The following is a 56443-nucleotide window of genomic DNA, read 5'->3' as shown; positions in this document are numbered from 1 at the left end:
GCGAGATGATGAGCAGGTCGCGGAAGCGCGACAGCTCGGTGATGATGTCCTCGGTGAGGCCATCGGCAAAAAACTCCTGCTCCGGATCGCCGCTCATGTTGACCAGCGGCAGCACGGCGATCGACGGTTTTCGGGTCGTGATCGTTGCTGCCGCGCCGTCCTTGCCCCTCGTTTGCATCTCGGCCGCATCCGGCTCGAGGCGCACCCGGAACACATGAATCGGGCGGCTGATGTTCTTGACCGTCTGATTGCCAATATCGACGAAGGCGACGTCATCGAGCCGATCGCCGACCTGATCGCGCACCGCGCCTGAGACGCAAATGCCGCCGGGTTCGGCGAGCACCTCGAGACGCGCCGCGACGTTGACGCCATCGCCAAAGATATCGTTCTCCTCGATGATCACGTCGCCGAGGTTGATTCCAATGCGGAACTGGATCCAGCGCGCCGGCGATACGTCGGCATTGCGCCGTGCCATCCGGCGCTGGATTTCGGCCGCGCACGATACCGCGTCAACGACGCTGTGGAATTCCACCAGCATGCCGTCGCCGGTCGTCTTGATGATGCGGCCCCGGTTCTTGGCGATGGAGGGATCGATCAGCTCGAGCCGATGGGTCTTGAGGCGTGCGAGTGTCCCCGCCTCGTCGACCTCCATCAGCCGGCTGTACCCGACCATGTCGGCGGCAAGGACCGCAGCGAGCCTTCGCTCGGGTCCGGGCGCGTTCATTTTTCGCCTCGCTGACCGGCAGTCTAGCAGATTTGCCGCGCCGGCCAAGGTTGCCGACCACGTTTCGGAGCCCCCGTCCAGGTTGCAGCGACGTGATGCAAAATGTGGAGTTGGTTTCAAGCCCGATGACAGGGTAATGCCAGCAACGCGGTGAGGGTCGCAGGCGCATTTAGTACCGCGAACTTCTCGCGCTGGTTCAGATACCCCACCGCCTCCTCGAATGTTTCGGCATCTTCAATCTTGGCACGCGCGATCGCGAGATGCGGATCGACGTCACCGCGCTTTCGCGGCTTTTGTCCGGAGAGGTTTTTCAGGTGGGCTTCGAGCAGGCGAGCATCGTCGAGCAATTCGCGCAGCGGGCAGGCGAGCGACGAATGCGGCGCGCTCGCGAGCTCATTGGCGCGCGCCAGCACCGGCGGTGGCGCCGTCTGCTCGGGGGTCTTGAACAACACTGGCCTGTGATTCGCACCCGGCGATGACGACAGCATCGCGATCGGGATGGAAAGCAGTAGGCCGAGGATCACCGGCGTCATCCAGAGCAGCAAGGGCAGCGAGACGGCGTAGGCGGCAACCGCCATGGCGATCCCGACCAATGTCGGCACCGAATAGGTGGCGACCATGTCGTGCCGCGAGATCGCGCCATCGTCCCGGCGCTGAACCTGCCATCCGGCATCGCGCCCGAACAGGATTTCGCCGACCGCAGACGACTGGAAGATCATCATGACGGGCGCCGTCAGGCCGGAAAGAATCGTTTCGGCGAGAATGCCGGCAAACACCCGCAGGCCGCCGCCGAATTTCCTCCGCGTGTCGCGATCGGTGACGAGCACGACAAAGGCCAGCAGCTTGGGCGCGATCAGGATTCCCATCGTGCCGGCGAACACCCATGCCGCCAGGACCGGATCCTGCGCCGGCCACTGCGGAAACAAGGAATATCCCTTCGGGAAGTATTCGGGCCGGACGAATTGCGCTTGCAGCGAGACCAGAATTCCAAAAATCAAAAAGATCAGCCACAGCGGCGCGGTGAGATACGATCCGATGCCCGTCAATAGATGAAGCCGCGAGATCCAGTGAAAGCCGCGGGTCGGCAGCAGCGCCAGATGCTGCAGATTGCCCTGGCACCAGCGGCGGTCGCGTGCGGCAAAATCCGAAAGCGTCGGTGGAGATTCCTCGTAACTGCCGCGCAGCGTCGGCGCCATGTGGATAGCCCAGCCGCCGCGCCGCATCAGCGCCGCCTCGATGAAGTCGTGGCTCATGATATGTCCGCCGAACGGCTTGCGTCCGCCGAGTTCGGGCAGCCCCGCATATTGCGCAAAGGCACTGATACGGATGATGGCGTTGTGGCCCCAGTAATTGCCCTCCGAGCCATGCCACCAGGCGATGCCCGCCGCCAGCATCGGACCGTACAATCGCCCGGCAAATTGCTGCCAGCGTGCGAACAGCGATCGCGCATTGACGATGATAGGTAGCGTTTGAATCAGCGCGACTTTCGGGTGCGTCTCCATAGCCGCAACGAGGCGCACGATGCTGTCGCCGGTCATCAGGCTGTCGGCGTCCAGAATCAGCATACTCTCATAGCCGGCGCCGAACCGTCGGACCCATTCCTCGATATTGCCCGACTTGCGCGCGGTGTTCTCGGGACGGTGGCGATAGAACAGCGCGGCCGCGCCGCCAGTGTCCTGCCGCAGTTTCAGAAAGCATTTCTCCTCGGCGATCCACACCGCGGGGTCGGTGGTGTCGCTCAGCACGAACCAGTCGAACCGCGATCCCTGTCCGGTTTGCTCGACCGATTCATAAATCGCGCGCAATCTCGCCAGCACGCGATAGGGGTCCTCATTGTAGGTCGGCAGCAGCATCGCGGTGCGGCTGTGAATCGCGGGCAGGGGCGCGCTGGCGTCGATGCCGAGTTCATCTCTCTTTCGGAACAGCAGCACGAAGAAGCCGGCCAGCGCCGACATGAAGGAGAACGCGATCCATGCAAACAGCAGCACGAACAGCCCGAGGATGATGAACTCCAGGATGGTGATACCGCCGACCTGGAGCACCCGGTACATCTCATAACAGCCGCCTGCGGTCAGAATCGCGGTGCCGGTCAGGACGAAGCCGCGCCGCAACCACATCGGCGCAAAGTCGGGCACAGGTGGCGGCTCGAACCGCCGCAACGCCTGCACCGCCATATCGGTTGGCGATTCCGGAGGTAAGAAATCGTTCAGCGGAATACCGCCGGTGCCGGTCGTTCCGCGGCCTTTCGCTATGGTGTCCATCGATAGGTCCAGACCTCCGATACCGGCTCATTGTCCTGCATCAGCGATGCGCGGATTTCGACGGGGGTCTTTTCCTTCACCAGCTCGAAGCTCAAGCGCCAGCCGCCGGTCGCGGGATTCGGCTGGGTGACGATGTTCTGGATTTTCGCCTTCTCGGCCGTGACGACCCCGCGCAGGATCTTCGGATCGACCGATTTCAGCCTTTCGCCGGTCACCTCGAGCACGAAGATCGTGGCCTTGTCGCCGCGCGCGCCGATGCCGGTCCGGGCAAATCGCGCGAGCGAAGCGGGCTTCGGCGCATCCGGTCCCCAGTGCAGACGATAGGTGTAGGTGTGCTCGCCCTTGGCGGCCAGGGCGGCCTTGGGGAGCCAGAACGCGGCGATGTTGTCGTGGATCTCTTCCTTGGTGGGGATTTCGAGCAGCTTCACCACGCCTTCGCCCCAATCGCCGATCGGCTCTGCCCACAGGCTCGGCCGCCGCTCGAAATTCGATTCCAGATCCTGATAGGCGGCAAAATCCTTCTGACGCTGCATCAGGCCGAAGCCGCGCGGATTGAGATCGGCAAACGACGACACTTGCAGATCCCTCGGATTGTGCAGCGGTCGCCAGAGCTCCTCGCCGCGGCCGTTGAATATCGCAAGCCCATCTGAATCATGGACCGCGGGGCGGAAGTCCTCGACGTCCTTGCGGTCGTTCGGTCCGAAGAAGAACATGCTCGTCATTGGGGCGAGGCCGGCACGATCCAGATCGACGCGCGGATAGATCGCCATTTCAACATCGAACACGGTGGTGTCGCCCGGGCGGATGGTGAAACGATAGGCGGCCGATGCGCTCTCGCTGTCGAGCAGCGCATGCACGACGATGGAATTGGCGCCTGCCGCCGGCTTTTCGATCCAGAACGTCTTGAAGAACGGAAATTCCTCGCCCTTGGCTTCGCCGGTATTGATCGAGAGGCCGCGCGCCGAAAGGCCGTATAGCTGGCCCTTGGCTACGGCGCGGAAATAGCTCGCGCCGAGAAAGACGCAGACCTCGTCATAATAGTCGGGCTTGTTGATCGGCGCATGGAGCCGGAAGCCGGCGAAGCCGAGGTCGACCGCCGGACCGGGCGGCGCCAGATCGCCGAACGAAAACAGGTCGGGTTGGTAGGGAATGACCGACGCCTGGCCGTTCTTCACTTCGAAGATGTCGACCCGGTTCTTATAAAAGAATCCGCGATGGAAGAACTGCACCTCGAAAGGGAGTTTTTCGCCGCGCCAGAGCGCGCGTTCCGGCAAGAACCGGATCGCCCGATAACGATCGTAGTCGAGATTGGTGAGATTGTCGGGCAGCTTTTCGCTCGGCGCCTTGTAGGGCTTGCCTGCGAGATCGCGCGCCATTTGCCGGACGATGGAACGATCAAATGGTGCCGGCTGAGCACGGGCTGCGGACGAAAGCCCGGGCATTACGCTAGATACCAACGGCAAAGCGGAAACAGCGAGGAAACCCCTGCGATTCACGAAACAACCTCGCGGTTACTTAACGACGATGCTCGGCAACGCGGTGCACACCGGACGGTTCCCGGTTCCGGAACCAAAATGCCGCTTTTACCCGAATGTCTAAAATCCAGCCGGTGGCGCCCTAGCTGCGCAGCGTCAGGCTAATCCGCGTGACTACGTCATCCCACTTTCGCTTTTCCGCGGCGGGATAGTTGATCAGCACGCAGTTCATGGTGCCGTTGCCGCGGTTGCAACGGTTGTACCAGATCCGGTCCTTGCGGATGCTGGACACGACGAAGAAATCAGATGTGATCCGTTTGTAGATGATGCCGGCAGGTGGCCGTTGCTTGGCGAGGAATCTGGCGGGAGAATCGTTGTCGGGATTGGGAATGGACTGCACCGTGAGATCGGCGCGGCGATCCTCGGTGAAAAACCGTCGCCCGGTTCCGCTCTCGGGCGGCCCGGCGTCGCTTGTGAAGATAGAGACCGGCATATCGACGCTGGTCCCGGTGCTCGGGATCTCGTATCGCCGCCATTCGGCGTCGACGGCAAAGGCGAGGGCGGGAGCACAGATCGCGGCGATGGCGACGGCGGCGACGAAGGGCTTCGCGCGCATGGGACGATCTCCATTGGACTCGAATAATGGAATTGGATCGGGTTCGTTCCTGCTCGATCGCGTTAGTGCGCAGGCCCGCCCGCGAGATGCTTCCCCGCGATATATCCGAACGTCAGTGCGGGTCCGAGCGTGATGCCGGCACCGGGATAGTTGCCGCCCATGATGCTGGCCATGTCGTTGCCGGCGGCATAGAGGCCAGGGATCGGCTGACCGTCGGCATCGAGCGCGCGGGCGTGCTCGTCGGTCTTGATACCGGCATAGGTGCCGAGATCGCCGACCACCAGCTTGATCGCATAGAACGGTCCATCCTTGATCGGCGCGACGCAGGGATTCGGTCCATGAAGCGCATCGCCCTGGTAGCGGTTATAGGCGCGCGATCCCTTGCCGAAGGCGGGATCGCGCCCTTCCGTGGCCGAGGCGTTGAATTCCGCGATCGTTGCCGTAAGCCCTTGTGGATCGATGCCGGTGCGGTCGGCGAGTTCGGCGAGTGTGGTGCCGCGCTTTAGATAGCCGGTCGCGAGATGATGGCGCAGCCGCATCGGGAATGGCGGCACGCATCCAAGGCCGTATTTTCTGAGCGCGCGGTGATCGCAGATCAGATACGCCGTGATCTCTTCGCCGGGCTTCGCCGCCTTCACCATTGCCTGCACGAAATCGTGGTACGAATTGCCTTCATTGGCAAAGCGCCTGCCGTCGCGCATCACGGCGATGACGCCGGGTTTGGCGCGATCGATGAAATGCGGCATCACGCCCTTGGAGCCGTCCTTGCGTTCGGTAATCGATACCGGCACCCACGCCGCCGCGTTCGGTAAATTGTCCTCGATGCGGCCGCCCGCCGCCTCCGCCAGTCGCAAGCCGTCGCCGGTGTTGCCGACCGGGCCTGGCGAGAAATGCTCGGCGCCACTGGGTGCATGCGGAAACATTGCCTTGCGCCTCGCCACGTCATGCGGAAAACCGCCGCAGGCCAGCACGACACCGCGCCTGGCGTTGATGCGGATCAGCTTGCCATGGCGCTCGATGACCGCGCCGCGCACCGCGCCATCCTCGACGGTCAGTTCGTGCACGGGCGACGACAGCCACAGCGGAATTTTCAGGTCGAACGCGGATTTCGCCAGACGGCCCGCGAGCGCATTGCCGTTGGTCAGCGTCATGCCGCGGCCGTGGCGCAACACGTCGATCGCATGCTTCGACAGTCGCCTGGCGACGTAAATCGCCGAGGTCAGCGATTTGGTGGCGCGCATGAAGTGGACGATCTCCTTGCCGGAGCCCAGCATCATGCCGAACAGTGTGAGCTCGGGCAGGGGACTTCCGAGGTTCTTGATCTGCTCGCCCAGCTCACGGCCGTCGAACGGCCGCGTCACCATCGAGCGGCCGCCCTGCGCGCCGCCGGGCGCTTCGGCGTGATAATCCGGAAAGGTCAGCGGCATGTCGAAGCGAACAGCGGTCTTGCTGGTGAAGAAATCGACGGCTTTGGGTCCTTCGCTCAGGAACGCGTCGACCCGCGCGGCATCAAAACTGTTACCGGCCTCGTGCCGCAGATAGGTCTTTGCCTGCCCCTCGCTTTCCTCGATGCCCCAGGCTTTCGCCAGCGACGTGCCGGGTATCCACAGCCAGCCGCCGGAGCGCGCGGTGGTGCCGCCGAAGCGCGGCTCCTTCTCGACGATCAGAACCTTCAGACCGTGGTGCCCGGCAGTGACCGCCGCCGACAGTCCGGCGCAGCCCGAGCCCACCACCAGCGCGTCGCATTCATAGGTTTCTTGTTCGTTGCCCGCCACGCGATACGCCCTGCTTCCTTGTTTCTTGAGCGGGACATTTGGGTGCGGATCGACTGGCCTGTCAATCGCGAGGACACTCGCCTTCTCCCACAAGGGCAGAAGGGAAACCTGCCGTGCAGCCAAGACAGAGCGGCCCTCCGGTAAATCGCTTGCGCCGCCACAGCATCGGCGGCACAGTTGCGGGTGCGGCAGCAAGACCGCCAAGAAACAATCGTCGAGGAAACCTTCATGGCGGCCACGCGGATCGACTGCGATATCCATCCCGCGGTGGGCGGAACCCGCACCACGCTGCTGCCGTATCTCGACGATCACTGGAAAGAGCAGGTGGTCAGCCGCGCGATCGACGGGCTCGATCTCAATTCCTATCCTCCCAACATGCCCTTCGCCGGCCGCGCTGACTGGCGGCCCGCCAACGGCAAGCCGGGCAGCGATCTCAAGATGGTGCAGCGCGGCGCGTTCGATCAGCTCGGTTCGAGCCATGCCATCTGCAATGTGGTCTACGGCGCGCAGGCGGTGTTCGATTCCTATATGGCGGCCGGCTTCTGCAAGGCCATCAACGACTGGATTGCGGCTGAATGGCTGGCGAAGGACGCGCGGCTGAGTGCTTCGATCGTGGTGCCGATGCAGGCGCCGGATCTCGCGGTCGAAGAAATCGAGCGGCGCGCCAGCGACAAGCGCTTCGTCGCCGTGCTGGTGCTGGCACAGGGCGAGACGCTGCTCGGCCGGCGGCATTACTGGCCGGTGTGGCAGGCTGCCGCGAAGCACAAGCTGCCGGTCGCGATCCATGCCGGCAGCGCCTACCGCACCGCGCCGAGCTCGATCGGATGGCCGTCGTATCGCTACGAATATTATCTCGCCGAAGCGCAGGCGTTTCAGGCTCAGCTCTTGAGCCTGATCTATGAAGGCGTGTTCGGCAGATTCCCCGACCTCAAGGTCGTGCTGATGGAGTCTGGCGTGAGCTGGCTGCCGGCCTTCATGTGGCGCGCCAACAAGACCTGGCGCGGCGTCCGCGTCGAAGTGCCTTGGGTCGAGCGCGAGCCGGCCTCGATCATTCGCGACCACGTCCGCGTCACCATGCAGCCGTTCGACGGCCCACCGGATGCCGCGGGCGTTGCCGATGTCATCGAGCAGATCGGCTCCGACAGGATGTTTCTGTTCGCATCGGATTATCCGCACTGGCAGTTCGAGGGCGACGATCCCATGCCGCCGCATCTGCCTGCCAGCATCGTTTCGCGCATGTGCACGGACAATCCGCTCGAGACCTTTCCGCGGCTGCAGCTCGCGGCCTGAGTTTTGGAAGTCGAAGGAGGATCGCATGAGTGACGTCATCGACCGCCCCATCCTCACCGAGGAAGTCGCCGCCCAGAGCCGGCTGCGCATCATCGATTGCGACGTGCATCCGAGCATTCATGCGCATGCCGATATCGAGCAGTTCATGCCAAAGCGCTGGCAGGAGCATTTGCGCACCTACGGCAGCCATCTGCGCACGCCCTATATCGGCACCACGCCGTACCCGCGCTCCTCGCCGCTGATCGCGCGCCGCGATGCGTGGCCGCCGACCGGCGGGCCTCCGGGCTCCGATCTCGATTTCATGCGCAAGCAGCATCTCGATCCGCTCGATATCGAGTACGGCATCTTGCAGGTGCTCGACCTCTTCATCTTCTCGCAGCAGAATCTGGAATTCGGTGCCGCGATCCAGCGCGCCATCAACGACTGGCAGCTTGCCTTCTGGTCCGACCGTGATCCGCGGCTGAAGGCTTCGATCCTGGCCGGGCAGGACGATACGGAGTTCGCGATCGCCGAGATCGAGCGCTGTGCCAGGATCGGCCGCTATGTGCAGATCAACGTCTGCCCGCGCGCCAACGAGCCGCTCGGCCGCCGCCGCTACTGGCCGATCTATGCCCGCGCGCAGGAATTGGGCCTGCCGCTCGGCATTCATGTCGGCGGCTATGGCGGTCATGCGCCGACCGGCAGCGGCTGGCCGTCCTACTATGTCGAGGAGCACCAGTCGAACGCGCACACGATGGCGGCGCAGCTCACCAGCCTGGTGCTCGAAGGCGTGCCCGAGCGTTTCCCCGATCTCAAGATCGTCTTCATCGAAGGTGGCTTCGGCTGGATCCCGTCGGCCACCTGGCGCATGGACCGGCATTTCGATGCGTTCCGCAGCGAGGTGCCGCACCTGAAACGTCGTCCTTCCGAATATGTGAAGGAGCATTTCTGGTTCACGACGCAGCCGATCGACGAGCCGGATGAAGGGAAACATTTGCGCACGCTGATCGAATGGGTCGGCGCCGATCGCCTGCTGTTCTCCTCGGATTACCCGCACTGGGATTTCGACGATCCGCGCTACGCCTTCAAGACGCCGCTGACGGAAGCCGAACGCCGCAAGATCTTCAACAGCAATGCGCGTGCGCTCTACAAGCTCTAAATAGCGACAGGATCACATGGCCCGTCACATCGTCGCCCGTACTTCAGACATCCCGCCCGGCGGCAACAAGGTTTTTGGTGTCGAGGGCCGCGACATCGTCGTGTTCCACGTCAACGGCGAGTTCTTCGCACTGCTCAACCGCTGTCCGCATGAGGGCGCGCCGCTGGCAAGAGCGGCCTGCGTCGCGCGGCTGACCTCGCCGGAGCCCGGCGTCTATCAGCGCTCACGCGTCGGCGAACTGTTGCGCTGCCCCTGGCATGGTTGGGAATTCGACATGCGCAACGGGCAGTCCTGGTTCGACCCGGCGCGCGTCAAAGTCCGTTCCTATCCGGTCGCGATCGAAAGCGGCGAGGAACTGCAGAAGGGGCCTTATGTGGCCGAGACGTTTCCGGTCCGCGTCGAGGACAGCTACGTGATCATCGAGACGTGAGGTGCGCGGCCTGGCACACTCTCACCACACGTCGCCCCCGGCCTCGAGCCGGGACCCATAGCCACCGCTGCCGGCAATGGACAGAGCTGCGGCCCCGTCGCGCCAGAGGTCTGACATCGGTGGTTATGGGTCCCGGGTCGCGCTTCGCTTGCCCGGGGCGACGGGATGTGTCAGCCCATCGACCATCGCGCGCACGATCGCCGCGATCTCTTCGCGTAACGCCTCGACCGGCACCGCGATCAGCTTCTGCTCGAGGCCGAGCAGCACCATGCCGTGCACGGCGGAGAACAGGCTGCGTGCCGTCACGCCGAGTTCGTCCGGCGTTCGCTTTGGAAAGAGTTCGGCAAGCGGATGATAGATATGGCGGAACAGATTCATCTGTTCGTCGATCGCCCATTCCGGAACCGGCTTGCCCGGCGCCATCCGGTGCTCGAACAGCGCGCGCCACAGTTCGAGATTTTCAGCGGCGAAATCGCAATAGGCGACCGCGATGCGCACCAGCGTCTCGCCAGGAGAGGCGGCCCCATCGGCTTCGGCCGATGTCAGCGCGGCATCGAGCCGTGCCAGCGTGCGCGATCCTACCCGCAGGATTAACTCGTCGACATCGTCGACGAGATTGTAGACCGCGCCGTTGGCGATGCTGACATCCCGCGCCAGATCACGGGTTTTCAGACCGGCCAGCCCCCCTGCGGCAATCCGTCGCTCCGCTGCTTCGATCAGGGATTCCCGAAGCTTTGCTCGTTTTTCCAATGTCTTGGACATCATCATCCAATCTTGAGCGTCGCTCAAAATAATTCTTGAGCAATGCTCATGCAGCTGCTACAAACAATCCATGAGCAATGCTCATAACACAGGGAGCTGCAAATGTTCAAAACTGTTTTGACTCTTTTCCGCGGCAGCGTGGCTGTCGCCGGGGAAGAGCTGGAAGACCGCGCGGCGCTGCTCATTCTCGACCAGCAGATGCGCGATGCCGCCGCGGCGGTGGAGCGTTCCAAGCGCTCGCTGGCACTGGCGATCGCCGGCGACCAGCAGGAAGGCCGCCGTCTCGACGCCACCAACGCCCGTATCGCCGATCTCGAAGTCCGCGCCACCGCGGCGCTCGATGGCGGCCGCGAAGACCTCGCCCGCGAGGCGGCACAGGCGATTGCCAATCTCGAGGCCGACCGCGACGCCGCGATGACTGCGCGGACGCTGTTTGCCACCGAGATCGCCCGCATGAAGCGCCAGGTCGCCAGTGCCGAGGCGCGGATCACCGAACTCGATCGCGGCCGCCGCATCGCCCGCGCATCCGAGGCGGTTCGTGCGCTGCGCCGGGGCGGCGTCGAAGCCGCGCGCCCTTACGAATCCACGCTGCCCGAAGCAGAGAACACGCTGAAGCGGCTGCGTGAGCGGCAGATCGAGGCCCAGGCCGCGGCCGATGCCCTGATCGAGCTCGATGCCGCCAGCGGTCCGCTGGCGACTGCCGAAAAGCTCGCCGAACAGGGCTTTGGCCCACGGCTGAAATCAACCGCGGATGACGTGCTCGCGCGGCTGAACGCCAAACGCACGCAAGCTGCCTGAACCACCGAACTGTCGAACTGAAACTTCAAACCCACACACAAGGAGAGTTGCCATGAATAATCCCACTGCCGCTCAACACAGCCCGGCCTGGGTCGCTTTCACCTATATCTCGTTCGCCGCCTCGGCCTTCATGGTCGGCATCGGCATCTGGTTTCTGCCGCTGGAACTGTCGATCAAAGGCTATCTCACGATGGGCTTTCTAATGCTGGTGCAATCCTGCATCACCATGACCAAGACGATGCGCGACAATCACGAGAGCGGCAAGCTGGTGAACCGTATTGAGGACGCCAAGGCTGAACGGCTGCTGATGGAAGTCGAACGAGGTGTGCGTGCCGCGTAACCCGTGACGCGCTGCTGGCGAGGGCAGGCGGCGGGCGTGTTGCGCGCCGCCTGCCACCGGCGCCTGGCTTGGAATGCCGGTAGCGCAATCCGAAATCCTAGCGTCTGCAAATCGCAGTGTCCGCTTCCTTGCAAAGGATGATCGATGAAAAGAGCGTTCGTATTCCTCGTTGTGGCTCCGGTGTCGGTGTTCTTCACAGTCTTGCTGCTGTGGGTCGTTGCCGCAGGCACGAGGTCCCTCGATTTCGTATGCGCCGTGGCCGCGGTGCTATCCATCCTCACCTTGCCGATGGCGGCGATCAGCTGGACAACAGATGAATTTCTGGTTCGCGCCGTTCCAGTCTCCTTGCGGGCGTACCTGACCGCGATCGTCGGCGCGACGGCCGCCATGGGCGAGCTTCTCGCCGTGTTCAACAGTCTGTTCCCGACTTCAATCGTGATGACGTTGGCCATTGGTGGTGCCGTCGTCATGGGCGCATGCTCGTTATTGTCGCATGACTATGGCGGCCAACAGGGGACTTCCATAGAGCCGGTCATCGCATGAAAACCGTTTGACGCAACGTCCAGACCGCATCGGCGATCCGCTGTCGTGTACCAATTTTCTTCGCTGCTCAACGCATCGTTTACCGTGGCTCAACCTGAAGATGATTACATCCCAACTCTTTAACCGTTGCGAGCGCACAAGCCGATGTCAGTTGAACTCGCGTCCCGACCGACCTATTGCAGCGAGTTACGTCGGACCGAACGGCTGCTGATGGAAGTTACCAAAGCCGCGTAACCTGTGACGCGGCGCTGGCGAAGACGGACGGCGGATGTTTTCAGCATCCGCCGTTTGTCTGTCCTGCAGCATGTTTGACCTCGCCAATACATTGTTTACCTTGCGGCAACCGCAACGTGTCGCGCTCATGGCTCCTTAAGAGGGGCAAGCGCACCAATCCCGCCCAATACGGGCAAGTGGCATGGCGTCTTTCTGGATCGGCAATTCGGCGAGTGGTCATGCCTGGGCGCAAGTCCGTTCTGCGGCCGGCCGCCTCGCCAGCTATGCCGCCTTCTGGCTGAAGGCGTTTCACCAGCCGGCCATCGATCTCACCTTGCGCACCCATGCGGGATTGACGACGCGGATCATCGAAAGTCCGGGGCTGTCGCTTTCGCAAGTCGATCTCGATGAACTGGTGTCGCAATTGCGCACCGTCGCCGGCAAGACGCTGCCGGCCGGCGATCTCACCTACGGCATCTTCTCCGGCGACCGCGAGCGGCTGTCGCGCGCCATCGTCACGCTGATCTCGGAGGAGGCGACGGGACGGCCGATCGCCTTCAACGCGCTGTCGGTCATGGAGGTCGAACTCGACGGCGAGCCGGTGGAGGTCACGCATCTCGGCCTTGTCATGGTCGACCCCGACGAGCGGGGGCAGGGGCTCTCCTGGGTGCTGTATGGCTTGACGGCACTGGTTCTCTTTGTCCGTGACGGACTGCGCCCGAAATGGATCTCGAACGTCACCCAGGTGCCGTCGGTCGTCGGCATGGTCAGCCAGACCTTTTCGGACGTGTTTCCGTCGCCACATCCGGATTCGCGCCAGAGCTTTGCGCATCTGCAATTGGCGCGCGGCATCATGTCCCGCCATCGCGCCGTGTTCGGCGTGGGTGAGGACGCCGGCTTCGACGAGGCGCGGTTTATCATCACCAATGCCTATACCGGCGGGTCGGACGCGCTGAAGAAAACGTTCGAAGCGGCGCCCAAACATCGCGACGAGCAGTATAACGCCTGGTGCGCGCGCGAGCTGGATTACGTAAGAGGCGACGACTTCCTGCAGCTCGGCCGCATCGATCTCGCCGGCGCCCGCCGCTACATTCAGCGCGACGTGCCGGCTGGCTCGTTGCCGGCGCTGCTCGCTGCCTCCGCCGTGCTGGCACTGCAGCGGCTGATCCTGCCGCTGCTCTATTGGTTCGATGATACGCGCCCGTTCGGCAGCTTGCGGCCGCGAAAAGGCAACGGCCGATGACGCCAGGTGAAATGACATCCGGCATGATCGCCGATTCCATCGTCAATCTCTGTGGCGCGATCGGGCTCGGCGTCGCCATGCTCACGCTGCACCGGCGCGATCCCAAGGGTCCGCTGACCCGGCGCCTTCTGGTCGCCCTTGGCATTATCGCATCGCTGTTCCTGGTGCGCGGCACGGCGTGGTGGAGCGGCAGCGTGGTACTCAATAACCTGTCGGCTGTCCCGGCCGCGCTGATCCCGCTCGGCGCCTTGATCGTCACCGAAGGCATCCTGCGGCGCCATGCTCCGCGCCCGGCCAAGATCGCGGTTCTGGCCGGCGGCATCGTGCTCGGTCCCGCCGGCGCTGCAGGGTTGGAGACCCTCGCGATGCCCGCTGCGGTCCTGCTTGTGTTGTTCCAGCTCGGCGGCTTTGCCGTCTGCGCCTGGTTGCTGGCAAGGCGCGACCGGGCCACGCTGATGGCGTCGGAGAATCGCAGCATCGCCCGCCTCGCCCTCGGCGCCGTTCTCGTCATTCCCTTCATCGTCACAGACTTCCGGGTGCTGCTGCCGGATATCCCGGTCAGGCTCGGGGCATTGGGGGCGCTGCTCGTCGTCACCGCGATATTGATCGCGGAAGGCGGCGCGGAGACACAGCGTCAGGCGCTCCTGATGGCGGCGTTGCGCCTCTCGAGTTCGGCTCTGCTCGGTATTGCGGCAGCGTTCGTCGCGCCGGATGTCGATGCGGCGCAGGTCATGCGATTTTGTGCCATTGCGATCGCGGGCGTTCTCACCATCGGCCTGATGGTGGACGCGCTGCGCGCCCACTTCGAAGCGCAGGAACCCGGCGTCCTCAATTCCGTCGCGGCGTCACCGGCGAACACCCGCGATGCGCTGATATCGGAACTTGCACGTCATCCGATCTTCGAGAGCGCGTGCCGCTGCCGGGAGGGCGAACTGCTGGCCTACGATCCCGCGCTGCTGCGCGACTTTCTGTCAACGCGGCGGGTGCTGCGCCGCGCGGACGCGCCGTGGGGACTCACATCGTCCGATCCCGCCGTCGAGCGTATCGTATCGTTGATGAAGGCGAACAGCGCGACGCATCTCATTGTCCTCTCGCATGATCCGGTCGACGTCATCGCGCTCGCGGTTCCCGTCATCTCGGCCGATCCGGCTACCGAAACCGCGCTCGCTTTGGTGCGGCGCCTGCTGTCGCTGACGCCGGAAACAGTCTGACGTTCGGTCACGCAGTTTTTGTTCTTACGATTTTTCGCACTCGACCTACGAAATGTGTTTTGACTGTGATAAGACCGCGCCCCGTGGCGGTTCATGACAGGGCAGGGCGATGTCGAAGCAAGCGATGCGTGAAGAGGCAGAGCGCTTGATCCGCGAGACGATGGCAAAGAAGGCCCTCGTCATCAAGCAGGGCAACACCAGGATCGAGGCGGTGTGCGGCAAATGCGGCGCGCCGAACCGCGTCCAGGCCGAAAAGGGCGCGACCCGCGTCAAATATGTCTGCAAGCAATGCGGCGACAGGCAGGTAACGCTGTAAGCTTCCTGCGAACGCAACCAAAGCTGTCATTGCCCGCCAACGGGTCGCGCGAATGCGCGCCCGATGACAGGCTCCGGCAGGCAATCCAGTATTCCAGAGACGCCGGTGAGAGAATCGAAAGGCCGCGGCGTACTGGATATCCCGCATTCGCGGGGTATGACGACCGACTATTCTCCCTTCACAAACCTCGCGAACGCCTCCGTAAGATTCGGATGAAGCTTGTAGGGTGGGCAAGCAAGGGAGCGTAGCGACGTGCCCACGATCGATTGGCAGATTTACTGACGCTGCGTTAGCGATGGTAGCGGCACGCTTCGCTTTGTCTAGCCTGCGCATTTAGACATCTTTGCACCCTGTCGCCCTGGGGCTCGGTGTTCGCCACGCCGAATTGCAGGTCCGATACAGGCGAATATCGGACATGCTGCAGATATGTGAGAACGACGCGATTGACCCGAAGCCGACATTCGCCTCTCGGGTCGATGCTCTTAAGTCCCTCAGCACTGATCGCGCAGACCGTACTGCCCGGCACATCGTCACGCCCGCCATCCTGATAACAGCTCAGGGTCGCGGACGTGTGATCGCGGAAGTAGTCCAGCAGGGCCGCGTCGTGTGGCGCATATGCGCTGGCCGGACCCGAGTCCATCTGCATGGTGCTCGCCTCCGAACCAGCGCGGGCTTGCGTCATCATTCGCTTGCAGGCAATCCGCGCGCGAGCGCGGCCGCCTGTTGCAGGCTGATGCCGTTGGCCAGCGGGTCGGCGTGACGATGAACCAGGCGCCACTGCGCCCCGTCGCGCCGGTAGACGAGCGTAACGCGCAACGCCCATTCCTGCGCGGGCAGCCCCCCGACCTCGACTTGGTCCCGCTCTATCAATGCCAGAACCACCATATCTTGTGAGCCGTAGGATTGGACGACCTCGTGCTTGTGAGTGCCGTTCTTGAAGAACCGCGCCATTCGATCCCATTTTTCGGGAGTAGCGTACTGCGAAGCCTTCGACGGCTCTCCACCGAACGGAGACATCAGCGTGAAGTCGTCCGTGATGGCGACCATTTTCCGGTAGGTCTCGGCGTCCCCGCGCATCAGCGCCGCGTTTGCTTGCTGGGTTTGGGCCAGCAGCCTGGCAATCACGTCGTCGGCCGTGGCCGCTTCGGCTACGACGAGCGGCATGATTGCCATAGCTGAGAGAGCGTGACGGCGCGATAACGCCGGACTTGTGGCAGGATCAAGCAGCATTGGGCAGTTCTTCGACATGTGAGGTCTCCTGTCTTGGACGAGCCCGCCTTGGTTGAACGGGTCGAAATGCTGGATGCCTCTTTGATCGTCATGAAGCTAGTGATAAGATCTCAGCACTATGCTGAATCCGGCTCAGCTCCTGCGCGTCGATGTTGGTCTCCTTGTGGTGTTCAGCACCGTGCTCGAGGAGCGCCACGTCGCGCGCGCCGCGGAAAAGCTCAATCTCACACCTTCCGCGGTAAGCCACGGCCTCAGTCGTCTGCGGCGTCTGCTTCATGATCCGCTGTTCTTCAAAACCTCGACTGGCGTGAAGCCGACGGAGCGTGCCATCGCACTTGCCGGGCCGATCGCCGATCTTCTTTCGCGCGTCGAAGGGATCATGTCGGCGGCGGGACCCTTCGACGCGAGAACCGCGCGGCGGTCGTTCAAAATCGGCGCGCCGGATGCCGTGGCGGCTGTCTTTCTCGCGCCCCTTATTTCCCGGTTGGCGAGAGACGCGCCGGGGATCGACATTCGACTGCTGCAACTGATGCCGCAACATCAGGGCAAAGCGACGAGCCAGGTCTGGCAAGACACGTTGGCGGAACTGGACTCGCACAGACTCGATCTTGCGATCTTGCCAATTGGTGCGTTGCCGTCGCGCTACGCCGAACGGCTGCTGTTCGAGGAAGACTTCGTCGTCGCGATGCGTAAGGGCCACCCGCTGGCACGCGCACTGAGCTTGACCTCCTATGTGAAAGCGCAGCATCTTCTGGTATCGGCCATCGGTGATCCGCTGGGGATCGTCGATATCCGGCTCGCCGAACAGGGACATTCGCGGCGCGTGGCGCTGACAGTACCGAATTTCATGATGGCGCTGGCGCAGCTCGCCGAAAGCGATCTGATCGCAACGTTGCCGCGCCATCTCGTCGAGCAGCATGCGACGCGCTTCCACCTCGTGGCGCGCCCTATGCCTTTTCGCTGGACAGCCGACTCGGTGCGCATCGTCACCTCGCAAGCCGCGATGGCCGATGCTGGGATCGCCTGGCTGTTTGAGGTCATGACAAACTGCATTAGCCCGCATTCGGTGACGCGTTTAACGGCCAAGCGTCGCACGTCGCTCTGACGCTGAAACTACGAAGGTCCGGATTTGGCCCATCGCGTCGGACCTCGACGGTTGCCTTGGCGTCTGCTGCTTGGGGTAGACCGGACGTGGTCGCGCGCATACTCACTCGACGTTCCTGGCCACGTCTCACTACTCCGGCTGATGGGCTATGCGTCAATATGACCGTAGATCAGGCTTCTAGACGCCCTGTCACAATCGAGGCATTGCTTCTAAAATAAGTAAGTATAGCTTGATTAAGAACTAATCCCGAAAGAACTTGTCCAGATTTTTTGTGGACCTCTGAACCATCATCGGAGGGCCGACCATGTTATGCCTGAGCAGCGAAACGTTACCGCTTGTCTCGGCGGGGCTCATCAGGCTTCCGATCGTCGCGTGCTTCGCGCTGAACCTTGCGGCGGCGACTGAGCCCCCAACAATTAAGCAAATCCATGCCAACCGCATCGATCTTGCCTAGATCGCAGGAATATCGCCTCTGGTGAGGCCTGCCGACGTTCCTTCAGAACAGTGAGCCGAAGCGGTCGCAATAGCACTCTGAAAATGGAGTAACAATCGTAAGGAGAACCTCATGAAAAAGCTTCTGACGTTGGCAGCCTTGATCGGACTGGCGGGTTCGGCACTGGCGCAAGATGCCGTGACCATGGTCAAACCAGATGCGCTGACATGGAAGGACAATCCGAACATTCCGAAGGGTGGCCAAACCGCGGTCCTCGTGGGCGATCCAACGAAAGCTGGCAGCGTGGTGGTCCAGCGCGTCAAATTTCCGCCCAACTATAAAGTTCCGCCGCACACTCATCCCTATGCCGAGACCGTCACCGTGATCAGCGGTAGCGTCGGCTTTGGCATGGGCGAAAAATTTGACACTACGAAAGGCGAAGTGATCAAGACAGGCGCCTTGCACGCGCTGCCGGCAAAGCACGCTCACTATGTTTGGACGGGAAACGAGGAGGCGATCATCCAAGTTCAGTTCGTCGGCCCAGGAGGCATCGACTACATCGACCCGGCTGACGATCCCCGCAAGAAAACGCAGTGAAGTGTACCAACTCTGATTTGCGAGGCACGGTATCCATTAACGTTCGTGTCTGGAAACCGAACCTCCTTGTCACCACTGCATAGACCAACTCTAGACCAGCCCCGCTGCGGTCAAGCCGAGCGGGGCCGTTGCAGAGTCTTGCCGCTGCGTTGGCCTAAGCGGCATGTCGGGTCCTGGCCCTTTCGGACTTGAGGCAGCGTCCGATTTGAATCTGCAATTTGCCGAATAGCGGACGTGGGTCGAGCCGAACTCATAAACCTCGATTTATGTCCACGCCCTAGCTACTCTCCCTTCACGAACCTCGCAAACGCCTCCGCATAATCCGAATGCCAGCGCGACAGCGCGGGACGGTTCTCCACGACGTCGCCGATCGCCCACAGCATGCGCTTTTCGTCGAGTTGCCGCGGCACGTCATTATCAGGGCAGAGGATGTAGAAATCGCCGGCCTCGATGCGCGCGATCATGAAGTCGACGGTTTGTTCCGGCGTCCAGGCGCCGGGCGGCTTCTCGGTGCGGCCACGCGCGGTCAGCGGCGTGAAGACGTGACCGGGAATCATCAGATGGGCGCTGATCTTGCAGCCCGGCAGGTTCCGTAGCTCATGCTGCAGCGCCTCCGTCTGCGCTTTCACGCCGGCCTTTGAGACGTTATAGGCGGGATTGCCCGGCGGCGTCGTGATGCCCTGCTTGGAGCCGGTATTGATCACGAGACCGGGGCGCCCGCGTTCGACCATGTGAGGCACGAAGGCCTGCGTGCCGTGAATGACGCCCCATAAATTGACGGCGAGAATGCGCTGCCAGTTTTCCAGCGGGCCAAAACTGTTGCTGTCGGGCCCGATGCCGGCATTGTTCATCAGGATATCGGTGCCGCCGAACCGTTTTTGCACCGCAGCTTCCAGTCCCGCGACGTCCTCGAAGCGGCTGACGTCGACGGATGCGGTCATGATATCGGCGGCGCCGCCCTTCGCGACAGATGCCAGTTTGGCAGCGGCATCCGTGAGCCGCTCGGCACCCAAATCGGCAATGCAGACTCTCATGCCAAGGCCGGCGAAACGCATCGCGGCAGCAAGGCCGATGCCGGAGGCGCCCCCGGTGATCACGGCAACATGATTTGGCGACATCGCAGGATGGGGCATCGTCATTCTCCGGGCAGATATGAGGTGTGTATTCGCAGCCTGATAATCCTAGACTACCACGTACGAACCGGCATGGGAGGTCTTCGCACCGGCCGCTTTCTACGAGCGTTCGGCTGCATTACGATTTCACGTCAGCGTTATAGACTGATAGATATAACGTCCGTCAGGATTCAGAGCTTCAAGGGAGTGCAAACATGGCTGTCACGCAGGCAATTCCGATCACGCGCCATCCTTACGCAGATGGCTCCTACAAGAAGATGTTGATCGACGGCCAGTGGATCGACGCTGCCTCCGGCAAGCGATTCGAGACCCACAACCCGGCGACCGGCGAGCTATTGGCGACCGTTGCCGAAGGTGACGCAGAGGACATCAACCGCGCCGTGGCGGCGGCCCGCCGTGCCTTCGAGGGGCCGTGGAGCAAGGTCAAGCCGTATGAGCGGCAGGGGCTGCTCCTGAAGCTCGCCGATCTCGTCGAGAAGAATTTCGAGGAGCTCTCGCAACTCGACACCCTCGACATGGGCGCGCCGATCAGCCGCACCCGTGGCAACAAGCTGCGCGTGCTCGGCATGCTGCGCTATTACGCCGGGCAGGCGACGGCGCTGCACGGCGAGACCATCGAGAACTCGCTGCCCGGCGAGATCTTCTCCTACACGCTGAAAGAGCCCGTCGGCGTAGTCGGCGCGATCATCCCCTGGAATGGACCGCTTGCGGCCACCGTCTGGAAGATCGGGCCTGCGATCGCCACCGGCTGCACCGTGGTCTTGAAACCCGCCGAGGAGGCACCGCTGACCTCGCTGCGGCTCGCCGAGCTCTGCATGGAAGCCGGCGTTCCGCCCGGCGTCGTCAACGTCGTCCCCGGCTATGGCGAGACCGCCGGCGCCGCGCTCGCTTCGCACCCTGATGTCGACAAGGTCGCCTTTACCGGCTCGCATGTCACGGGGCAGTCGATCATTCGCGCCTCCGCCGGCAACCTCAAGCGCGTGTCGCTCGAACTTGGCGGCAAGTCGCCCGACATCGTGTTCGCCGACGCCGATCTCGATGAGGCGGTACCGGGCGCCGCGATGGCGGTGTTCGCCAATTCCGGCCAGATCTGCAGCGCAGGCACGCGGCTGTTTGTCGAGCGGAAGGTATATGACGAATTTGTCGGCCGCGTCGCCGAATTCGGCAAAAAGCTGCAGGTCGGCAACGGGATTGATCCGAATACGCAGATCGGGCCGCTGGTGTCGAAGGATCAGCTTGAGCGCGTCACCGGCTATCTCGACATCGGCCAGAAGGAAGGCGCCAAGGCGGTGGCCGGCGGTGGCCGCCTGACCGAAGGCGCACTGTCGAAAGGCTTCTTCGTGCAGCCGACGGTGTTCGCCAATGTGCAGGACAATATGCGGATCGCGCAGGAGGAAATCTTCGGCCCGGTGATCTCGGCGATTTCCTTTGAGGATACCGACGAGCTGGTCAAGCGCGCCAATGCAACGACGTTCGGCCTGGGCAGCGGGGTCTGGACCACCAATGTCAGCAAGGCGCACCAGGTCGCGAAGGCGCTGCGCGCCGGCTCGGTCTGGGTCAACTGCTATCAGGCGATGGATCCGGCCGTGCCGTTCGGCGGCTACAAGATGAGCGGTTATGGCCGCGAGTCCGGCAAGCAGCACGTCGAGGAATACCTCAACGTCAAGGCGGTCTGGATCAAGACGGCCTAGCGTCGCGTAGCGATTACGCTCCCTCTCCCGCTTGCGGGGGAGGGCGGGGTGGGGGCTCTCTCCGCAAGTCACAATGTGGAGAGAGCCCCCACCCGGATCGCATCGTTCGATGCGATCCGACCTCCCCCGCAAGCGGGAGAGGTGAAGAGAGCCCGCCGCGGCTTCGAGCCATCACTTTCCTTTTTACCGGCTGGCCGCTCTCTTGGGCCGTCCGATCTCCTGGCGCAGCGCCTCAAGCTCCTTGCGCGCGGCGCTGGCGGCATTGCGTTCGATCTTGCGATAACGCGCGACCAGCGAGAGGCCGAACGGCGTCAGCACCGCGCCGCCGCCATTCTTGCCGCCGGTCTGCCGTTCGACGGCGGCCTGGCGGCAGACACGATTGATCTCATCGACGAGATCCCATGCCCGCTTGTAGGACATGTCCATGGCGCGGCCGGCGGCGGAAATCGAACCGCTGCGATGGATCGTTTCGAGCAACTCGATCTTGCCGGGGCCGATGCGCCCGGCGGCATCGATGTCGATGCGGACGCTGAGCGAGGGAAGCGGTTTGACGTTCGGTTTTTGCATGGAAGATGTGCTCCCTCGCGTCAAGGCTACACGTTGCGTCCCAAACCTTTTACGAACAAGCTGACGCGGTTACATATCCGTATCAACACGGGGTCGGGAGAGACATGAATTATCCATCGTTGTTTTCGCCGCTCAAGGTCGGTCCTTACCAGCTCAAACATCGTGTGGCGTTGGCACCGTTGACCCGGATGCGCGCGGCAAAGCCCTCGCTCGCGCCGCGGCCGCTGAACGCGGAATATTACGCGCAGCGCGCAACGCCAGGCGGACTGCTGATCGCCGAGGCCTCGCCCGTGACGGAGACGGGATTTGGCAGTCCAGGCGTGCCCGGCATCTATACCGATGAGCAGATCGCGGGCTGGCGCAAGGTAGTCGACGCGGTTCATGCCAAGGGCGGGGTGATCTTCCTGCAGCTCTGGCATGTCGGGCGCGTCTCGCATTCCTCGTTCCAGCCGGGCGGCGTATTGCCGGTCGCGCCATCGGCGGTGCCGATCGCCGACCTGAAGACCGGAACGGCCGACGGTAAGGCAGTCCCCTATGAGACGCCGCGCGCACTCGAAACGTCGGAGATTCCCGGCATTGTCGATGCCTATCGCCAGGCGGCGAAGAACGCACTTGCCGCCGGCTTCGACGGCGTCGAGGTGCACGGCGCCAACGGCTATCTGATCGAGCAATTCCTGCAGTCGCATACCAACCTGCGCACCGATCAGTATGGCGGCTCGATTCCGAACCGCGTGCGGTTCCTGTTGGAAGTGACGAACGCGGTCGTCAAGGTGTGGGGCGCCGACCGCGTCGGCGTGCGGTTGTCGCCCTACGGCGTTGCCAATGGCAGCGGCGAACCGGATCCGATGCCGCTCTATACTTACGCGGTCGAACAGCTCAACCCGCTTGGCCTCGCCTACCTGCACTTCATCGAGCCGCGCTCCTCCGGCGCAGGCCGCGCCGAGGTCAACCATCAGAACGTGCCGTCCGCGATGGTGCTGTTCCGTCCGATCTGGAAGGGCGTCTTGGTCGCCGCCGGTGGCTTTACCGGCGAGACCGCTGATGCGGCGATCCGGGAGGGGCATGCCGACGCGGTCGCATTCGGCCGCATCTTCATTTCGAATCCTGACCTGCCGCGCCGGTTGCAGCGCGGCTTTCCGCTGACGCCCTACAACCGCGCCACCTTCTACGGCGGCGACATGGCGGGCTATACGGATTATCCGGAGCATAACGAATTGGAGCAGGCATGAGGATGCCGTAATCCGGATGAGCGAAGCGACATCCGGGCCGTTCTCGCCAGTGTTCCCGGATATCGCTTCGCTCATCCGGGCTACAGGCTCGGCCGTCATTGCGAGCGGAGGGAAGCAATCCATATCTCAACTTGCGGCGCCATGGATTGCTTCGTCGCTTTGCTCCTCGCAATGACGGAGTGTGAGACAGGACCAGAACATGTTTCCCGAACCGGAGCTGGAAGAGCAAAAGAAAACCAAACCCGTATCTCTCGGCAAACCCGCCGCCGGCCAATGCCTGTGCGGCAGGGTCGCCTTCGAGATCGACGTGCCGGCGCGCTGGGCCTGGCATGATCATTCGCCGGCGAGCCGTCGCGCGCACGGCGCGGCCTATGCAACCTATGTCGGAAGCTGGAAGAAGCGTTTTCGCATCACGAAAGGCAAGACCAGCCTCACGCGGTACCAAGACGTGGCCACCAAGACCGTGCGCAGCTTCTGCGCGCATTGCGGCACGCCCGTCATCTATGAGCGCCCGCGCTCGCCGCACATGGTCAACATCCCCCGCGCGCTGTTCTCAGGCCGCACCGGGCGGCAACCGCTCTATCACATCGCGATCGAGGAATTGCAGGAATGGGCCTATACCGGCGAGCCGCTGGTGCCGCTGAAGGGCTATCCCGGCGTGGTCTGGCAGCGCTCGAAAAAGAAGAAGCGCGCCAGCAGTGAGGGCATGTTCTAGCAGCATGAGATCAGGCTGGGCCGTGACGACGCACCATCCCGTGCCCGGACGCAAGCGGTCTGAGGGCTGCGTGGCGGAGCCATTCTACTTTGCATGGGGTTGTTTTCGCGATTTTGTGTTCGGGTCCCGCGGTGCATCGTGTCCGGGACACGAGAATGTCTGCGCAGAGCAGCCATAACCCCCACTCCATTGCGCGTGTCGTTCAAGTTTGATCATCTGCTTCCGCTCCGCGGGTCAACGAAACGTGCGGGCGGGAGGAAACATGAAGAACAAGATCACTGGGCGTTCGGCATTCCTGGCGCTGCTGAAAGACGAGGGCGTCACGCATCTGTTCGGCAATCCCGGCACCACCGAATTGCCGATCATGCATGCGCTGAAGGATCATCCGGATCTCACCTATGTGATGGCGATGCAGGAAAGCCTGGTTGTCGCCATGGCCGACGGCTTCAGCCGCGCTTCGGGCAAGCTCGTCGCCTGCAACGTTCATGTCGCGCCCGGCCTCGGCAACGCGATGGGTTCTCTGTACAACGCAAGCTTCACCGGTACGCCCTTGATCCTCACCGCCGGTCAGCAGGAGCAGGGCCACGGCCTGACGGAGCCGGTGCTCTATGGCCCGCTGGTGCAGATGGCCGAGCCCCTGGTGAAATGGGCGGTCGAGGTGACGAGGCTGGAGGACCTGCCGCGGATCGTGCGCCGTGCCGCCAAGATCGCGACCACGCCGCCGACCGGACCCGTGTTCATCTCGCTGCCCGGCGATATTCTCAATTCCGAGGCCGGCATCGAGCTTGGCCGCTCGACCCGCATCGATACCCGCGTCAAACCGTCGGATGAATCGCTGCAGGCGCTGACGGCGCGGATTCTGAAGGCCGAGCGGCCGGTGATCATCGTCGGCGACGAGCTCGTCAAGAGCGACGCATTGCACGAGGCGGCGCAACTGGCGGAGACGCTCGGCTGCCCGGCGTACCAGTCCCCGACGCCCTACGGCGCGCATTTCCTGTCCGAAAGCCCGTGCTTCATGGGCGCGCTGGCGCGGATCCAGAAGATCGCGCGCGAGGCGCTCGCGCCTTACGACCTCATCGTTGCGCTCGGTGGCGATCCCTTGCGGATGTCGGTGTACAGCGAAATCGACCCCTTGCCGGACGGGCTTTCGATTGTGCAGGTCGGCCTTGGCGATTGGGACATCGCCAAGAACTACAGCGCCGACATCGCGCTCAAGGCCGATGTGAAGGAAACCCTGCGCGTGCTGATCCCTGCACTGAAGGCGGCGGGCGGCCGTGCCCTAGAGGCGCGAGCAAGAGAGGGATTGGCTGCGCTGGCATCGAAGAACTGGACGGCGCGGCGCAAGCCGCTGATCGAGCAGATTTCGAAGCACGCCAATACCTCACCGATCGATCCGGACTGGCTGGCGCTTCAGGTGGTCGAGGCGATGCCCGACAATGCCATCCTCGTTGACGAAGGATTGACGTCGTCGCGGCAGATGATCGCGCTCCGTCCGCATCGCGACCGCTACGGCTATCATGCGCTCGCCTCCGGCGGCATCGGCTGGGGGCTTCCGGCCTCCGTCGGCGTCAGCCTCGCCCATCCGCAGCGGCCGGTGGTCTGCTATTCCGGCGACGGCAGCGCGATGTACTCGATCCAGTCGCTGTGGACGGCAGCCAACCACAAGCTGCCGCTGACCTTCGTCATCGTCAACAATGGCGGCTACCGCATCATCAAGCAGCGGCTGCTCGCCTTCCACGGCGACGATCATTATGTCGGCATGGATTTTGCCGATCCGCCAGTGGATTTTACCGGCATGGCGAAATCACTCGGTCTGGAGGCGACGAAGGTGACCGATCCTGCTCAATTGAAGTCCGTGTTGTCCTCGGCCTTCAGCCGTCCCGGCGCGAAGCTGATCGAGGTGATGGTGAGTAACGCGGTGAATTGATCATCCCGTCATTGCGAGGAGCAACGCGGCGAAGCAATCCATTCCCCCGCTTGCGGCGCGATGGATTGCTTCGCTTCGCTCGCAATGACGGCGGGTCTAGCGTCGCGCTACTCCGCCGCATGCACATGCGGGCGATACCGGCTCGCCGGATGCGGCTCCGTCAGCCGCGCGCGGCCTGTGCCGAACAGCTTCTCGCGCAGCGTCCCTTTCGCGTACTCGCTCTTGTACCGTCCCCGCCGTGTCAGTTCGGGCACCAGCATATCGGCGATATCCTCGAAATCGCCGGGCGAGGTGGCGAACGCGACGTTGAGGCCGTCGACGTCGGTCTGGTCGAACCAGGCCTCGATATCGTCGGCAACCTTCTCGGGCGTCCCGACCACCACGGGGCCGGCGCCGCCGATGCCGACATGCTCGACGACCTCGCGTACGGTCCACACCCTGTCGGGATCGGCGCGCGTAACATTGTCGAGCGCGGTGCGGCCGGCATCGTTTTGCACGTGGCGCACTTCCTGATCGAGATCGTAACCCGAGAAGTCGATACCCATCCAGCCCGACATCAAGGCCAGCGCGCCCTCCGGCGCGATGTGCCTGCGATAGTCGGCATATTTCGCTTTTGCCTCCGCCTCGGTGTGGCCGAGGATGATCGTCATCATCGAAAACATCAGGATTTCGGCCGGGTTGCGGCCGATCTCCTGCGCCTGGGCGCGGATCGCCGCCACGCGCGGCCCGATGATCTTGGCTGACGGGCCCGACATGAACACGCATTCGGCGTGTTGGGCCGCGAACTTTCGCCCGCGCGGAGAGGTGCCGGCCTGGTACAGCACCGGCGTGCGCTGCGGCGACGGTTCGCTGAGATGAATTGCGTTGAGCCGGTAGTTGCTCCCCTCGTGCTGGATGCGATGCACCTTCGATGGATCGGCAAAGATGCCGCGCGCGCGGTCGCGCAGCACCGCGCCGTCCTCCCAGCTTCCTTCCCACAGCTTGTAGACCAGCTCCATATATTCGTCCGCGATCTCGTAGCGGTCGTCATGCGCGGTCTGCTTGTCCTTGCCGGCGCCGCGGGCGGCGCTGTCGAGATAGCCGGTCACCACGTTCCAGCCGATACGGCCTTCGGTCAGATGATCGAGCGTCGACATCCGCCGCGCAAACGGATACGGCGGCTCGAAAGAGAGATTGCTCGTCACGCCGAAGCCGAGATGCTGGGTCACCGCCGCCATCGCCGGGATCAACATCAGCGGCTCGTTGGCCGGCGTCTGCGCGGCATTGCGCAGCGCCGCGTCCGGGCTGTTGCCGTAGACGTCGTAGACGCCGAGCACGTCGGCGAGAAACAGCCCGTCGAAGCGGGCGCGCTCCAGCGTCCTCGCCAGGTCGAGCCAATAGGGCAGGCGGTTGTAATTGAGCGTGCGGTCGCGCGGATGAGTCCAGAGCCCCGGCGATTGATGGGCCACGCAGTTCATGGCGAAGGCATTCAGCCGGATTTGCTTTCTCATGACGGGTACCTCGAATTCGCGCAGAGTTCCCTGCACATTCGCCCGGTTAAGCGCCAGGCTGTTGCCCGAAATTGTTGCATCCTCGCTGGCTTTAGCAAGGCCCATTCGGCAGGCCGTGCCACTTCCAGCGGGCGGCTTATCCCGATAGGTTGCGGCTCCCCACGAGAGTGAACAAAGGAAAGAAAATATGGCTGACAGAGCCGAGGCGATTGCGCGGGTACGTGAGCATCTGAATTCCGGCGCGTTTCTCGCCGAGCTTGGCCGCAGGGTCGGTTATCGGACCGAAAGCCAGAATCCCGGCAGCGGGGAAGCGCTGCGCGCCTATCTCGTCGAGGACCTGCAGCCCGCCTTTGCCGCGCTCGATTTCTCCACCCGTCTGATCGAATCGCCGACCGGCAAGGGGCCGTATCTGCTGGCGGATTATCGCGAGGATGCCTCGCTGCCGACCGTGCTCACCTATGGTCATGGCGACGTCGTCGACGGCATGGAAAGCGAGTGGCGCGACAACCTTGACCCGTGGCAGGTCACGACCAAGGGCGATCGCGTCTACGGCCGCGGCACCGCCGACAACAAGGGCCAGCACAGTATTAACCTCGCGGCATTGCGCGCCGTGCGCGAGACGCGTGGCGGCAAGCTCGGCTTCAATGTGAAATTCATCATCGAAACCGGCGAGGAGATCGGCTCGCCCGATCTGCGGCAAGTATGCGAAGCCCATCGCGAGGCGCTGAAGGCCGATCTGTTCCTGGCATCCGACGGGCCGCGGCTATCGGCGGAGCGGCCGACGATCTTTCTCGGCTGCCGTGGCGGCAACCGCATCCATCTCGATGTCAATCTGCGCGATGGTGGCCACCATTCCGGCAATTGGGGCGGCGTGCTCGCCAATCCCGCAACGATCCTGTGCAACGCCATCGCAAGTCTCGTAGACGGCAAGGGGCGGATGAAGCTCGACGCGCTCAAACCGCCGCGGATTTCGAACGCGGTCCGTGCCGCGCTCGCGGACGTAAAGATCGAGCCGACCGCGGACGAGCCGGCGCTGGCGCCCGACTGGGGGGAGGAGGGATTGTCGCCGGCCGAGCGTCTGTTCGCCTGGAACACGCTGGAAGTGCTGGCGCTGTCGTCAGGCAATATCGAGAAGCCGGCCAACGCGATTCCCGGGCACGCCAATGCCGTGCTGCAGCTTCGCTTCGTCGTCGGCACCAGATACGAAGAAGTCGTCGACGCCGTGCGGGCGCACCTGCATGCCAACGGTTTTCCGATGGTGGAGGTCAGTGGCGCGCAACGCTTCGCCGCCTCGCGCACCGACGTCGACAGCCCCTGGGTGAACTGGACCGCGAACTCGATAAGAGAGACTGCGGGCAAGGCGCCGGCGATCCTGCCGAATTTCGGCGGCTCGCTGCCTAACGACGTGTTCGCCGAAGGGCTGGGGTTACCGACGATCTGGGTGCCGCATTCCTATCCCGGCTGCTCGCAGCACGCGCCGGACGAGCACATCCTGCTGCCGCTGACGGAAGAGGCGCTCGCGATCATGGCCGGGATCTTCTGGGACCTCGGCGAGATGAAGAAGGCGCTGTAACCATCGCGGATCGGACCTAACCTCGCCCCGCTTGCGGGGCGAGAGAGCTCTCAGGCCCCTTCATCCAACGCGACCAGTTCGCGCTTCTTGCGCATTGCCGGCAGCAGCGGGCTGACCAGCAGCACGATCGCCAATGCAAGGCAGGCGGCCGAGATCGGCCGTTCGATAAAGGTCGTCAGATTGCCCTGCGAAAGGATCAGCGATTTGCGCAGATTGTTCTCCAGCATCGGCCCGAGCACGAAGGCCAGCACCAGCGGTGCCGGCTCATAGCCGAGCTTGCGCATGAAATAGCCGATCACGCCGAACGCGATCATCACATAGACGTCGAACACATTGTTGCTGGAGCAATAGACGCCGATGATGGTGAACAGGATGATCAGCGGGAACAGGATGTTGTAAGGCAGCTTGAGAAGCTGCACCCACATGCCGATCATGGGCAGGTTGAGCACGAGCAGCATCAGATTGCCGATATACATGCTGGCGACGATGCCCCAGAACAGGCCCGGGTTCTGCGTGATCATCAGCGGACCGGGCTGCAGCCCGTGAATGACGAAAGCGCCGAGCAGCAGCGCCATCACCACATTCGGCGGAATGCCGAGCGTCATCAGCGGAATGAAGGCGCCGCCCGCTGCGGCGTTGTTGGCGGCTTCGGGGCCGGCCACGCCCTCGATGGCGCCGTTGCCGAAGCGCTCGGGCGTCTTGGACAGCCGCTTCTCCAGCGCATACGACCCGAAGGAGGCGACCACCGCGCCGCCGCCGGGCAGGATGCCGAGAAGGAATCCCATGATCGTTCCGCGCGACATCGGGCCGGCACTGGCCTTCCAGTCCGCTCTGCTTGGCAGCAGGTGCGTGATCCTGGTGTTGATGATGTCGCGCTTGATGACCTGTTCGGTGTTGAGCAGCACCTCGGCGATGCCGAACAGGCCCATCACGACAGGAACAAGCCCGATGCCGTCGATCAGCTCGACCCGGCCGAAGGTCAGGCGCGGTTGCGCGGTGATGCTGTCGAGCCCGATCAGGCCGAGCACGACGCCGACGCAGGCCATCAGCAGCGCTTTCGCCATCGAGCCCTGCGTCAGGAATGTCAATACCACGAGGCCCAGCACCATCAGGCTGAAATATTCGGCCGGACCGAATGCGATCGCGATGCTGGCGAGCTTGGGCGCCACCAGCATCAGCGCGACCAGCGCAAAGGTGCCGGCGATGAACGAGCCGAACGCAGCAATGCCGAGCGCGGGCCCGGCGCGGCCCTGTTTGGCCATCTGGTGACCATCAATGCAGGTGACGACGGAAGCGGCTTCGCCGGGAATGTTGACCAGGATCGAGGTCGTCGAGCCGCCATACATCGAACCGTAATAGATGCCGGCCATCATGATGATGCCGGACTCCGGCGTGCCCGACAGCGTGATCGGCAACAACAGCGACATCGCCGAAATCGGGCCGATGCCAGGCAGCACACCGACCAGCGTGCCGATGAAGACGCCGATGAAACAGTAGAGCAGGTTGATCGGCAGCAGCGCGACACCGAAACCATGCGCGACGTTGATGAGAGTGTCCATGGCGCGGTCAGCCGATCTCGAAGATGCCGGAAGGTAGTTGGATCAGGAGCAGGCGCTTGAGGATCCACCACATGCCGAGCGGAACCAAGAGCGCGATCGGAATGGTCAGTTGCCAGCGCACCGGATCGATCAGCCGGAGCAGCAGCACCATCAACGGGATTGACGACAGCAGAAAGCCGAACGTGTCCAGCGAAAACGCAAATGCAACTAGGCAGGCGATCACGATCACCGGCTTGGTCCACCGCGTGTTCTGCCAGCGCGAACCAAAGCTCGGCCCGCCCTCGGCGAGCGCTGCGATGATGATCGCCGCGGCGAACAGGCACATTAGAATGCCGGTATAGAACAACACGTAACCCGACCCTGGATCGTTGATGGTGCCGAGCTTGAGCTTCAGCCCGGACCAGATCACAAAGCCGCCGAGCGCAAGCCCGATCAGCCCGCCCCACAGTTCGGAATTGTTGAGGCGGAATTTGACGTCGCTGTCGTTACTCATGCGAAACTCTCTCCGGCGTTCCCCGGACGCGCAGCACGAAGCGATGCGCCACAGAGCCCGGGTCCACACGTGGTGTCATGGGTCCCGGCTCTGGAGCAGCGTGAAGAACGCTGCACCGCGTCCGGGACACGGCGGTCGTCAATTCGTCTTCTTTGCCAGCCCAAGCCTGTCGATCACCTTGCGCTCGGATTCCGTGATCTCAGCGACGAATTTCTTGTAATCCTCGGTGTTCTTATAGTTCGGCACCATGTCGAACTTGGCGAGCGTGGCAATCACGGCCGGATCTTCCAGCGCCTTCTTGAAGGCGTCGTGCAGCTTCGCAACGATCTTCGGGTCCATGCCCTTCGGTCCGGCAATGCCGAACGGCGAGTCATAGACCATGGGATAGCCGAGCTCCTTCAGCGTCGGCACGTCGGGGTAGTTCGGCGAGCGCGCCGAGGTCCACACCATCAGCAGCCGCAGCTTGCCGGCGTCGACCAGCGGCCGCCAGCCAGTCGAATCCGCCTGCAGCATGGTGTGCTGTCCGAGCACCGCGGCATTGGTCTCCGCGCCGCCCTTGAAAGGCACCTGTGTCAGCTTGATGCCCGCCATCGACGCGATTTGCTCCATGCCGATATGCAGCGACGTGCCGGCGCCGGGAGTTGCATAGGTTACCTTGCCGGGATTTTGCTTGGCGTAATCGACGACGTCCTGCCAGGTCTTGAATGGCGACTCGGCGCTGGTGGTGACGCCGAAGGTGTAGCCGGTGAGGTGGATGATATAGGTGAAGTCCTTGTCCGGATTCCATGAGACTTCCTGCATCAAGGGCAGGCGGAACACGGTGATCGGAATCTGCGCGATCGTGTAGCCATCGGGCTTGGCGGCGGCTGCCATGGTGGCGGGGCCGACGGTGCCGCTGCCGCCGGCCTTGTTGTCGATGGCGATCGGCTGTCCGAGCACCTTGGACGCGCTCTCGGCGATCGCCCGCATCGAGATATCGGTCGAACCGCCCGCTGGCCACGGGACGATCAGCGTGATCGGTTTGGTGGGATATTCCTGCGCGCCGGCGGATGCGGACATCAGCATGAAGGCAGCAATGGCGATCGCCAAATGGCTAGGTCTGGGCATATGCAAACACTCCCCTGCAGCTTCCCTTGATACGAGAGCCGCTTGTTTTTTCCCGGGCTCGATCTTCCCTGAAATCGCCCTGGAAGAAAAGCTTATTGCCCGCGGCAGTCCGTGCCGTCCGCGCCGCAACAAGCTGGAAATGATGCATGCGGCAATTGGTCCGCCGCGCCGTCCCGGATGACGGAATTTGGTCGGCGCCGCGCCATTGCATGTTCGGGGCCATCACGGGTCCAACCAGGACGGTCGGATCCATTCGTTTGCAACTATCGACTGTCAGGCGGCAGGAGTTGGTTAACGAAGGCACTGTGGCGGATTCCGGCCGCAAGCGGCTCGTCCCGATCGGCGGCGACAAACGGGCGTTGCCTTTGTCTTTAGTCGCATTCGGGCATCGAATGCATGATGGTCAACGGCCGCTAAATCTGTTTTGGTCCGAATTGTGCAGGTATAGTACCGGGCACGCCAGGAGCGGTCTTGCAAAGACACTTCGAGGCCGCCGGCCAAACGGCCAGGCAAGTTGTTGAGTCAGGGTGGATGAGCAATCATCTGAAACCTTTGGAGGGAGAAGTTACGTGAAACATCGTCAGATTATCGGCTGTCTGCTTGCGGGTGCGTTGTGCGGCACCCCGGCAATGGCCCAGGAACTCACCGGGACGCTGAAGAACATCAAGGAAACCGGCGCCATCACGCTCGGCTACCGCGACTCCTCGATTCCGTTCTCCTATCTCGACGACAACCAGAAGCCGATCGGCTACGCCATGGACATCTGCTACAAGATCGTCGATGCCGTGAAGAAGGAGCTCAAGCTCGACAAGCTCGAGGTCAAGCTCAACCCGGTGACGTCATCGACCCGTATTCCGCTGCTCGCCAACGGTACGATCGACCTCGAATGCGGCTCGACCACCAACAATGTCGAGCGCCAGAAGCAGATTTCCTACACCAACACCCACTTTCTGACCGCGAGCCGCTACGTCACCAAGAAGGCCAGCAAGATCAATTCGATCGATGATCTCAAGGGCAAGTCGGTGGTTTCGACCGCGGGCACGACCAATATCAAGCAGCTCACCGAGGCGAACGCAGCGCGCAACCTCAACATCAACATCATCCCGGCCAAGGACCATGCCGAGGCGTTCCTGATGGTCGAGACCGACCGCGCGGTGGCGTTCGTGATGGATGACATCCTGCTGGCCAGCCTGGTCGCCGGCTCGAAAGCGCCGAGCGATTACGTGATCTCCAAGGATGCGTTTTCCAAGCCGGAGCCCTACGGCATCATGCTGCGCAAGGACGATCCGGCCTTCAAGAAGGTGGTCGACGCGGCGACGGCGGCGCTCTACACCGGCGGTGAAGGCCAGAAGATCTACGACAAATGGTTCACACAGAAGATTCCACCCAAGGGGCTGAACCTCAACGTGCCGATCAGCGCCGAGCTGAAGAACGAATTTGCCAAGCCGTCGGACTCGCCGGATCCGGATTCGTATAAGTGAATGTAGCCCCTTATGGTGAGAAGGCGCGCCAGCGCCGTCTCCGGACGATGCTTCGCATCGCCGGGCGAACCATCAGGCCGCGATAGGGGCCTTCATCCTTCGAGACGCCCCGCAATGCGGGGCTCCTCAGGATGAGGGGTGGAAGTCGAAAGTCCGGCCATTTTGAAGTACAGAATGGCCGGACTTTTGCATACGGCTAAGCGATGCATAGGCATAGTAACCAAGAACGTTACCAGCACTTTCGGGGACAGGGTGCAGCGTGAACTATAACTGGAATTGGCACATATTCTTTGAGCCGAACCCGACCGGGGCCGGCACCTATCTCGACATGCTGGTGTCGGGACTGCTGCTGACGATCAAGACGGCATTGTTGGCCTGGATCATCGCGCTGATCTTCGGCACGATCGTCGGCATCCTGCGCTCGCTGCCGTCGAAGGCGGCGTCTTGGATCGGTTTCTGCTATGTCGAATTCTTCCGCAACATGCCGCTCCTGGTGCAGCTCTTCCTCTGGTTTTTCGTGCTGCCGGAACTGCTGCCGAGCGGCGCGGGGCTGTGGCTGAAGCAACTGCCCAATGCGCCGTTCTGGACGGCCGCGATCGGGGTCGGCCTGTTCATGTCCGCGCGCGTCGCCGTGCAACTCGCGGCAGGCATCGCTTCGCTGCCGCGTGGACAGAAGAATGCGGCGACCGCGCTTGGCCTGACCACGGCGCAAGGCTATCGCTACATATTGCTGCCGATGGCGTTCCGCATCATCATGCCGCCGCTGACGTCTGAATTTCTCAATACCGTCAAGAACACGTCGGTAGCTATCACCATTGGCCTGATCGAGCTCACTGGCCAGGCGCGGGCGATGCAGGAATTCTCGTTTCAGGTGTTCGAGGCCTTCACTGCCGCGACCGTGATGTATCTCGCGATCAACATCGTCGTCGTCACCGGCATGCGCTTCCTCGAACGCAGCCTGGCGATCCCCGGCTACATCACGGGGAAATGACGATGTTTGGCAATCTCGATTTCGACGTCATCCGCCGCTCGCTGCCCTACCTGTTCCTGGACGGCATGAGCTTTACGCTGATGCTGACCGGGCTGTCCGCGCTGGGGGGCCTGATCTTCGGCACGCTGATCGCCTTGATGCGGCTATCCGGCTACAAGCTGCTCGGCCGCATCGCCGGGCTCTATGTCGACTTCATGCGCTCGCTGCCGCTGGTGCTGGTGATCTTCTGGTTCTATTTCCTGGTGCCCTATATCGGTCAGTGGCTGACCGGCGCATCGCGCCCCATCCGCGTCGGCGCGTTCACCTCATCGCTCGTCACCTTCATCATGTTCGAGGCGGCGTATTTTTCCGAGATCATGCGCGCCGGCATCCAGTCGATTTCGAGGGGCCAGCCGGCCGCGGCAAGCGCGCTTGGCCTGACCTACGCTCAATCCATGCGCTACATCGTGCTGCCGCAGGCGTTCCGCAACATGCTGCCGGTGCTGCTCACGCAGACCATCGTGCTGTTCCAGGACACCTCGCTGGTCTACGTGCTGTCGATCCCGGATTTCCTCGGCGCCGCCAGCAAAGTGGCGCAGCGCGACGGGCGGCTGGTCGAGATGTACCTGTTTGCCGCCGCGGTCTATTTCGCGATTTCCTGTGTTGCGTCCTACGGCGTCAGGCGCCTGCAGGCACGCATTGCTATTGTCCGTTAAGGAACAGCGTATGATTGAAATCAGCCACGTCAATAAATGGTACGGGCCGAGCTTCCAGGTATTGAAGGATTGCACCACCAGCGTCGCCAAGGGCGAGGTGGTGGTGGTCTGCGGCCCGTCGGGTTCGGGGAAGTCGACGCTGATCAAATGCGTCAACGCACTGGAGCCGTTTCAGGAAGGCCAGATCATCCTCGACGGCATCAAGGTCAATGATCCCAAGACCGATTTGCCGAAGTTGCGCGCCCGCGTCGGCATGGTGTTCCAGCACTTCGAGCTGTTTCCGCATCTGCGCATCATCGAGAACCTCTGCCTGGCACAGGAGAAAGTATTGGGCCGCTCGCATGACGAGGCCGTCGCCAAGGGCGACAAGCTGCTCGAGCGCGTCGGCCTGAAGGCCCATGCCAACAAATATCCGGCCGAGCTGTCCGGCGGCCAGCAGCAGCGCGTGGCGATCGCACGGGCGCTCGCCATGGATCCGATTGCGATGCTGTTCGACGAACCGACCTCGGCGCTCGACCCCGAAATGATCAGCGAGGTGCTCGACGTCATGGTCGATCTTGCCCATGAAGGCATGACCATGATGGTCGTCACCCATGAAATGGGCTTTGCCAGCAAGGTCGCGCATCGCGTGATCTTCATGGACAAGGGCGAGATCGTCGAGGATGCGCAGAAAAAGGATTTCTTCGGCAGCCCACGGAGCGACCGCGCGCAGAAGTTTCTGTCGAAGATTCTGTCGCATTAGGCGCTGCGACTCATCCGCGTCATTGCGAGCGGAGCGAAGCAATCCATGGCGCCGCAAGTGGAGGAATGGATTGCTTCGTCGCTTCGCTCCTCGCAATGACGGTTATCCACAACGTCCGCTGCGGCGGCACTGCTATCTTTAGGAGATTCCATTTTGGAACAGATCGCTTACGTCAACGGCGCGTTCGTGCCACTTTCAGAGGCAAAGGTCTCGATCCTCGACCGCGGATTCCTGTTTGCCGACGGCATCTATGAAGTCGCCGCCGTGCTCGACGGCAAACTGATCGACAATGCCTCGCATCTGGCGCGGCTGGAACGCTCGGTCGGCGAGATCGAGCTGGCGCTGCCGGAAACGACGGCGCGCATCCAGGAAATCCAGAAGGAGCTGGTCGCGCGCAACAATCTCGTCAACGGCATGGTCTATCTGGAAGTGACGCGCGGCGCCGACACCGGGCGTGACTTCGCCTTTCCCAAGGGCGTCAAGCCGACGCTGATCATGTTCACCTCAACCAAGGACATCATCAACGCGCCCTCGGCCAAGACCGGCATCAAGGTGATCACGGTGCCCGACCTGCGCTGGGCCCGGCGCGACATCAAGAGCGTCGCGCTGCTGGCACAGGTGCTGGCCAAGCAGGCGGCGGCTGCGGCCGGCGCGGGCGAGGCCTGGATGACCGAGGACGGCAAGGTGACGGAGGGCGGTTCATCCTCCTGCTTCATCCTGACCCAGGATGACGTGATCGTCACGCGGCAGAACGGCAGCGAGATCCTGCCCGGCTGCACCCGCAAGGCTGTGGTTGCGCTGGCCGAAGAACGTCAGCTCCGCGTCGAGGAGAGGGCTTTTTCGATCGAGGAGGCGCTGGCCGCCAAGGAGGCCTTCGTCACCAGCGCCAGTGTGTTCGTGCAGGCAGTGGTATCGATCGACGGCAAGCAGGTCGCCGACGGCAAGCCCGGCCCGATGACCAATCGGCTGCGCGAGATCTACGTCGATTTCGCCAAGGCGACGGCGGTGTAGCGGACCGCGCCTTACTCTCAGCCGTCATCGCCCGCCAACGGGTCGCGCGAAAGCGCGCCCGGTGGCGGGGCATGACAGCATAGGATGCCGCTACGCCACCGCTGCCTTGGCCTTCACCGGGTGAACCGCGCGGAACGAGATCGCAATCCTGTTCCAGGCGTTGATGGCCCCGATCAGCATGCTCAGATTGACCATCTCCGTTTCCGAGAAATGAGCGCGGGCCTGTTCGTAGACGTCATCAGGGGCATGCGTATCGGCAATCAGCGTCACCGCGTCCGTCCACGCTAGCGCGGCGCGTTCGCGGTCGGTGTAGAGCGGCGACTCGTGCCAGGCGCTCAATAGATACAGCCGCTGCTCGGTCTCGCCCAGTTTGCGGGCGTCCTGGGTATGCATGTTGATGCAATAGGCGCAGCCGTTGATCTGCGAGGCACGCGTCTTCACCAGTTCGATCAGCGACTTTTCGAGACCCGAGGCGACGATCTGGGCTTCCACCGCGACGAGCGCTTTGATGGTATCTGGCGCGGCCTGATAATAGTTCATCCGGGGCTTCATGCACGTTCTCCCTCTCTGGACGCTTTCAATTTGAACGATTGGCCAAGTCTGTCCTGATCAAGTCTATCCTGATCGAACCGATAGTCACGATCTGGATCGGTGCGGTCAGATACAATAAAGTGACCTGAAACAAACGGGGAGGCAGCGGATGTCTGAGCGCAGAGGGGCGTCGGCAGAAAGTCTTGCGATGCCGTCGATCGATCGGCGCCGCATCGCCTTGCTGTTCATGCTTGTCGCGCTGGTGCTGTCTCTGCTTTCGGGTGATAAGGCCTTCGCCGATTATCCGGACCGCGTCATCAAGATCATCGTTCCCTTTGCGGCGGGCGGCGGCACCGATGCGATCACGCGCGTGCTGGCGCAGGAGATGGCAAAGGATCTTGGCGGCAGCATGATCATTGAGAACAAGCCGGGCGCGAGCACCATTATCGGGGCGCAGGCGGTGGCTTCGGCCGAACCCGACGGCTATACGCTGCTGATGGGATCATTCGCCCATGCGGTGAACCCGAGCCTGAACGCCAAGATGCCGTTCGATCCGGACAAGGATTTTGCGCCCGTCGCGCTGGTCGCGCGCTCGCCCAACATCGTCGTCGTCAATCCGAAGTCGTCGTTTCGGTCGATCGCCGATCTGATCGCGGCGGCAAAAGCCGAACCGGACAAGATCTCCTACGGCACGTTCGGCACCGGAACGTCAGCACATCTGGCCGGTGAAATGTTCAAGCGCATGGCCGGCGTCAACATGACGATGGTGCCCTACAAGGGCTCCGCGCCCGCCATCACCGATCTGATCGGCGGGCAGACCCAGGTGATGTTCACGACGGTTGCAAGCGCAGCATCGCTGATCGAGGGCGGCCAGTTGCGGGCGCTGGCGGTGACATCCGCAGAACGCTCGCCCGCCTTTCCGCAACTGCCGACGGTTGCGGAAACCGGTCTTCCCGGCTTCGAAGCGGAAACCTGGTACGGCCTGCTTGCGCCGGCGAAGACGCCGCCTGACATCATCGAGCGGCTCAATAAATCGGCGGCAAGGGCCGTGCAGGCCGATGCCTTCAAGAAGCTCAGCGTCAATGAGGGGCTCGTGCTGATTGCAGCGCCGCCGCAAGAGTTTGGCCGCTACTACCGCAGCGAGGTGGAGCGCTGGCGCAAGGTCATCGAGCAGGCCGGCATCAAGGCCGAGTAGGCGGGGAGGCTTCGCCGTACTCGAGTGTGGTGAGAGCCCACCTAATGCGACGGCGGGGAAAGGCGCCCGAATAGCTTCTCCATCGCCATGCCGATCGCCAGCAGCTTGCGATCGCTTCCCGCAGGCCCATCGAGCTCCAGACCAACCGGCAGCTTGCTCGACGCACCGAGCGCGATCGGAAGCTGAATGCCGGGAACGCCGGCATTGCTGCCGGGATCGGTGTTCTGGATAAACAGCAGGAAATTGGCGAGACTCGACGAGTCAGGATTTGAAGCAATCGCGACCTTCGGCACGGTCGGAAAGGCGATGGCATCGAGCTTGTTCTTCGCGAAAGTATCGCGATAGAGCGCCTGCAGCGCCGGCCGGGCGGTCTTCATGGCGGCGTCATAGGCCGGCTTGGCATCTGCGACCGTGTTGTCCGGCCCGGGCAGCTTGCGCGGAATAACCAGCCCGTCATAGGTGCCCTTCACGTCGGAGCTTGCGATCTCCTTGGCGAGGCTCTCGATGCTGACGCCGGTGCCTGTCTTCCTGAGATAGGCAACCATGTCGTCATAGGCCTCATACAGCGCGAGCGGAAATCCGACCTGGCCGTTGAGCTCGGCAAGCTTCGGCATTTCGATATCGACGACCGTCACGCCGCTCGCCTTGAGCTTGTCCAGCGCTGCTCTGAATGCTGCTTCGGTATCGCCGTCGAGATTGGCCAGCGTGGTTTTCTCGACGCCGATTCGGACCTTCTTCAGTTCGGCGGGCTGAATCGCACCGCCGCCGGCGATGATGCGGTCGAGCGCCGCCACGTCGGCCATCGTGGACGCCATCGGGCCGGCCGTGTCGCGGGTGTGCGAGATCGGCGCGATCCCGGCTTGCGGATAGCGGCCGACGGTCGGCCGCAGCGCCGCGCAGCCGTTCAGCGCGCAGGGCACCCTGACCGAGCCGCCGGTGTCGGAGCCAAGGCCCGCGGTGACGATCCGCGCGCCCACCGCAGCGCCCGTGCCCGATGACGAACCTCCGGCGATTTTCGTTGCATCATAGGCATTGCGCACACCGGGCTCCGCGCCGGTCTTGAAACCGGCATTGAAGCCGGAGATGCCGAAGGCAAGCTCATGCATGTTGGTCTTGCCGATGATAATGGCGCCCGCCGCGCGCAGTTTTGCGGCGACCGGCGCATCCGTCTTCGGCACGAAATTCTTCAACGCCGGCGTTCCGGCGCTGCTGGGAAGGCCGGCCACCTCGATATTGTCCTTGATCACGATCGGCACGCCGCCAAGCGGTTTGCATGATCCCTTCTTGCGGCCGGCATCGAACGCCGCGGCAGCCTTCATGGCGCCGGCCTCGTCCAGCGTGATGAAGGCGTTGAGCTCCGGTCTTGCCTTGGCGCGCGCCAACGCTGCCGAGGTCAGCGCCTTGCTGGTGATCTTTCCGGCGCAGAGATCAGCGGCAGCTTGCGTTGCGGTAAGCTGGTCCAGATCGATCGCCGATTGCGCCAGTGCGGGAGATGCCGCGGCGAGAAGGCCGGCAAGGGCCGAGCCGAGCAGGGTGACGCTGCGAGCCATGATGATCCTCCGTGCGAATGAGTAACGTCCGGATGAACTTTACCTGCTGCCCGCTCCGGCGCCTGTCCTTATTCTGAGGACACTCTTAGGCCTCAGCGCCAGCTCGATCTTCACGTCCCGCAGCGCATGCGACTGCGTCCCACGCTGCCATTCGCCGAACGGATCGCCGTCGACCGTGATTACACATTCGCCCTCGACGATGCCCCAGTATGTTCTGCCGGCGGCGGTGAATTTGAGCCAACGCATCAAGCGACCTCGTTTACTCGGCTGCGGCCTGCGGCTGGGTTTTCCAGGCGCCGGCGGCGGGCCGCGGCAGCCCGAGATTCTTGCGCAGGGTCTTGCCCGCATAATCCCTGTGGAACAGGCCGCGGCGCTGCAGTTCGGGCACGATATGCTTGACGAAATCGGCGTAGGAGCCCGGCACGATGGTGGCCGCAATGACAAAGCCGTCGCAGCCGCGCTCGACGAACATCTCCTCTAACTTGTCCGCGATTTCCTTCGGGCCGCCGACGATCGCGTCCTGCACCTGGCCGCGGCCGGAGAAATTGACGAAGTCGAGCGCGCTTGGGTTGCTCTTGCCCGAATTCTTGAGCACGCCATCGCGAATGCCAAGGATGCCCTGCATGCTCCTGAGCTCTTCCGTGGTCAGCGGCTCGTCGAGCGGTTTTGACGCGAAGTCATAGTTCAGCGCTTCCGCGAGCAGCGACAGCGCATCGATCTGCAGCGGCAGCTTGTTGATCAGCGCCATCTTGTCTTCTGCCTCGGCCTTGGTGGCACCGCAGACCGGGGTCGTGAGGTTGCAGAGGAACATCTGGTCGGGATCGCGGCCGGCCTTCGCCGCCTCGTTGCGGACGGCCGCATAGCCTTCCTTGGCAGAGGCGACGTTGCGCGCGGCGGTGAAGATCACTTCGCCCCATCGCCCTGCAAAACGCTGGCCGCGGCCGGACGCGCCGGCCTGGATGATGACGGGATGGCCCTGCGCCGAGCGCGGCACGGTGAACGGCCCGCGCGACTTGAAGAACTTCCCGTTGTGATCGAGCCGCTTCACTTTGGTGGGATCGGCGAAGCGGCCGCTCTTCTTGTCCATGATCAGCGAACCGTCTTCCCAGCTATCCCAATGGCCGAGCACGACTTCCATGAACTCGTCGGCTCGGTCGTAGCGGAAGTCGTGTTCGAGGTGGGCATCCTTGCCCATGTTCTGGGCCTCGCCGTCATTGAGCGAGGTGACGACGTTCCAGCCTGCGCGTCCGCCCGACATCAGATCCAGCGTGGCGAAGCGCCGTGCGACATCGAACGGCTCGTAATAGGTGGTCGAGCAGGTCGACCCCAGGCCAAGCTTTGTCGTAATCATTCCCATGATCGTCAGCACGATCAGCGGGTCCATCTTCACGCAGCGGATGCCGTATTCGACGGTATGCGCGTGGTCGTTGCCGTAGCGGTCAGGCATCGCGAGGCGATCGTCGAAGAACGCCATATGGAATTTGCCGGCTTCGAGGATCCGGGCGATCTCCTGGTAGTAGTCGGCCGACATCGAATCGTCGCGCGATTCCGGATGCCGCCATGAGCTCGGCAGGTTTGTGCAGTTCTGCGCCTGCAAAAATCCGACCAGCACCATTTGCCGTGTCATGCCGTTCTCCTTGTGCGCGCAGGATCGGCTTTCATTTCAGGCCAAGTTCGTCGGCGAGTTTGTAGTCGGTAGCGAGCGCCTTCAGCCGGTCCCAAGTGGCATCCTCGACGTCGATGCCGTCGCGCCGGCGCCGTTGCTCGCGGAGATATTCGATCTCGCCGGGATAGAACACGCCGGGAGATCCCTCAGACGGCGGCGTCGATTTGAGATAACGTGCGAATTCGCCGACTTCCTTCGCGAAATCCTGCAGCGGACGGAAGGCGGCGACGTTGAACACCGCCATGAAGCATCCGTCATTGTGACGGCCGGTCGGCTCGACGCCAAAACCCAGTCCCGTGAGCAGGCCGCACAGCACCTCGACCATCGCGGCGAGACCGCTTCCCTTGTAGCCCTCGCTGCCGCCGAGCGGCAGCAGCGCGCCGCCCTTGCGATACTGGGTGGGATCGGTGGTATGCCGTCCCTCGGCGTCGATGATCCACCCCACCGGGATCTGTTCGCCGCGCGCGACCGACAGCGCGATCTTGCCGGCCGCCACCGCGGAGGTCGCCATGTCCAGGTAGAACGGAGCCTCGAGATCGGATGGCACCGCAATCGAGATCGGGTTGGTGCCGAGCCTTGCCTCGCGGCCGCCGAACGGCGCGACATGTTTTGGCGAGCGGCCGGAATCGGCGGCGGCAATCCCGATCATGCCCGCTCGCATTGCCATCAGGGGGTACGCGGCGAGGCGCCCGACATGGCTCTGGCGAAACACAGTGCAGGCCGCGACATTGGCCGTCTTCGCCTTTTCGATCGTCAGCGCCATCGCCTTGGCGTTGACATGAAAGCCGAACCCCCAGTGGCCGTCGATCACGGTCGTGGTCGGCGATTCCTGGACGATGGTCCATTTGGCGCCGGGCACGATATGGCCGGCCTTGATGCGGTCGATATAGGTCGGGATCGCAATCACGCCATGCGAGTCGTGGCCGGCGAGGTTGGCGTTGACGCAGCCGACCGCGACCGCCTGGGCTTCTTCCTCCGACGCGCCGGCGGCCTTGAGCAGGGCCATGCCAATTCGCGTGAGACGGTCGGCCTGGACCAGCGGCATGGGAATTTCCTCTACCCTGACGCCCGCGCGAACGGCGGGTCTTGCTTGCGCTCGGCATGCTCTCAAAGCATCGGCGGCAGGGCAAGCGTGGAAATATCCTATTAGCTATGCGGCCGGCACGGTCCCGAAAGGCCTTGGATTTCGCCTCGCAAAATTCGTCGCGGCCCGGCGGTATGGCTGACAAATCGTGAATGGGCCGTAGTTCTCCGGAGACGAGTATCGCGCGCGTTGGTCCGGCATTTACTTTGAATCGCAACTTCGGATCGCCAATAACGAGCATTTAGGCCTTCTGCACGCATAAAATCGGCGGGGCAGCCGGCGCTGCCGGAAGGGAGCTCGGGGACGGTGAACACCGATATCGCGCGCACACTCGCGGCATTGAATGCGACCAACGAAGCGATCCTGTACGCCAAATCACCGGAAGAACTGTACACCAAGGTCTGCGAAGCCGCGTTCTCGGTCGGCGACTTCCTAGCTGTCGCGGTCTTCCTGCTCGAGCCGGAAACCAGTCTCCTGCGCTTTGCCGCCGGCTGTGGCGATGACGTGCCGCGCCTGCGCAGTATCGACATTTCGGTTCTGGCCGTTACGCCTGAGGGTAACGGGGTTGCCGGATCCGCCTTTCGCGACAGGCGCGTATGCGTCAGCAATGATTTCCTGAACGAGGCGCGTTCGCTGGCTTGGCGCGACGGCGCCAAGGCCAACCAGGTCGGTGCGGCGGCGGCCCTTCCGCTGATCTGCAATGGCCAGAGCGTCGGGGTGCTCCTGGTTTCGCGCCGCGAGGCGCACTCGATCGACGGAGAGCTCGTCGCGATGCTGGAGCGCGTGTCGGCAAACGTATCATTTGCGCTCGACAATTTCGACCACGAGGCCGCGCGCAAGAACGGCGAGCACACCATGCGGCGGCTGAACCGGATGTTCGGCGCCATCAGCGCGACCAACGAAGCAATTCTTCGCGCCAAGACCGAACAGGAACTCTATCAGCGGGTTTGCGATGCCGCGGTATATAGCGGAAAGTCCGCCGCCACGGTGGTGTTGCTTGCACAGCCGGATTCGATCTGGTTGAAGCCGGTCGCAGGCACCGGCGCAATCGTCGAACAGATCATGCAGGCGCCGTTCTCGATCGACGCGAACAATCCGTACGGAAAGGGTGTTTGCGGGAAGGCGTTCCGGACGCAGCAGCCGTCGGTCAACAACGACATCCTTGCCTCGACACAGGGACAGCCCTGGCATCAGGCCGCGCGCGACACCGGGGTCACCGCCTGCGTCGCGGTTCCCCTGATCAAGGCCGACGAGAGCGTCGGCGTATTGATGTTCTTTGTCGGAAAGCTGTGGGCGGAAGACGAAGAGATCGTCGCCCTGATGGCGCGAATCGCCGAGAACGTCTCGTTCGCTTTGGACAATTTCGAACGTGCCAGTGCAAAGGCGCGAGCGGACGCCCAGAAGGAGCGGCTGGCGCGAATGCTGGCGGCGCTCAGCGCGACCAACGAGGCGATCGTCCGTGCCACGTCACGGGCAGAGCTGTTCGAACTGGTATGCGAGGCTGCCGCAAAGGGCGGCCGGTTCAATTCAACCAGCATCCTGCTGGCCCGCCCGGACAGCTATGACACCGACCTGGTAGCAGTTGCCGGGCCGACGTCAGACAATATGCGGCGAGTCAAGGTCTCGACCAACGCGAACGTACCCGAAGGACGCGGCCTCTGCGGCAATGCGTTCCGCTCCAAGCGAGCCTGCATCGCCAACGATTTGCGCGCCGACCCGCGGGGATCGGCATTTCGTCAGTTCATTCACAGCGACGGCGCCATGTCGGGCGCGGCATTTCCGCTGCTGATTTCCGGTGAGCCGGTCGGCGTGATGTTCTTCATCTCCTCCGAGAAGGACACGTTCACGCCCGAATTCGCCGAGCTGCTGCAGCGGCTCACCGAGAACGTGTCGTTTGCGCTGGAAAATTTCAATCGTGCCGACGAGAAGGCGAGGACCGAAAGTCAGAAACAGCGCCTGACGCGGATGTTCGCCGCGTTGAGCAGGACCAACGAAGCCATCATGCGGGCCAAGTCCCGCACCGAACTGTTTGATCTGGTATGCGAAGCGGCGGCAGAGGGCGGCCGGTTCACCTCGACCACCATTGCGCTGGCTACGCCGGGAAGCGACCTTCTTAAGATTGTCGCCGCCTCGGGCCCAGCGGCCGAGGCAACGCGGCACGTCAGGTTGTCGACCGATCAAAACCTTCCCGAGGGACGGGGGCTCAGCGGAACCGCTTTTCGAACCAGGCGTCCATGCATCACCAACGACTACGTCACCGACCAGCGCGTCGCCGCCTTCCAGTCCATAGTCGGCAGCTATGGCGCCCAGTCGGGCGCCGCGTTTCCGCTGCTCGTGCATGACGAGCCGGTCGGCGTCATGATTTACATGTCGCTGGACAAGCATACCTTCACCCCCGAATTCGTCGAACTCCTGCAACGATTGGCCGATAACGTATCTTTCGCGCTGGAGAATTTCGATCGCGCCGACGACAAGGCACGGACCGAGGGCCAGAAGGAGCGCCTGACCCGCATGCTGGCGGCGCTGAGCGCAACGAATGAGGCGATCATCCGTGCATCGTCGCGGGCGGAATTGTTCGATTTGGTTTGCGAGGCCGCGGCCAGCGGCGGCAAGTTCACCTTGACATCCATCGTGCTGACGAAGCCCGACAGCGATTATCTCGACGTGGTGGCCGCCGCCGGTCCGACCGCCCTCAGCGCCCGTCTGGCAAGGATATCAGCTAACGAGGCGCATCCGGAGGGGCGTGGGCTGTGCGGCCAGGCGATACGCTCGCAGCGGGCCTGCATCATGAACGACTATCTCGCCGATCCCAATGCCGAGGCGTTTCACCATAGGGCCCGCCTTGATGGTACGAACTCCGGCGCGTCATTCCCCCTGCTGGTGCACGGGAAGGTCGTCGGCGTGATGTCCTTCATGTCGCTCGAGAGGAACACCTTCACGCCGGAGTTTGCCGAACTGTTGCAGCGGCTCGTCGAGAATGTATCCTTCGCACTGGAGAACTTCGACCGCGCCGACGAAAAAACCAAGGCCGACGAACGGATCGAATATCTGGCGTCGCACGACAGCCTGACTAGCCTGCCGAACAGGGAAATGTTCAACGGCATGCTGCGCGGCGCGATCGATGCCGCCGCGCGTTACCAGCGGCAGTTTGCCCTGCTGTTCATCGATCTCGACAGGTTCAAGGTCATCAATGACTCGCTGGGACATGATGCCGGCGACATGCTGCTGGTGGAAATCGGCGGCAGGTTGCGGCGCGCGCTGCGCGCGAGCGATGTCGTGGCGCGGCTCGGCGGCGACGAGTTCGTGGTCATTCTGGAGGAAACCGCGGAACGTCATGAGGTCGAGCGCATTGCCGGCGAACTACTGTCAGTACTGAGCCAGCCGCTGCAGCTCAGCGGTCACGAATGCCATACCACCGCTTCCATCGGGATCGCGATGTATCCGTCTGATGGCACCGACATGCAGACGCTGACAAAGAATGCCGACATGGCGATGTATCTCGCCAAGGAGGACGGCAAGAACGGCTTCCGCTTCTTCACGAAGGAGATCAAGACGCAGTCGATCGAGCGCCTGACGCTGGAGAGCGCGCTGCGCCGCGCGCTGGAGCGCGAGCAGTTCTCGCTGCATTATCAGCCAAAGATCGACATGGAGAGCCGCCAGATCACCGGCGTCGAAGCGCTGCTGCGCTGGAATCATCCCGAGCTCGGCGCCGTGTCGCCGGGGCAGTTCATTCCCCTTGCCGAGGAAACCGGCCTGATCGTTCCGATCGGCCGCTGGGTGCTCAAGGAAGCCTGCGCGCAGAACATGGCCTGGCAGCGCCGCGGCCTGCGGCCGGTGACCGTGGCGGTCAACCTGTCACCGCGGCAGTTTGCCGATCCGCATCTGCTGCACGATGTCGACGAGGCGCTGCTGGCAAGTGGCATGTCGCCGGTGCTGTTGCAGCTCGAAGTCACCGAAAGCATGGTGATGCGCAACGTCTCGCGCGCGATCAAGGTGCTGGACGCGATTCAAAGCCGCGGCATTCGCCTTGCGATCGACGATTTCGGAACCGGCTATTCGTCGATGTCGCTGATGAAGCAGTTTCCGATCGATACGATCAAGATCGATCGATCCTTCGTCCGCGATCTGCCGGTCGATTCCGAAGACCAGGCAATTACGCAGGCGATCATCAGCATGGGCAAGGCGCTCGGCATGACTGTTATCGCGGAGGGTGTCGAGACCGTGGAGCAGGAGGCCTTCCTGCGTAATCATGCCTGTGACGAAATGCAGGGCTTCCTATTCTCCAAGCCGCTGCCCGCACAGCAAATGACGGATCTGCTTCGCGCCGAACCGCGGCTCGCCTCGCCGCCGCTGCAGCCGGAAGCCGGGTCAGGGTTGAAAGGCGCTGTCGTCTGACGGCTGCGGATGCAGCTCGCGGACGGCCTTCGCCTCGGAAGTTTCAGCCTTGCGGGGAAAGTCGTGCGGCCAGGGCAGGGAGGTCTGTCCGGCGAAGACCTTAAGGAAGATTTCCGCTCCCGCCGCATACGTCGCCTGATCGGGCAGGCCAAGTTGTGCGCACCATTCCGCCGGCATGGATTGCGGCGCATTGCGTAATTCGATCGCCGGTCCCCACCACCATGCCGGGGCCGGCGATCGTTCAGCTTCGGGAACGGCGCGCCAGCGCGCGTATTCGCCGACCATACGTTCGAATTGCAGTGGCGCCGCCGGATGCATTCTATCTCCTGACGTCAGATGATATCCGCATTCGCGTGCGGCGCAATGCCAGTTATTGCCGGCCATGCTGCCAGTGCGACGTGACATCAGCACCCGATTTGTTGAGGTGGACATGCTGATCGACGTGGTCGACCCATGACACCGGAATGAAGTGATGGTGCTGCCCGTCCGGCGAACTCTGCTTGGTCAGCTTGATCTTGTCGGTTCCTTCCATGTGGTCGACCTTGCCGACCGTCTTCTTGTCCGACGAGATGACGTCCATGTGCTCACGGATCTGCGAGGTGACGTTCATGTTTGATATCCTCAGGTGATTGATGGACATGAAACGCGCCGCCGTCGAAATGGTTGCGGGGGATGAATTCGTCCGATCGGCGCGTGAGCTTGAGGCTCATCCTTATGGTCAATCGCCTCGTCGAGGGACAGGGGCGCACATGTGCATGCGTGACCAGCGGCTGCGATAACGCAACTGCAGCATGAAAAGCAGATTTACGCCGCGCCTTGTAATGCTACGTTGCCGTCCAACCAAAACCAGCCATGGGAGGGTTACGATCATGAAGCGTTTGTCGATACTTGCGGCCGGCCTGTTGATGGGTGCAGCCGCCATTCAATTTTCCGGCGTGGCATTGGGCCAGAGCGGCGGCTGGGTGACGCTTGTCGACGGCACCAAGATGGGCGACTGGACCGAGGTCGGCAACAAGGCCAACTGGGCGATGAAGGACGGCGCGCTCGTCGCCGATAAGATCAGCGAGGGCAAAGATCCCTCCTATCTCGTCAGCAAGGAGTCCTACAAGGATTTCGAGATGAAGGTCGAGTTCTGGGCGGACGATGACGCTAACAGCGGAATCTTCATACGCTGCGACCAGGCGGGGAAAATCGACGCCAAGATCTGCTACGAGGTCAACATCTTCGACAAGCGGCCCGATCCGACCTACGGCACCGGCGCGATCGTCGATGTGGCCAAGGTCGACCCGATGCCGAAAGCGGGCGGCAAATGGAACACCTACGAAATCACGGCCAAGGGGCCTCACCTCGTCGTCATGCTGAACGGCCAGAAGACTGCCGATGTCCAAGATTCAAAGCACGCCAGCGGCCCGTTCGCGCTGCAATACGGTTCTGGCGTGATCAAGTTTCGCAAAGTGCAGATCAAGCCGTTGTAACGCTGTCCCTCGATCGCTTGCTCGGCGCGTCGGACTCCCTCTCCCGCTTGCGGGGGAGGGCGGGGTGGGGGTGTCGCCGCACTGGGACTATCGAAGTCGATCCGGCTCAATCTCAGACAGACCCACCCGTCTTCAGCGGATGAGCCTTTCTATGCCATGCCCAGGCGGTGCGGATGATCGTCGCCAGATCCGAATGGGCAGGACGGAAGTTCAGCGTATTGCGCGCGGCGGAGGGATCGGCGACCAGATAGGTCGGATCGCCGGCCCGGCGCGGCTTGACGACATGGGGGACTTCGCGGCCGGTCTCGGCTGCGATCGCCGCGAGGATTTCGCGCACCGAAAAACCGTTGCCGGTGCCGAGGTTGAAGGCGCCGCCGGTGTGCCCATCGAGCAGCATCTTGAGGGCCAGCACGTGGGCGGTCGCGAGATCGGTGACGTGAATATAGTCGCGGATCGCCGTCCCGTCGGGCGTGTCGTAATCGTCGCCGAACACCGCAAAGTCCGCCACATGCCCCTGCAGCGCCATCATGGCGCGGGGGATGAGATGGGTTTCCACCTCGCGCATCTCGCCGATGCCGCCGGCCGGATCGGCGCCGGCGGCATTGAAGTAACGCAGCGCGAACGAGCCGAACCCGTAGGCCGCGCGATAATCCGCCAGCACGCGCTCGATCATCCATTTCGAGGCGCCATAGGGGTTGATCGGGGCGCAGGGATAATTTTCGGGCAGCGCCTTGCTGTCGGCATTGCCATAGACCGCGCCGGTCGATGAAAACACCAGGCGGCTGCACCCGGCCGCGCGCATGGTTTCAAGCAGCGACAGCGTGCCGGCGAGATTGTTGACGTAGTATTTCTGCGGATCGGCGACGGATTCGCCGACCAGGCTCGAGGCGGCGAAGTGCATGACCGCCACGATGTCGTGCTCGGCAAAGGTCCGCGCCAGCGTGGCCTTGTCGGCGATGTCGCCGACGACGAGCTCACGGCCAACGAAGCTGCGATGGCCGGTCGAGAGATTGTCGTAGGTGACAGGTCGATAGCCGGCCGCATCCAGCGCCCTGCAGCAATGCGAGCCGATATAGCCGGCACCGCCGGTAACGAGAATGGCTGGACGGTTGCTCATCGATCACCTGTTCCGCCCATATTGTTCGATCGGCTCCTGTTCAGCAACAGATAGAGCGCGCGCGGATTGATGGTCAAATAGCGCCAAACGGCCTGTTCCGAAAGCTGTTCGGCCGCTGATCCGCCGGCAGACGCTCGTTCAGCGCAGATTAACCCCAACCATTAACCGTTGTCCGAAATCGCGGCCTTATGCGCCGCCGCCGGATCGAAATTTGCACCGCTGCGCGCGTTACGTTGGCAAGGCCGATCAATGCCGCAACGAACGACCTTATCGAGACGGAAATGTCCCGAGGTCATGCAGGCGATCCCGTTTCGGGACGATGAGACATATTCGCGAACGACCTTAGCGTCATGGCAGGGATTTCGACCAGCGATCTTCGGATGGACGGGCCCGATCCGTCGGTCAGGGCGCTGCGCGCGCTGGTGGCGGCTTCGCCGGCGCTCGATCCCACCATCGAAATCGTCGTCTGCATCCCCTGTTTCCGCCGTCCTCAACACTTGCGCCGAACGCTGGAATCGCTCGTTAGCCAGCGCACCAACCGCCGCTTCGCGGTCGTCATGGTGGAAAACGATGCGTCGAAGAGCGAAAGCGTCCCGGTTGCGGTCGAGTACCTCGCGCCGGGAAAATTCGCGGGCCTCTGCATGATCGAGCCGCGGCAGGGCGCCTGCCATGCGATCAACGCCGCCTTCGAGACAGCGCTGCGGATGTTTCCAAACGCCGCCAGCTTGCTGATGATCGACGATGACGAAATCGCCGCGCCCGACTGGCTGGAGCAGATGGTCAGGACGGCGGAGGCGATCGGCGCCGATATCGTGGGTGGACCGGTATTCCCGGAATTCGATGATGAACGGAAGCGCGGTTTGCGCTGCCATCCTGCTTTTGCCCCGGCGTACAATGCGTCGGGGCCGGTGCCGGTGATCTATGGCTGCGGCAATTGCCTGATCCGGCGCGCGGTATTCGACCAACTGGGCTCGCCGGCGTTCGATCTTCGGTTCAACTTTCTGGGCGGTGGGGACACCGATTTCTTCTATCGCTGTATGAGGCTCGGTTTGCGATTTCACTGGGTGGCTGAAGCCGTGATCAGCGAGACCGTGCCGCAAAGCCGGACCAGTCTGAAATGCCTGGTGAGGCGCGGCCTGCGGATCGGCGCGATCAACTATCAGGTCCAGCGCAAGGCATCGCCGACGCTCTGGTTGCGGGCCAAGCTGATCGCCAAATTGCTGGCCGCCTTGCCGCTTTCACTCATCTATGCCGTACTTGCAATCCTGACCGAGCGTGAGCGAACCATTGCCATGCATCCGGTGACGGTGGCGGTGGGCAGCGCGTTGGCCGCGTTCGGCCTCGGGCCGCAGCCCTGCAAGGCGTCGAAGATCGACTCATGAGGCAGCTCATCGAGGCACCCGACATCCGAAGTCCCCGCCGTCGCCGCAAGCCACTATCACGCGAAGCGAACTGACACATTGTTGCCGCACTGGAACTGCCGTGCAAATTTGCAACACGTGCCAGGATTATGCAGCCGTTCTTCGTGTGTTCGCGAGAGTTGATGACCGGCATTACCGCACGCGCGTATGCTGCGGTTCGGGTGATGGGCTACTCGTTAATTGCTGCCGTGGGGAGAGCCAACATGCCAGCCTATATTCATCATGATGGCATTGAGCCAGGTTTCGTCATTTGTCCGAGCTGCGTCGGGCTTCCGATGTTCGTGCGGGATGTCGAACCGAATTGGAGCCAGGCAAAGATTGACTTCACCTATGAATGCGCCGATTGCGGCGCGGAAGTCCGCCAGACCGTGGCGAAGCCGGAATTGCAGCATTAGTCGCGATTGCTAGGGGCAAAGCTAAGCGCGCCCACATTTCTCGATTTCTACGTGTGATGCTGGGCACGCGGAGCCCGTCATCGGGCGCTCGTGCGACCCGTTTGCTTTGCCCACCCTGCAGAGCAGCTTCAAACCTGCCGCACCACGCCTGGCCGGCCAAGATCGCACTCGAGCGCGTCGCGATCCCAATTTGCTGCGATTGCCGCGGCCTCGTATGTGCTGTGCAGGAAATCGAGCAGCGCCTTATCGGGATCGGCAGCCCTCCGCACGGCGTCGTAGGGCAGAATGAATTCGCCGAGCGCTTCGCTGAAGAACGCCGCATCCGGTTGCACCTTCGCCGCGCGGAAGCCTGCCGGCTCGGGATAGGCGTAGGAATAGAACGCGGGATAATCAATGGCGCCACCACCTGGCCAGAAGCCGGCGCTGCTAACTTCGTGTGAATAGGCTTCATGCGCAACCGCGTCGGGCAAGTACGGCACGCCGCCGGGATGGCGTGGCGCGCGGCGTCCTGAGAAGCGCGTCACCGCGAGATCGAAACTGCCCCAGAAGAAATGCACTGGGCTTGTCTTGCCGAGAAAGCCGGTGCGGAATTGTTTGAAGACGCGATCGCTGTTGACAAGGATTTGCAGGAAGCGTCCGACAGCATCAGGATCGTAGGAGGCGTGCACGGTGTCGTCGGGGAATTTTATCGGATCGGGCAGTTCGTTCGGCATCTCTTCGATGGTGACGGCAATGCCGAGTTCGCTAAGCGCGGCAAGCGTGGCGGTGTAGAAGCTTGCGACGGAATGACCCGGCAGCGCAAAATGCCGCTGCGCGGCGTCGCTGGTCGAGATGCGTAAGAGGTGATCGATGAGATCGAAATCGATCTGGAATGTTCGTGCACCGTCGGGCACTGGCGATGTCGTCAATCCGCGCGATGTGACATAAAGCGCCACGTGCCAGGAATGATTGAGCCACGGCGACTTGGTCAGGCGAATTTTGCCGACGATCTGGGTCCAGAGCTGCAGCGTCGCACAGGTATCATGCCAAGCTGCTGTCGGCAATTCCGGCCACGGGACTTGCGAATGGTTGCTCATGGCAGAACCTTGTGCGAGCTGAACGGGGTGGAAGGCCTATCACGAATTCACCGGGCGTTTAGAAACCGTGCCTCACGATTTCGTGCATTCCGGGCAGCGCCGCGCTCCGCGCGAGGCGCGAAACAGGCTGTTGCACCACCAGCGTCTCGCCACGGCCTGTAGTGGCCGGCGTGCCAGTTGAGAGATAAAGAGAAGTTCGACCATCTGAATCCAAGGCCTCCGAAAGCCAAGATTGGGCGGCATTCGTAAGAGAGAACGCCGCCCTCGTCGCATCAGCCATGCAGCTTGTTCGCGGTCTCCGCGATCACGCGTCCCTGGTAGCGCGCGCCGGCGAGCTCGTTCTCGCTCGGCTGGCGGCTGCCGTCGCCGCCGGTGATCGTGGTGGCGCCGTAAGGCGCGCCGCCGGTGACTTCGTCGAGCTTCATTTGGCCGGCGAAGCCGTAGTTCAGGCCGACGACGGTCATGCCGAAATGCAGGAGATTGGTGATGATCGAGAACAGCGTGGTTTCCTGCCCGCCATGCTGGGTGGCCGTTGACGTAAAGGCGCCGCCGACCTTGCCGTGTAGCGCGCCCTTGGCCCAGAGCCCGCCGGCCTGATCGAGGAAGTTCGCCATCTGCGAGGCCATCCGGCCGAAGCGGGTGCCAGTGCCGATGACGATCGCGTCGTAATTGGCGAGGTCTTCGATTTTGGCGATCGGCGCGGCCTGATCGAGCTTGTAGTGTGAGGCCTTGGCGACCGCTTCGGGCACCAGCTCCGGCACGCGCTTGATGTCGACGGTCGCGCCGGCCTTCCGTGCGCCTTCGGCTATGGCATTCGCCATTGCCTCGATGTGACCGTAGGCGGAATAATAGAGCACGAGTACTTTGGCCATGATGGTTTCCTTTGAGTTGATAGTTAGTTTGTTGTTGGGAGCGTCATTGCCGGGCTTGACCCGGCAATCCATCAATCTTCAAGAGACTCTCCCGAAGTGGATGGATGCCCGGGCCAAGCCCGGGCATGACGAGCAGTGAGTGGGCGGGCTACGCCGCGTCGACCAGCACCAGTTCCGAATCCTCCAGCGCAGTGATCGTCAATTTCGTCTCGTCGCGGATCGCAGCACCATCGCGGGCGTTGACGCGCACGCCGTTGACTTCGACGCTGCCGGCCGCCGGCACGAGATAGAGGTGGCGCGCCTGCTGCGGTTCGTATTCCGCGCTCTCGCCCGCCTTCAGCGTGGTGGCGAGCACCCGCGCATCGGCGCGGATCGGCAACGCGTCCTCATCGCCTTTGATGCCGCTGGCGATGGTGACGAGCTTGCCGGAGCGGTCCGACTTCGGAAACGGTTTGGCGCCCCAGGTCGGCTGACCGCCCGTCGTCGTCGGTTCAATCCAGATCTGGAAGATCTTGGTCTTCGACGGCTCGAGATTGTATTCGGAATGACGAATGCCGCTGCCGGCGCTCATCACCTGCACGTCGCCGGCTTCCGTCCGGCCCTTGTTGCCGAGCGAGTCCTGGTGCGTGATCGCGCCCTCGCGAACATAGGTGATGATTTCCATGTCGGCATGGGGATGGGCGGGAAAGCCGGTGTTCGGCGCGATCTCGTCGTCGTTCCACACCCGCAAGGACCCATGGCCCATATTGTTTGGATCGTAATGGCTACCGAACGAGAAATGGTGCTTCGCCTTCAGCCAGCCGTGATCGGCGCTGCCGAGTTTCGCAAATGGTCTGAGTTCGATCATGAGATATTCCTTTTCTTTGATTTTTTGAATTAGACGGCCGGGCGGTACGCGCCCGGCCGCGCTGGAGTTGAATTACGCGCCGAAGCCGCCGTCGACGTTGAACACCGTGCCGGTCACGAAGGAGGCTTCGGGACTCGCGAGGAAGACGACGCCGGCTGCGATTTCTTCCGGCTTGCCGAAACGCTGCAGCGCGTGCTGGGCACGTTGCGCTTCGGCAAAATCGCCGCCGTCCTTCGGGTTCATGTCGGTATCGATCGACCCCGGCTGCAGCACGTTGACCGTGATGCCGCGCGGCCCGAGGTCGCGCGCTGCGCCCTTGGAATAGCCGACGACGGCGGCCTTGGTGGCGGCGTAGTCGGCAAGGCCCGGGAACGAGGCGCGGGTGGCGATACCGGAGCCGATGGTGACGATGCGGCCGCCGTCACCCATCAGCTTCGACGCCGCGCGGATCGCGGTAATCACGCCGTGCACGTTGATGGCGTTCTGGCGGGCCAGCGCCGCAGTATCCGTATTGGCGTCATCAATCGGCCCACCGACTGCAACGCCAGCATTGTTGACGAGGATGTCGAGGCGGCCGAAATCCTTCGCGACATCCTTCACGAGTTGGTCAACCTCAACGGCAGAAGCCTGGTCGGCCTTGTAGGCGCGGGCGTTGACGCCCCTGGCCTTCAGCTCGGCGACGACCGCCTCGGCCTTGTCGGGGGAGGCGACATAGCTGATCGCGACGTCGGCGCCTTGTTCTGCAAGCGCCCGAGCACTTGCCGCGCCGATGCCGCGCGAGCCGCCGGTCACGAGGGCTACCTTGCCTGAGAGCTTCTTGGTCATTTGGATTTCTCCATCGCTTCACTTCCGATGGGCTATTGGATATGTCGCCGAACTTGGTATAGAAATAGAAACTATGGAAACTCATTGTTTCCAAAAATAGCCTTTGGAGGCGATCCGAATGTCCAAACTCCCGGATTTCGAGGCGCTGGCGATTTTCGCAAAAGTCGTGGAGTTGCGGTCGTTTGCATCGGCCGCGACCGAACTGGCGCTGTCCAAGGCGACCGTCTCCAAGGCGGTCAGCCGGCTGGAGCGGCGGCTCGGCGCGCGGCTGTTCAACCGCACCTCGCGGCGGCTCGCCCTGACCGATGCCGGGCAGAGGCTCGCCGAGCGGGCCGCGCGCCTGCTTGCCGATGCCGAGGACGCCGAGAACGAGGCATTGTCGCAATCGATGGCGCCGCGCGGGCTGGTTCGCCTTGCGGTACCGATGACGTTCGGGGTCAAGGCGATTGCGCCGATCCTGCCGGAATTCCTTAGCGCCTATCCGGAAGTCTCGATCGACCTGCACTTGAGCGACGCCACCGTCGATTTGATCGGCGAAGGTTTTGATGCCGGCCTGCGCATCGCGCGCCTGCCCGACTCTTCCCTGATCGCGCGTCGGCTGTGCGCGATGCCGCGCTACACGGTGGCGGCGCCTTCATACCTCAAGCGCCACGGAAGACCGACGCATCCGATGCACCTCGCGGAGCACAAATGCTTCGGCTACGCGTATCTCTCGACGCCCGGCGTCTGGCACTACACCAACGCGGCAGGCGAGCAGGCCAGCGTGCGTCCCGCGGGCCAGCTCCGCGTCAACAATGGCGAGGCAGTATTGCCGTCGGTTATCGCAGGCCTCGGCATTGCCGATCTGCCGGATTTCATCATCGGCGACGCCATCGCGTCCGGCAAGGTCGAGGTGATCCTCAAAGGCTGGCACCAGCCCGAAGGCGCGGTGCATCTCGTCACCCCGCCCGGCGGCCCGCGGCCCGCGCGCGTCGAAGTGCTGGCGGAGTTTCTGGCGAAGCATTTTGCGAAGGGGAAGAAAAGGAAGAGCGGTTAGGCAGGGGCGTGTTCACCCTCCCTTGGAGGGGGGAGGGTCGCCGCTCATGCAATG

Annotated in this window: 53 protein-coding genes (1 of these 53 cut by a window edge); 28 read left to right on the top strand and 25 right to left on the bottom strand. The window is 62.8% G+C overall.

From position 1 onward, the window contains the following. From HCN50_RS20505 to HCN50_RS20485, 5 genes are all read right to left on the bottom strand, one after another. On the bottom strand, nt 1-724 hold the 5' portion of the coding sequence (locus HCN50_RS20505; RefSeq protein WP_171711504.1) for an adenylate/guanylate cyclase domain-containing protein. The gene continues 1043 nt to the left of window position 1, outside the view; 724 of the gene's 1767 nt are visible here — the first part of the coding sequence; its start codon is at nt 722-724; its stop codon lies beyond the left edge, outside the window. A gap of 116 nt (nt 725-840) precedes the next feature. After that, a complete protein-coding gene (mdoH, locus tag HCN50_RS20500) occupies nt 841-2985 on the bottom strand; it encodes a glucans biosynthesis glucosyltransferase MdoH (RefSeq protein WP_171711503.1) in 2145 nt (714 codons plus the stop codon). Further along, nucleotides 2973-4427: a glucan biosynthesis protein G gene (locus HCN50_RS20495; protein WP_171711502.1), complete on the bottom strand. Its 1455-nt coding sequence runs from the start codon at nt 4425-4427 to the stop codon at nt 2973-2975. Before HCN50_RS20495 ends, mdoH begins: the two co-directional genes overlap by 13 nt. A gap of 175 nt (nt 4428-4602) precedes the next feature. Continuing rightward, nucleotides 4603-5076 carry a hypothetical protein gene (locus HCN50_RS20490; protein WP_171711501.1) on the bottom strand — a complete coding sequence of 158 codons (474 nt, stop codon included), beginning with the start codon at nt 5074-5076 and terminating at the stop codon, nt 4603-4605. A gap of 62 nt (nt 5077-5138) precedes the next feature. Further along, nucleotides 5139-6851: an FAD-dependent oxidoreductase gene (locus HCN50_RS20485; protein ID WP_171711500.1), complete on the bottom strand. Its 1713-nt coding sequence runs from the start codon at nt 6849-6851 to the stop codon at nt 5139-5141. A gap of 228 nt (nt 6852-7079) precedes the next feature. On the opposite strand from HCN50_RS20485, the gene HCN50_RS20480 reads away from it, so the two are divergent. From HCN50_RS20480 to HCN50_RS20470, 3 genes are read left to right on the top strand one after another with little or no spacing between them, the layout of a single operon-like run. Next, nucleotides 7080-8141, top strand: coding sequence for an amidohydrolase family protein (locus HCN50_RS20480; RefSeq protein WP_171711499.1), 1062 nt, complete (start codon nt 7080-7082; stop codon nt 8139-8141). A 25-nt stretch (nt 8142-8166) separates the two neighbouring features. After that, a complete protein-coding gene (locus HCN50_RS20475; protein ID WP_171711498.1) occupies nt 8167-9279 on the top strand; it encodes an amidohydrolase family protein in 1113 nt (370 codons plus the stop codon). A 16-nt stretch (nt 9280-9295) separates the two neighbouring features. Next, nucleotides 9296-9709: a Rieske (2Fe-2S) protein gene (locus HCN50_RS20470; RefSeq protein ID WP_171711497.1), complete on the top strand. Its 414-nt coding sequence runs from the start codon at nt 9296-9298 to the stop codon at nt 9707-9709. A 123-nt stretch (nt 9710-9832) separates the two neighbouring features. Here the strand turns inward: HCN50_RS20470 and HCN50_RS20465 are convergent, their stop codons facing one another. Continuing rightward, nucleotides 9833-10471: a TetR/AcrR family transcriptional regulator gene (locus HCN50_RS20465; RefSeq protein WP_171711496.1), complete on the bottom strand. Its 639-nt coding sequence runs from the start codon at nt 10469-10471 to the stop codon at nt 9833-9835. Between the two features lie 102 nt (nt 10472-10573). Here HCN50_RS20465 and HCN50_RS20460 point away from each other — a divergent pair, with 102 nt between their 5' ends. From HCN50_RS20460 to HCN50_RS20435, 6 genes are all read left to right on the top strand, one after another. Continuing rightward, a complete protein-coding gene (locus HCN50_RS20460; protein ID WP_171711495.1) occupies nt 10574-11269 on the top strand; it encodes a PspA/IM30 family protein in 696 nt (231 codons plus the stop codon). A gap of 52 nt (nt 11270-11321) precedes the next feature. Further along, a complete protein-coding gene (locus HCN50_RS20455) occupies nt 11322-11609 on the top strand; it encodes a YiaA/YiaB family inner membrane protein (RefSeq protein ID WP_171711494.1) in 288 nt (95 codons plus the stop codon). Nucleotides 11610-11753: 144 nt separating this feature from the next. Further along, entirely contained in the window at nt 11754-12152 is a 399-nt protein-coding gene (locus tag HCN50_RS20450) for a hypothetical protein (protein ID WP_171711493.1), read from the top strand. A gap of 415 nt (nt 12153-12567) precedes the next feature. Next, on the top strand, nt 12568-13608 hold the full coding sequence (locus HCN50_RS20445) for a hypothetical protein (RefSeq protein ID WP_171711492.1): 1041 nt from the start codon (nt 12568-12570) through the stop codon (nt 13606-13608). A gap of 11 nt (nt 13609-13619) precedes the next feature. Further along, on the top strand, nt 13620-14819 hold the full coding sequence (locus HCN50_RS20440; RefSeq protein WP_171711995.1) for a hypothetical protein: 1200 nt from the start codon (nt 13620-13622) through the stop codon (nt 14817-14819). 109 nt (nt 14820-14928) lie between these two features. After that, complete coding sequence (locus HCN50_RS20435; RefSeq protein ID WP_171711491.1) at nt 14929-15135, top strand: hypothetical protein; 207 nt, start codon at nt 14929-14931, stop codon at nt 15133-15135. A 681-nt stretch (nt 15136-15816) separates the two neighbouring features. Here HCN50_RS20435 and HCN50_RS20430 read toward each other — a convergent pair. Next, entirely contained in the window at nt 15817-16383 is a 567-nt protein-coding gene (locus HCN50_RS20430; RefSeq protein ID WP_235977113.1) for a YybH family protein, read from the bottom strand. 100 nt (nt 16384-16483) lie between these two features. Between HCN50_RS20430 and HCN50_RS20425 the strand changes: the two genes are divergently transcribed. Further along, nucleotides 16484-17470, top strand: coding sequence for a LysR family transcriptional regulator (locus HCN50_RS20425; RefSeq protein WP_171711490.1), 987 nt, complete (start codon nt 16484-16486; stop codon nt 17468-17470). A 565-nt stretch (nt 17471-18035) separates the two neighbouring features. Next, nucleotides 18036-18500 (top strand): cupin domain-containing protein, encoded by a 465-nt coding sequence (locus HCN50_RS20420; protein WP_171711489.1) that lies wholly within the window; start codon nt 18036-18038, stop codon nt 18498-18500. A gap of 281 nt (nt 18501-18781) precedes the next feature. Here the strand turns inward: HCN50_RS20420 and HCN50_RS20415 are convergent, their stop codons facing one another. After that, entirely contained in the window at nt 18782-19633 is an 852-nt protein-coding gene (locus tag HCN50_RS20415; protein ID WP_171711488.1) for an SDR family NAD(P)-dependent oxidoreductase, read from the bottom strand. A 194-nt stretch (nt 19634-19827) separates the two neighbouring features. Between HCN50_RS20415 and HCN50_RS20410 the strand changes: the two genes are divergently transcribed. Next, nucleotides 19828-21324, top strand: a complete 1497-nt coding sequence (locus HCN50_RS20410; RefSeq protein ID WP_171711487.1) for an aldehyde dehydrogenase family protein — start codon at nt 19828-19830, stop codon at nt 21322-21324. A 183-nt stretch (nt 21325-21507) separates the two neighbouring features. Here HCN50_RS20410 and HCN50_RS20405 read toward each other — a convergent pair whose 3' ends face one another. Then, nucleotides 21508-21891 carry a winged helix-turn-helix domain-containing protein gene (locus HCN50_RS20405; protein WP_171711486.1) on the bottom strand — a complete coding sequence of 128 codons (384 nt, stop codon included), beginning with the start codon at nt 21889-21891 and terminating at the stop codon, nt 21508-21510. A 104-nt stretch (nt 21892-21995) separates the two neighbouring features. Between HCN50_RS20405 and HCN50_RS20400 the strand changes: the two genes are divergently transcribed. From HCN50_RS20400 to HCN50_RS20390, 3 genes are all read left to right on the top strand, one after another. Beyond that, nucleotides 21996-23120, top strand: coding sequence for an alkene reductase (locus HCN50_RS20400; RefSeq protein ID WP_171711485.1), 1125 nt, complete (start codon nt 21996-21998; stop codon nt 23118-23120). A 199-nt stretch (nt 23121-23319) separates the two neighbouring features. Next, on the top strand, nt 23320-23835 hold the full coding sequence (locus HCN50_RS20395) for a GFA family protein (RefSeq protein WP_171711484.1): 516 nt from the start codon (nt 23320-23322) through the stop codon (nt 23833-23835). 262 nt (nt 23836-24097) lie between these two features. Then, a complete protein-coding gene (locus HCN50_RS20390; protein ID WP_171711483.1) occupies nt 24098-25762 on the top strand; it encodes a thiamine pyrophosphate-binding protein in 1665 nt (554 codons plus the stop codon). Nucleotides 25763-25869: 107 nt separating this feature from the next. On the opposite strand, the gene HCN50_RS20385 is transcribed toward HCN50_RS20390, so the two are convergent. After that, nucleotides 25870-27252, bottom strand: coding sequence for an LLM class flavin-dependent oxidoreductase (locus tag HCN50_RS20385; protein ID WP_171711482.1), 1383 nt, complete (start codon nt 27250-27252; stop codon nt 25870-25872). Between the two features lie 187 nt (nt 27253-27439). Between HCN50_RS20385 and HCN50_RS20380 the strand changes: the two genes are divergently transcribed. Beyond that, a complete protein-coding gene (locus tag HCN50_RS20380; RefSeq protein WP_171711481.1) occupies nt 27440-28825 on the top strand; it encodes a M20 family metallopeptidase in 1386 nt (461 codons plus the stop codon). Between the two features lie 50 nt (nt 28826-28875). On the opposite strand, the gene HCN50_RS20375 is transcribed toward HCN50_RS20380, so the two are convergent. The 3 genes from HCN50_RS20375 to HCN50_RS20365 all read right to left on the bottom strand — a co-directional run bounded on the left by HCN50_RS20375 (nt 28876) and on the right by HCN50_RS20365 (nt 31984). Next, nucleotides 28876-30384: a tripartite tricarboxylate transporter permease gene (locus tag HCN50_RS20375; RefSeq protein ID WP_171711480.1), complete on the bottom strand. Its 1509-nt coding sequence runs from the start codon at nt 30382-30384 to the stop codon at nt 28876-28878. A gap of 7 nt (nt 30385-30391) precedes the next feature. Continuing rightward, complete coding sequence (locus tag HCN50_RS20370; protein WP_171711479.1) at nt 30392-30877, bottom strand: tripartite tricarboxylate transporter TctB family protein; 486 nt, start codon at nt 30875-30877, stop codon at nt 30392-30394. Between the two features lie 138 nt (nt 30878-31015). Beyond that, on the bottom strand, nt 31016-31984 hold the full coding sequence (locus tag HCN50_RS20365; RefSeq protein ID WP_171711478.1) for a tripartite tricarboxylate transporter substrate binding protein: 969 nt from the start codon (nt 31982-31984) through the stop codon (nt 31016-31018). Between HCN50_RS20365 and HCN50_RS20360 the strand changes: the two genes are divergently transcribed. From HCN50_RS20360 to HCN50_RS20335, 6 genes are all read left to right on the top strand, one after another. Continuing rightward, entirely contained in the window at nt 31941-32165 is a 225-nt protein-coding gene (locus tag HCN50_RS20360) for a hypothetical protein (RefSeq protein WP_171711456.1), read from the top strand. The genes HCN50_RS20365 and HCN50_RS20360 overlap by 44 nt on opposite strands. A gap of 448 nt (nt 32166-32613) precedes the next feature. Then, nucleotides 32614-33465 carry an amino acid ABC transporter substrate-binding protein gene (locus tag HCN50_RS20355; protein ID WP_210265045.1) on the top strand — a complete coding sequence of 284 codons (852 nt, stop codon included), beginning with the start codon at nt 32614-32616 and terminating at the stop codon, nt 33463-33465. A gap of 259 nt (nt 33466-33724) precedes the next feature. Further along, nucleotides 33725-34456: an amino acid ABC transporter permease gene (locus HCN50_RS20350; protein WP_171711476.1), complete on the top strand. Its 732-nt coding sequence runs from the start codon at nt 33725-33727 to the stop codon at nt 34454-34456. Nucleotides 34457-34458: 2 nt separating this feature from the next. Beyond that, nucleotides 34459-35151, top strand: coding sequence for an amino acid ABC transporter permease (locus tag HCN50_RS20345; protein ID WP_171711475.1), 693 nt, complete (start codon nt 34459-34461; stop codon nt 35149-35151). Nucleotides 35152-35161: 10 nt separating this feature from the next. After that, entirely contained in the window at nt 35162-35893 is a 732-nt protein-coding gene (locus HCN50_RS20340) for an amino acid ABC transporter ATP-binding protein (protein WP_171711474.1), read from the top strand. A 153-nt stretch (nt 35894-36046) separates the two neighbouring features. Beyond that, entirely contained in the window at nt 36047-36904 is an 858-nt protein-coding gene (locus tag HCN50_RS20335) for a D-amino-acid transaminase (protein WP_171711473.1), read from the top strand. A 90-nt stretch (nt 36905-36994) separates the two neighbouring features. On the opposite strand, the gene HCN50_RS20330 is transcribed toward HCN50_RS20335, so the two are convergent. Then, nucleotides 36995-37456: a carboxymuconolactone decarboxylase family protein gene (locus HCN50_RS20330; RefSeq protein ID WP_171711472.1), complete on the bottom strand. Its 462-nt coding sequence runs from the start codon at nt 37454-37456 to the stop codon at nt 36995-36997. A 148-nt stretch (nt 37457-37604) separates the two neighbouring features. Here HCN50_RS20330 and HCN50_RS20325 point away from each other — a divergent pair, with 148 nt between their 5' ends. Next, a complete protein-coding gene (locus HCN50_RS20325; protein WP_171711471.1) occupies nt 37605-38630 on the top strand; it encodes a tripartite tricarboxylate transporter substrate binding protein in 1026 nt (341 codons plus the stop codon). 41 nt (nt 38631-38671) lie between these two features. Here the strand turns inward: HCN50_RS20325 and iaaH are convergent, their stop codons facing one another. From iaaH to HCN50_RS20305, 4 genes are all read right to left on the bottom strand, one after another. Then, nucleotides 38672-40099: an indoleacetamide hydrolase gene (iaaH, locus tag HCN50_RS20320; protein ID WP_171711990.1), complete on the bottom strand. Its 1428-nt coding sequence runs from the start codon at nt 40097-40099 to the stop codon at nt 38672-38674. Between the two features lie 120 nt (nt 40100-40219). Beyond that, nucleotides 40220-40426 carry a DUF2437 domain-containing protein gene (locus tag HCN50_RS20315; protein WP_171711470.1) on the bottom strand — a complete coding sequence of 69 codons (207 nt, stop codon included), beginning with the start codon at nt 40424-40426 and terminating at the stop codon, nt 40220-40222. Between the two features lie 13 nt (nt 40427-40439). Next, nucleotides 40440-41807: an LLM class flavin-dependent oxidoreductase gene (locus HCN50_RS20310; protein ID WP_171711469.1), complete on the bottom strand. Its 1368-nt coding sequence runs from the start codon at nt 41805-41807 to the stop codon at nt 40440-40442. Between the two features lie 31 nt (nt 41808-41838). Next, nucleotides 41839-42891, bottom strand: coding sequence for an Ldh family oxidoreductase (locus HCN50_RS20305; RefSeq protein ID WP_171711468.1), 1053 nt, complete (start codon nt 42889-42891; stop codon nt 41839-41841). Between the two features lie 345 nt (nt 42892-43236). Between HCN50_RS20305 and HCN50_RS20300 the strand changes: the two genes are divergently transcribed. Beyond that, nucleotides 43237-47325 carry a bifunctional diguanylate cyclase/phosphodiesterase gene (locus HCN50_RS20300; RefSeq protein WP_171711467.1) on the top strand — a complete coding sequence of 1363 codons (4089 nt, stop codon included), beginning with the start codon at nt 43237-43239 and terminating at the stop codon, nt 47323-47325. On the opposite strand, the gene HCN50_RS20295 is transcribed toward HCN50_RS20300, so the two are convergent. Together HCN50_RS20295 and HCN50_RS20290 are read right to left on the bottom strand one after the other, a co-directional pair. Next, the gene (locus HCN50_RS20295; RefSeq protein WP_171711466.1) at nt 47299-47643 is read right to left on the bottom strand and encodes a hypothetical protein; all 345 of its coding nucleotides are present in this window, start codon (nt 47641-47643) and stop codon (nt 47299-47301) included. The two genes, HCN50_RS20300 and HCN50_RS20295, sit on opposite strands and share 27 nt — an antisense overlap. 52 nt (nt 47644-47695) lie before the next feature. Then, nucleotides 47696-47935 carry a DUF2171 domain-containing protein gene (locus tag HCN50_RS20290; RefSeq protein WP_171711465.1) on the bottom strand — a complete coding sequence of 80 codons (240 nt, stop codon included), beginning with the start codon at nt 47933-47935 and terminating at the stop codon, nt 47696-47698. Nucleotides 47936-48194: 259 nt separating this feature from the next. Between HCN50_RS20290 and HCN50_RS20285 the strand changes: the two genes are divergently transcribed. Beyond that, complete coding sequence (locus HCN50_RS20285) at nt 48195-48800, top strand: 3-keto-disaccharide hydrolase (RefSeq protein WP_171711464.1); 606 nt, start codon at nt 48195-48197, stop codon at nt 48798-48800. 112 nt (nt 48801-48912) lie between these two features. Here HCN50_RS20285 and galE read toward each other — a convergent pair whose 3' ends face one another. Then, the gene (gene galE, locus HCN50_RS20280) at nt 48913-49917 is read right to left on the bottom strand and encodes a UDP-glucose 4-epimerase GalE (protein ID WP_171711463.1); all 1005 of its coding nucleotides are present in this window, start codon (nt 49915-49917) and stop codon (nt 48913-48915) included. A gap of 380 nt (nt 49918-50297) precedes the next feature. On the opposite strand from galE, the gene HCN50_RS20275 reads away from it, so the two are divergent. Both HCN50_RS20275 and HCN50_RS20270 read left to right on the top strand, forming a co-directional pair. Next, complete coding sequence (locus HCN50_RS20275) at nt 50298-51299, top strand: glycosyltransferase family 2 protein (protein WP_171711989.1); 1002 nt, start codon at nt 50298-50300, stop codon at nt 51297-51299. A 161-nt stretch (nt 51300-51460) separates the two neighbouring features. Continuing rightward, nucleotides 51461-51733, top strand: a complete 273-nt coding sequence (locus tag HCN50_RS20270; RefSeq protein WP_235977110.1) for a hypothetical protein — start codon at nt 51461-51463, stop codon at nt 51731-51733. 128 nt (nt 51734-51861) lie between these two features. Here HCN50_RS20270 and HCN50_RS20265 read toward each other — a convergent pair whose 3' ends face one another. From HCN50_RS20265 to HCN50_RS20250, 4 genes are all read right to left on the bottom strand, one after another. Then, nucleotides 51862-52809 (bottom strand): DUF5996 family protein, encoded by a 948-nt coding sequence (locus HCN50_RS20265; protein WP_171711462.1) that lies wholly within the window; start codon nt 52807-52809, stop codon nt 51862-51864. A gap of 272 nt (nt 52810-53081) precedes the next feature. After that, the gene (gene wrbA / locus HCN50_RS20260; RefSeq protein ID WP_171711461.1) at nt 53082-53681 is read right to left on the bottom strand and encodes an NAD(P)H:quinone oxidoreductase; all 600 of its coding nucleotides are present in this window, start codon (nt 53679-53681) and stop codon (nt 53082-53084) included. Nucleotides 53682-53829: 148 nt separating this feature from the next. After that, the gene (locus tag HCN50_RS20255; protein ID WP_171711460.1) at nt 53830-54528 is read right to left on the bottom strand and encodes a pirin family protein; all 699 of its coding nucleotides are present in this window, start codon (nt 54526-54528) and stop codon (nt 53830-53832) included. A gap of 72 nt (nt 54529-54600) precedes the next feature. Next, nucleotides 54601-55353, bottom strand: coding sequence for an SDR family NAD(P)-dependent oxidoreductase (locus HCN50_RS20250; RefSeq protein ID WP_171711459.1), 753 nt, complete (start codon nt 55351-55353; stop codon nt 54601-54603). 118 nt (nt 55354-55471) lie between these two features. On the opposite strand from HCN50_RS20250, the gene HCN50_RS20245 reads away from it, so the two are divergent. Further along, nucleotides 55472-56389, top strand: coding sequence for a LysR family transcriptional regulator (locus tag HCN50_RS20245; protein WP_171711458.1), 918 nt, complete (start codon nt 55472-55474; stop codon nt 56387-56389). Nucleotides 56390-56443: the final 54 nt, after the last annotated feature.

The organism is Bradyrhizobium archetypum (genome assembly GCF_013114835.1).
GTDB lineage: Bacteria > Pseudomonadota > Alphaproteobacteria > Rhizobiales > Xanthobacteraceae > Bradyrhizobium > Bradyrhizobium archetypum.
The sequence above is the reverse complement of the archived record's forward strand: the minus strand, read 5'-3'. Positions and strand labels throughout refer to the sequence as shown.

Excerpts from the sequence above, each read along its gene's own strand:
- HCN50_RS20290 (WP_171711465.1), bottom strand. The coding sequence starts at position 47,935 with ATGAACGTCACCTCGCAGATCCGTGAGCACATGGACGTCATCTCGTCG.
- HCN50_RS20330 (WP_171711472.1), bottom strand. The coding sequence starts at position 37,456 with ATGAAGCCCCGGATGAACTATTATCAGGCCGCGCCAGATACCATCAAA.
- HCN50_RS20425 (WP_171711490.1), top strand. The coding sequence starts at position 16,484 with ATGCTGAATCCGGCTCAGCTCCTGCGCGTCGATGTTGGTCTCCTTGTG.
- HCN50_RS20415 (WP_171711488.1), bottom strand. The coding sequence starts at position 19,633 with ATGCCCCATCCTGCGATGTCGCCAAATCATGTTGCCGTGATCACCGGG.
- HCN50_RS20255 (WP_171711460.1), bottom strand. The coding sequence starts at position 54,528 with ATGATCGAACTCAGACCATTTGCGAAACTCGGCAGCGCCGATCACGGC.
- HCN50_RS20380 (WP_171711481.1), top strand. The coding sequence starts at position 27,440 with ATGGCTGACAGAGCCGAGGCGATTGCGCGGGTACGTGAGCATCTGAAT.
- HCN50_RS20315 (WP_171711470.1), bottom strand. The coding sequence starts at position 40,426 with ATGCGTTGGCTCAAATTCACCGCCGCCGGCAGAACATACTGGGGCATC.
- HCN50_RS20400 (WP_171711485.1), top strand. The coding sequence starts at position 21,996 with ATGAATTATCCATCGTTGTTTTCGCCGCTCAAGGTCGGTCCTTACCAG.
- HCN50_RS20305 (WP_171711468.1), bottom strand. The coding sequence starts at position 42,891 with ATGCCGCTGGTCCAGGCCGACCGTCTCACGCGAATTGGCATGGCCCTG.
- HCN50_RS20465 (WP_171711496.1), bottom strand. The coding sequence starts at position 10,471 with ATGTCCAAGACATTGGAAAAACGAGCAAAGCTTCGGGAATCCCTGATC.
- HCN50_RS20390 (WP_171711483.1), top strand. The coding sequence starts at position 24,098 with ATGAAGAACAAGATCACTGGGCGTTCGGCATTCCTGGCGCTGCTGAAA.
- HCN50_RS20440 (WP_171711995.1), top strand. The coding sequence starts at position 13,620 with ATGACATCCGGCATGATCGCCGATTCCATCGTCAATCTCTGTGGCGCG.
- HCN50_RS20275 (WP_171711989.1), top strand. The coding sequence starts at position 50,298 with ATGGACGGGCCCGATCCGTCGGTCAGGGCGCTGCGCGCGCTGGTGGCG.
- HCN50_RS20355 (WP_210265045.1), top strand. The coding sequence starts at position 32,614 with ATGGCCCAGGAACTCACCGGGACGCTGAAGAACATCAAGGAAACCGGC.
- HCN50_RS20265 (WP_171711462.1), bottom strand. The coding sequence starts at position 52,809 with ATGAGCAACCATTCGCAAGTCCCGTGGCCGGAATTGCCGACAGCAGCT.
- HCN50_RS20295 (WP_171711466.1), bottom strand. The coding sequence starts at position 47,643 with ATGCATCCGGCGGCGCCACTGCAATTCGAACGTATGGTCGGCGAATAC.
- HCN50_RS20490 (WP_171711501.1), bottom strand. The coding sequence starts at position 5,076 with ATGCGCGCGAAGCCCTTCGTCGCCGCCGTCGCCATCGCCGCGATCTGT.
- wrbA (WP_171711461.1), bottom strand. The coding sequence starts at position 53,681 with ATGGCCAAAGTACTCGTGCTCTATTATTCCGCCTACGGTCACATCGAG.
- HCN50_RS20410 (WP_171711487.1), top strand. The coding sequence starts at position 19,828 with ATGGCTGTCACGCAGGCAATTCCGATCACGCGCCATCCTTACGCAGAT.
- HCN50_RS20365 (WP_171711478.1), bottom strand. The coding sequence starts at position 31,984 with ATGCCCAGACCTAGCCATTTGGCGATCGCCATTGCTGCCTTCATGCTG.
- HCN50_RS20420 (WP_171711489.1), top strand. The coding sequence starts at position 18,036 with ATGAAAAAGCTTCTGACGTTGGCAGCCTTGATCGGACTGGCGGGTTCG.
- HCN50_RS20245 (WP_171711458.1), top strand. The coding sequence starts at position 55,472 with ATGTCCAAACTCCCGGATTTCGAGGCGCTGGCGATTTTCGCAAAAGTC.
- mdoH (WP_171711503.1), bottom strand. The coding sequence starts at position 2,985 with ATGGACACCATAGCGAAAGGCCGCGGAACGACCGGCACCGGCGGTATT.
- HCN50_RS20375 (WP_171711480.1), bottom strand. The coding sequence starts at position 30,384 with ATGGACACTCTCATCAACGTCGCGCATGGTTTCGGTGTCGCGCTGCTG.
- HCN50_RS20285 (WP_171711464.1), top strand. The coding sequence starts at position 48,195 with ATGAAGCGTTTGTCGATACTTGCGGCCGGCCTGTTGATGGGTGCAGCC.
- HCN50_RS20270 (WP_235977110.1), top strand. The coding sequence starts at position 51,461 with ATGACCGGCATTACCGCACGCGCGTATGCTGCGGTTCGGGTGATGGGC.
- HCN50_RS20385 (WP_171711482.1), bottom strand. The coding sequence starts at position 27,252 with ATGAGAAAGCAAATCCGGCTGAATGCCTTCGCCATGAACTGCGTGGCC.
- HCN50_RS20250 (WP_171711459.1), bottom strand. The coding sequence starts at position 55,353 with ATGACCAAGAAGCTCTCAGGCAAGGTAGCCCTCGTGACCGGCGGCTCG.
- HCN50_RS20435 (WP_171711491.1), top strand. The coding sequence starts at position 14,929 with ATGTCGAAGCAAGCGATGCGTGAAGAGGCAGAGCGCTTGATCCGCGAG.
- HCN50_RS20310 (WP_171711469.1), bottom strand. The coding sequence starts at position 41,807 with ATGACACGGCAAATGGTGCTGGTCGGATTTTTGCAGGCGCAGAACTGC.
- HCN50_RS20325 (WP_171711471.1), top strand. The coding sequence starts at position 37,605 with ATGTCTGAGCGCAGAGGGGCGTCGGCAGAAAGTCTTGCGATGCCGTCG.
- HCN50_RS20445 (WP_171711492.1), top strand. The coding sequence starts at position 12,568 with ATGGCGTCTTTCTGGATCGGCAATTCGGCGAGTGGTCATGCCTGGGCG.
- HCN50_RS20360 (WP_171711456.1), top strand. The coding sequence starts at position 31,941 with ATGAAGGCAGCAATGGCGATCGCCAAATGGCTAGGTCTGGGCATATGC.
- HCN50_RS20470 (WP_171711497.1), top strand. The coding sequence starts at position 9,296 with ATGGCCCGTCACATCGTCGCCCGTACTTCAGACATCCCGCCCGGCGGC.
- HCN50_RS20395 (WP_171711484.1), top strand. The coding sequence starts at position 23,320 with ATGTTTCCCGAACCGGAGCTGGAAGAGCAAAAGAAAACCAAACCCGTA.
- HCN50_RS20370 (WP_171711479.1), bottom strand. The coding sequence starts at position 30,877 with ATGAGTAACGACAGCGACGTCAAATTCCGCCTCAACAATTCCGAACTG.
- HCN50_RS20340 (WP_171711474.1), top strand. The coding sequence starts at position 35,162 with ATGATTGAAATCAGCCACGTCAATAAATGGTACGGGCCGAGCTTCCAG.
- HCN50_RS20460 (WP_171711495.1), top strand. The coding sequence starts at position 10,574 with ATGTTCAAAACTGTTTTGACTCTTTTCCGCGGCAGCGTGGCTGTCGCC.
- HCN50_RS20475 (WP_171711498.1), top strand. The coding sequence starts at position 8,167 with ATGAGTGACGTCATCGACCGCCCCATCCTCACCGAGGAAGTCGCCGCC.
- HCN50_RS20430 (WP_235977113.1), bottom strand. The coding sequence starts at position 16,383 with ATGTCGAAGAACTGCCCAATGCTGCTTGATCCTGCCACAAGTCCGGCG.
- HCN50_RS20345 (WP_171711475.1), top strand. The coding sequence starts at position 34,459 with ATGTTTGGCAATCTCGATTTCGACGTCATCCGCCGCTCGCTGCCCTAC.
- galE (WP_171711463.1), bottom strand. The coding sequence starts at position 49,917 with ATGAGCAACCGTCCAGCCATTCTCGTTACCGGCGGTGCCGGCTATATC.
- HCN50_RS20405 (WP_171711486.1), bottom strand. The coding sequence starts at position 21,891 with ATGCAAAAACCGAACGTCAAACCGCTTCCCTCGCTCAGCGTCCGCATC.
- HCN50_RS20495 (WP_171711502.1), bottom strand. The coding sequence starts at position 4,427 with ATGCCCGGGCTTTCGTCCGCAGCCCGTGCTCAGCCGGCACCATTTGAT.
- HCN50_RS20450 (WP_171711493.1), top strand. The coding sequence starts at position 11,754 with ATGAAAAGAGCGTTCGTATTCCTCGTTGTGGCTCCGGTGTCGGTGTTC.
- HCN50_RS20455 (WP_171711494.1), top strand. The coding sequence starts at position 11,322 with ATGAATAATCCCACTGCCGCTCAACACAGCCCGGCCTGGGTCGCTTTC.
- HCN50_RS20480 (WP_171711499.1), top strand. The coding sequence starts at position 7,080 with ATGGCGGCCACGCGGATCGACTGCGATATCCATCCCGCGGTGGGCGGA.